47 protein-coding genes and 1 pseudogene (2 of these 48 running past the window's edge) are annotated in these 57,671 nt (G+C 55.2%); 35 read left to right on the top strand and 13 right to left on the bottom strand.

What is annotated here, in order from left to right; translation table 11 throughout:
- Nucleotides 1–64 carry the 5' portion of a type I-F CRISPR-associated endonuclease Cas1f gene (cas1f, locus tag METLA_RS0102795; protein ID WP_245598717.1) on the bottom strand. 806 nt of this gene lie to the left of the window's left edge, so 64 of the gene's 870 nt are visible here — the first part of the coding sequence; the start codon lies at nt 62–64; its stop codon lies off the left edge, out of view.
- Between the two features lie 538 nt (nt 65–602).
- On the opposite strand from cas1f, the gene METLA_RS0102790 reads away from it, so the two are divergent.
- Entirely contained in the window at nt 603–914 is a 312-nt protein-coding gene (locus METLA_RS0102790; RefSeq protein WP_024297103.1) for a hypothetical protein, read from the top strand.
- A gap of 352 nt (nt 915–1,266) precedes the next feature.
- On the opposite strand, the gene METLA_RS0102785 is transcribed toward METLA_RS0102790, so the two are convergent.
- A complete protein-coding gene (locus METLA_RS0102785; RefSeq protein WP_152539357.1) occupies nt 1,267–2,346 on the bottom strand; it encodes a hypothetical protein in 1,080 nt (359 codons plus the stop codon).
- 50 nt (nt 2,347–2,396) lie between these two features.
- Entirely contained in the window at nt 2,397–3,770 is a 1,374-nt protein-coding gene (locus tag METLA_RS0102775) for a hypothetical protein (RefSeq protein WP_152539356.1), read from the bottom strand.
- Between the two features lie 348 nt (nt 3,771–4,118).
- On the opposite strand from METLA_RS0102775, the gene METLA_RS0102770 reads away from it, so the two are divergent.
- Both METLA_RS0102770 and METLA_RS0102765 read left to right on the top strand, forming a co-directional pair.
- Nucleotides 4,119–4,790, top strand: a complete 672-nt coding sequence (locus tag METLA_RS0102770; RefSeq protein ID WP_024297100.1) for a response regulator — start codon at nt 4,119–4,121, stop codon at nt 4,788–4,790.
- On the top strand, nt 4,787–6,130 hold the full coding sequence (locus tag METLA_RS0102765; RefSeq protein ID WP_024297099.1) for an ATP-binding protein: 1,344 nt from the start codon (nt 4,787–4,789) through the stop codon (nt 6,128–6,130). Before METLA_RS0102770 ends, METLA_RS0102765 begins: the two co-directional genes overlap by 4 nt.
- Nucleotides 6,131–6,134: 4 nt before the next feature.
- On the opposite strand, the gene METLA_RS20465 is transcribed toward METLA_RS0102765, so the two are convergent.
- The 5 genes from METLA_RS20465 to METLA_RS22870 all read right to left on the bottom strand — a co-directional run bounded on the left by METLA_RS20465 (nt 6,135) and on the right by METLA_RS22870 (nt 10,335).
- Nucleotides 6,135–7,469, bottom strand: a complete 1,335-nt coding sequence (locus tag METLA_RS20465; RefSeq protein WP_024297098.1) for a S8 family peptidase — start codon at nt 7,467–7,469, stop codon at nt 6,135–6,137.
- Nucleotides 7,466–8,185 carry an anti-sigma factor family protein gene (locus METLA_RS0102755; RefSeq protein WP_024297097.1) on the bottom strand — a complete coding sequence of 240 codons (720 nt, stop codon included), beginning with the start codon at nt 8,183–8,185 and terminating at the stop codon, nt 7,466–7,468. Before METLA_RS0102755 ends, METLA_RS20465 begins: the two co-directional genes overlap by 4 nt.
- A 13-nt stretch (nt 8,186–8,198) precedes the next feature.
- Nucleotides 8,199–8,786 (bottom strand): RNA polymerase sigma factor, encoded by a 588-nt coding sequence (locus METLA_RS0102750; RefSeq protein ID WP_024297096.1) that lies wholly within the window; start codon nt 8,784–8,786, stop codon nt 8,199–8,201.
- 83 nt (nt 8,787–8,869) lie between these two features.
- The gene (locus tag METLA_RS0102745; RefSeq protein ID WP_029646346.1) at nt 8,870–9,610 is read right to left on the bottom strand and encodes a TorF family putative porin; all 741 of its coding nucleotides are present in this window, start codon (nt 9,608–9,610) and stop codon (nt 8,870–8,872) included.
- A gap of 488 nt (nt 9,611–10,098) precedes the next feature.
- Nucleotides 10,099–10,335 (bottom strand): hypothetical protein, encoded by a 237-nt coding sequence (locus METLA_RS22870; protein ID WP_024297094.1) that lies wholly within the window; start codon nt 10,333–10,335, stop codon nt 10,099–10,101.
- Between the two features lie 40 nt (nt 10,336–10,375).
- Between METLA_RS22870 and METLA_RS22865 the strand changes: the two genes are divergently transcribed.
- Nucleotides 10,376–10,696: a hypothetical protein gene (locus METLA_RS22865; RefSeq protein ID WP_024297093.1), complete on the top strand. Its 321-nt coding sequence runs from the start codon at nt 10,376–10,378 to the stop codon at nt 10,694–10,696.
- An 80-nt stretch (nt 10,697–10,776) separates the two neighbouring features.
- Here METLA_RS22865 and METLA_RS0102725 read toward each other — a convergent pair whose 3' ends face one another.
- A complete protein-coding gene (locus tag METLA_RS0102725) occupies nt 10,777–11,934 on the bottom strand; it encodes an autotransporter strand-loop-strand O-heptosyltransferase (protein ID WP_084480045.1) in 1,158 nt (385 codons plus the stop codon).
- A gap of 305 nt (nt 11,935–12,239) precedes the next feature.
- Between METLA_RS0102725 and METLA_RS0102715 the strand changes: the two genes are divergently transcribed.
- The gene (locus tag METLA_RS0102715; RefSeq protein ID WP_024297091.1) at nt 12,240–12,878 is read left to right on the top strand and encodes a cytochrome b/b6 domain-containing protein; all 639 of its coding nucleotides are present in this window, start codon (nt 12,240–12,242) and stop codon (nt 12,876–12,878) included.
- 178 nt (nt 12,879–13,056) lie between these two features.
- On the opposite strand, the gene METLA_RS0102710 is transcribed toward METLA_RS0102715, so the two are convergent.
- Complete coding sequence (locus tag METLA_RS0102710; RefSeq protein WP_024297090.1) at nt 13,057–13,692, bottom strand: DUF4126 domain-containing protein; 636 nt, start codon at nt 13,690–13,692, stop codon at nt 13,057–13,059.
- 164 nt (nt 13,693–13,856) lie between these two features.
- On the opposite strand from METLA_RS0102710, the gene hslV reads away from it, so the two are divergent.
- From hslV to METLA_RS0102610, 19 genes are all read left to right on the top strand, one after another.
- On the top strand, nt 13,857–14,405 hold the full coding sequence (hslV, locus tag METLA_RS0102705; protein ID WP_024297089.1) for an ATP-dependent protease subunit HslV: 549 nt from the start codon (nt 13,857–13,859) through the stop codon (nt 14,403–14,405).
- Nucleotides 14,406–14,408: 3 nt separating this feature from the next.
- Nucleotides 14,409–15,734, top strand: coding sequence for an ATP-dependent protease ATPase subunit HslU (hslU, locus tag METLA_RS0102700; RefSeq protein ID WP_024297088.1), 1,326 nt, complete (start codon nt 14,409–14,411; stop codon nt 15,732–15,734).
- A gap of 101 nt (nt 15,735–15,835) precedes the next feature.
- A complete protein-coding gene (locus METLA_RS0102695) occupies nt 15,836–16,228 on the top strand; it encodes a gamma-butyrobetaine hydroxylase family protein (protein ID WP_024297087.1) in 393 nt (130 codons plus the stop codon).
- Nucleotides 16,229–16,231: 3 nt separating this feature from the next.
- On the top strand, nt 16,232–16,981 hold the full coding sequence (ubiE, locus tag METLA_RS0102690; RefSeq protein WP_024297086.1) for a bifunctional demethylmenaquinone methyltransferase/2-methoxy-6-polyprenyl-1,4-benzoquinol methylase UbiE: 750 nt from the start codon (nt 16,232–16,234) through the stop codon (nt 16,979–16,981).
- Between the two features lies 1 nt (nt 16,982).
- Nucleotides 16,983–17,618, top strand: a complete 636-nt coding sequence (locus METLA_RS0102685) for a ubiquinone biosynthesis accessory factor UbiJ (RefSeq protein WP_024297085.1) — start codon at nt 16,983–16,985, stop codon at nt 17,616–17,618.
- Between the two features lie 40 nt (nt 17,619–17,658).
- The gene (gene ubiB, locus METLA_RS0102680) at nt 17,659–19,209 is read left to right on the top strand and encodes a ubiquinone biosynthesis regulatory protein kinase UbiB (protein WP_024297084.1); all 1,551 of its coding nucleotides are present in this window, start codon (nt 17,659–17,661) and stop codon (nt 19,207–19,209) included.
- 196 nt (nt 19,210–19,405) lie between these two features.
- On the top strand, nt 19,406–20,461 hold the full coding sequence (gene hrcA / locus METLA_RS0102675; RefSeq protein WP_024297083.1) for a heat-inducible transcriptional repressor HrcA: 1,056 nt from the start codon (nt 19,406–19,408) through the stop codon (nt 20,459–20,461).
- 66 nt (nt 20,462–20,527) lie between these two features.
- Nucleotides 20,528–21,163, top strand: coding sequence for a nucleotide exchange factor GrpE (gene grpE / locus METLA_RS0102670; protein ID WP_024297082.1), 636 nt, complete (start codon nt 20,528–20,530; stop codon nt 21,161–21,163).
- A gap of 60 nt (nt 21,164–21,223) precedes the next feature.
- A complete protein-coding gene (gene dnaK, locus METLA_RS0102665; RefSeq protein WP_342665892.1) occupies nt 21,224–23,164 on the top strand; it encodes a molecular chaperone DnaK in 1,941 nt (646 codons plus the stop codon).
- Between the two features lie 125 nt (nt 23,165–23,289).
- A complete protein-coding gene (gene dnaJ, locus METLA_RS0102660) occupies nt 23,290–24,426 on the top strand; it encodes a molecular chaperone DnaJ (RefSeq protein WP_024297080.1) in 1,137 nt (378 codons plus the stop codon).
- 5 nt (nt 24,427–24,431) lie between these two features.
- On the top strand, nt 24,432–25,244 hold the full coding sequence (gene dapB / locus METLA_RS0102655) for a 4-hydroxy-tetrahydrodipicolinate reductase (protein ID WP_024297079.1): 813 nt from the start codon (nt 24,432–24,434) through the stop codon (nt 25,242–25,244).
- 384 nt (nt 25,245–25,628) lie between these two features.
- Nucleotides 25,629–27,869, top strand: a complete 2,241-nt coding sequence (locus METLA_RS21235) for a PAS domain S-box protein (RefSeq protein WP_024297078.1) — start codon at nt 25,629–25,631, stop codon at nt 27,867–27,869.
- Between the two features lie 155 nt (nt 27,870–28,024).
- The gene (locus METLA_RS0102640; protein ID WP_084480044.1) at nt 28,025–28,600 is read left to right on the top strand and encodes a response regulator; all 576 of its coding nucleotides are present in this window, start codon (nt 28,025–28,027) and stop codon (nt 28,598–28,600) included.
- 308 nt (nt 28,601–28,908) lie between these two features.
- Nucleotides 28,909–29,292, top strand: a complete 384-nt coding sequence (locus tag METLA_RS0102635) for a hypothetical protein (protein ID WP_024297077.1) — start codon at nt 28,909–28,911, stop codon at nt 29,290–29,292.
- Between the two features lie 212 nt (nt 29,293–29,504).
- The gene (locus METLA_RS0102630; RefSeq protein WP_024297076.1) at nt 29,505–30,197 is read left to right on the top strand and encodes a hypothetical protein; all 693 of its coding nucleotides are present in this window, start codon (nt 29,505–29,507) and stop codon (nt 30,195–30,197) included.
- 125 nt (nt 30,198–30,322) lie between these two features.
- A complete protein-coding gene (locus METLA_RS0102625) occupies nt 30,323–35,458 on the top strand; it encodes an AAA family ATPase (RefSeq protein ID WP_024297075.1) in 5,136 nt (1,711 codons plus the stop codon).
- Nucleotides 35,459–35,633: 175 nt separating this feature from the next.
- Nucleotides 35,634–36,335 (top strand): response regulator, encoded by a 702-nt coding sequence (locus tag METLA_RS0102620; RefSeq protein ID WP_024297074.1) that lies wholly within the window; start codon nt 35,634–35,636, stop codon nt 36,333–36,335.
- A gap of 15 nt (nt 36,336–36,350) precedes the next feature.
- Nucleotides 36,351–38,159, top strand: a complete 1,809-nt coding sequence (locus tag METLA_RS0102615; protein ID WP_024297073.1) for a hybrid sensor histidine kinase/response regulator — start codon at nt 36,351–36,353, stop codon at nt 38,157–38,159.
- Between the two features lie 162 nt (nt 38,160–38,321).
- The gene (locus METLA_RS0102610; protein WP_024297072.1) at nt 38,322–38,717 is read left to right on the top strand and encodes a bacteriohemerythrin; all 396 of its coding nucleotides are present in this window, start codon (nt 38,322–38,324) and stop codon (nt 38,715–38,717) included.
- A 133-nt stretch (nt 38,718–38,850) separates the two neighbouring features.
- Here the strand turns inward: METLA_RS0102610 and METLA_RS0102605 are convergent, their stop codons facing one another.
- Nucleotides 38,851–41,532, bottom strand: coding sequence for a bifunctional acetate--CoA ligase family protein/GNAT family N-acetyltransferase (locus METLA_RS0102605; protein WP_024297071.1), 2,682 nt, complete (start codon nt 41,530–41,532; stop codon nt 38,851–38,853).
- Nucleotides 41,533–41,673: 141 nt separating this feature from the next.
- Between METLA_RS0102605 and METLA_RS0102600 the strand changes: the two genes are divergently transcribed.
- The 9 genes from METLA_RS0102600 (at nt 41,674) to METLA_RS0102565 (ending at nt 53,282) form a co-directional block, all read left to right on the top strand.
- A complete protein-coding gene (locus tag METLA_RS0102600; RefSeq protein ID WP_024297070.1) occupies nt 41,674–42,621 on the top strand; it encodes an MlaA family lipoprotein in 948 nt (315 codons plus the stop codon).
- 14 nt (nt 42,622–42,635) lie between these two features.
- The gene (locus METLA_RS0102595; RefSeq protein ID WP_024297069.1) at nt 42,636–44,963 is read left to right on the top strand and encodes an alpha/beta fold hydrolase; all 2,328 of its coding nucleotides are present in this window, start codon (nt 42,636–42,638) and stop codon (nt 44,961–44,963) included.
- A gap of 154 nt (nt 44,964–45,117) precedes the next feature.
- A complete protein-coding gene (locus METLA_RS0102590) occupies nt 45,118–46,257 on the top strand; it encodes a thiolase family protein (RefSeq protein WP_024297068.1) in 1,140 nt (379 codons plus the stop codon).
- Nucleotides 46,254–48,572 carry a 3-hydroxyacyl-CoA dehydrogenase/enoyl-CoA hydratase family protein gene (locus tag METLA_RS0102585; RefSeq protein WP_024297067.1) on the top strand — a complete coding sequence of 773 codons (2,319 nt, stop codon included), beginning with the start codon at nt 46,254–46,256 and terminating at the stop codon, nt 48,570–48,572. The genes METLA_RS0102590 and METLA_RS0102585 overlap by 4 nt, the downstream gene beginning before the upstream one ends.
- A 167-nt stretch (nt 48,573–48,739) precedes the next feature.
- Nucleotides 48,740–51,217: an acyl-CoA dehydrogenase gene (locus METLA_RS0102580; RefSeq protein WP_024297066.1), complete on the top strand. Its 2,478-nt coding sequence runs from the start codon at nt 48,740–48,742 to the stop codon at nt 51,215–51,217.
- 77 nt (nt 51,218–51,294) lie between these two features.
- Nucleotides 51,295–51,492 (top strand): hypothetical protein, encoded by a 198-nt coding sequence (locus tag METLA_RS22860; RefSeq protein WP_161635376.1) that lies wholly within the window; start codon nt 51,295–51,297, stop codon nt 51,490–51,492.
- A gap of 114 nt (nt 51,493–51,606) precedes the next feature.
- Complete coding sequence (locus METLA_RS0102575) at nt 51,607–52,260, top strand: hypothetical protein (protein WP_024297065.1); 654 nt, start codon at nt 51,607–51,609, stop codon at nt 52,258–52,260.
- Nucleotides 52,261–52,349: 89 nt separating this feature from the next.
- A complete protein-coding gene (locus tag METLA_RS0102570; RefSeq protein WP_152539354.1) occupies nt 52,350–52,796 on the top strand; it encodes a WapI family immunity protein in 447 nt (148 codons plus the stop codon).
- Nucleotides 52,797–52,826: 30 nt separating this feature from the next.
- Nucleotides 52,827–53,282, top strand: a complete 456-nt coding sequence (locus METLA_RS0102565; RefSeq protein ID WP_024297063.1) for a hypothetical protein — start codon at nt 52,827–52,829, stop codon at nt 53,280–53,282.
- 648 nt (nt 53,283–53,930) lie between these two features.
- Here the strand turns inward: METLA_RS0102565 and METLA_RS0102560 are convergent.
- Together METLA_RS0102560 and METLA_RS0102550 are read right to left on the bottom strand one after the other, a co-directional pair.
- The gene (locus tag METLA_RS0102560) at nt 53,931–55,025 is read right to left on the bottom strand and encodes an IS91 family transposase (RefSeq protein WP_024296696.1); all 1,095 of its coding nucleotides are present in this window, start codon (nt 55,023–55,025) and stop codon (nt 53,931–53,933) included.
- Nucleotides 55,022–55,929, bottom strand: a pseudogene (locus METLA_RS0102550) (tyrosine-type recombinase/integrase). Before METLA_RS0102550 ends, METLA_RS0102560 begins: the two are co-directional and overlap by 4 nt.
- 572 nt (nt 55,930–56,501) lie before the next feature.
- On the opposite strand from METLA_RS0102550, the gene METLA_RS0102540 reads away from it, so the two are divergent.
- Nucleotides 56,502–56,939: a hypothetical protein gene (locus METLA_RS0102540; protein ID WP_024297060.1), complete on the top strand. Its 438-nt coding sequence runs from the start codon at nt 56,502–56,504 to the stop codon at nt 56,937–56,939.
- A gap of 450 nt (nt 56,940–57,389) precedes the next feature.
- Nucleotides 57,390–57,671: the 5' portion of a DUF2489 domain-containing protein gene (locus tag METLA_RS0102530; RefSeq protein WP_024297059.1), read on the top strand. 63 nt of this gene lie beyond the right edge of the window; only the first 282 of its 345 coding nucleotides appear in the window; the start codon lies at nt 57,390–57,392; its stop codon lies beyond the right edge, outside the window.

The raw sequence follows: 57,671 nt of genomic DNA, 5'->3' as shown, positions 1-57,671 counted from the left end.
TGTTCCAGTAGAGATTCTCGTCCTTGGACTCTGTCAGGTAGAGTACGCGGCCATCTTTTTGCATCACCCGGCATTTTTCCAGGTAATAAATGTTGGCACGTTTGGAGTGTAAGATTGCTTTTAAGTCTGTTAATTGCTCCATCAACTTCAAATCCTTATACGATTACCATAATTTTTTCAGTTCTATTCAGAAATGCTCATCAGGCCATTTCCTTACGTGATGAAAAACGGCCAAGACTTGAATTAGGTCACCTTTCAATCGGCATTGCAGAAGGTATGGCCCTCGTAATGACTAATCCACCTGTTCTGTTGACTCGACCCATGTTGCCTCTGTGGGGGTATCTTGCATTAACACAGCGCATTTTTTAAGTTGCGAAAGTCATTTGCCTTCCGCTATGCACGCAAAGACCTGCCGTGAATGTTAGCGTGCCGGTTCTGTCCAGATTATTTTCCCATGTTACCGCTGGCTTTGCACGCGAACACGTGGATTCGCTCCGGCAGGTGAAATCAAATGCGACAGATTTTTAATACTTGTCAATTCCAAAATCCGAACTACCTTAATTAAAGATCAATCATTAAATTATTCTTAATAAGGTGCCGCCATGTCTACGACTCAAATAGAACGCAATCTCGATCCGTATTCTCTGGGAATACAGCGTTGGTACAAGATTCGCCAATTTTGGAACGACTGGAACCCTCTCGGCGTTGCCTGTGAAGACATTCAGAATGAATACGATGAGTTTGTCATGTCAACGCTTAAACTGTTGGAACATGACTATTCACGGGAAGATATCGAAGTCTTTCTCATCCACCTAGTCAGAGATTATATGGGGCTTGGAGACGAGGGCGTCAGGAAAAGCAATCCTGGCGCTTTCGTTCAGAAAATTATGGAATGGAATCAGGGCAATCGTTGACGCAGGAATGGTCATGAGCCAGATCAAAACCGATTACCGTAGGACTCGGCGAGGAGCGTAGCGTAGCGCTCGCTCCTCGTTTTAAGAACCAATCCACGTCGGAAATGCTTATTAGGCAACGTTTTTATGTTTTTTGACTAAAGCAAGTCTCAAAAAGCCTGAAACCGACCCCATTTTTACCAGCATTCGGGATCATAGATCCGTAGCGATCGATAACGAGTCACGGAGGGCAAAACTCGTGCGAGCATCTTGCCTTCGCGAAAAATTCGGATGCGCTCAAAAACTTGAAACCGAATTTCAATTACCAGAAATCAATCATCGAGGACATGATATTCATCATAGGGTGACTCCATCATTGAGGGCTTGGATGCAGCAGAAAAGTGTAGAAATTACCGCTGGTGTCGTTGTAGCCGGTCAAGACCGTGCCGGCATCGTTGATGTCGGTCGAGTGCACATTCCAGGCGATTCCGTTTGCTGATGCGGGCGCGAAAGCCTGGTTCGCGTTCAGATCGATGGGGATCGTATCCACGGTGCTGCTTGCCGGCCACAGGATGGCCGTATAGCCATCCGGCGCAAAGGCGCCCGGCTTGACAGCGGTGCCGACCGCTACGCCCTGGCTATTGACCGACACGACGCTCAGGTTGCTGCTGCCGGGGTAGCGAAGTTCAATCAGGCTGCGGTTAGTGTGCTCATAGAGGAAAGTGCGATTTCCCGCGCAATTGCCCGCCACCCACATTTGGCCGGTTGCAGCATTGACTTGGCTGATGCGTACTGGACGGCAGTTAATTTCAGCGCCGGAATTATCCCTCAGGTTGGGGATATCAATCACATCAATCCCATCCGCGACGAAGCTCTTCTGGATCTGAACGTTGCTAGAGTTCGTGTACGTATACCAGCCGGTGATCATGCCCGCGTCATTGATGTCGACCGCGGTCTTTCCAGGTAAATTGGCAGATGCTATGCTGGCGTTGTTCGTGTAGGTGACAGGCTGGTAAGCCCCATTGATCGTGGACATCCCCACTGCCACGTGATTATTGTTGACTGCAAAGAGCCGGGTGTTGGTTCCGCCCGGACGGGTGACGGCGCCACCGGTATAAAACCAAGCCCCATTGACATCGGCGCCGACCAGTTCGAGCGAGTCGTTGATGGCCACCGCCTGTGCGTTCGCGGTGCTGCCAAACTTACTGGTCAGCTTGGTGATGCTTTTGCCGTCGAAGAGCCAGGGGGCATTGTAGCAATAGGTGAACCTCTCATATCCGTTGATCGTCGAGCACTTGGCGACGAAATAACCCGTTACGGCGTCATTGCCGCTCATGCGGATGGCCGGTCCTGGGGAGTTGATCGATTGCACGGTAAATCCGGCGGCATGGGTGGGGCCTGCAAGCCCCGCGAGCAGGGTCGCAGCCGTGGCGGCCAAGAGTATGTTTTTCATGATTTTCCTGTTTCTCATTGATATTGAATCCGAATATTGAAGTCGGATTGTTATTGGCTGTATCCGGAGACGTAGATTTGGGTGCCGGATTTTGCCGACTTCCAGATCGCCCGGGCTTGGGCCTGAGTTTTAAGCGGATCGGTATCGGATCCTGCATCCAGAGCCAAAACTTCCTGGAAAGAAGAAAAGGCGGTCGATTTGCCGATCGTGGTCGCTTTGCCCCAGAGGCTGCCGGTCAATTTCGAGACTTGCGCAACGCCATGGTAATGATCGATCCAGCCGACCAAGGCCGGGTTGCCATTCGGCGAAATGGCAACCCGGGTGGCGTAGGCGTCGACGGGGACCGTTGGATCAGTAAGGCGCTCAGCCTGGCTCCAGGTGCGATCGAGAGAGCCCCGGCTAACCCAGACGGAAGCCCTGTCGACACCGGGTGTCGGGTCAAAGATTGAAACCGCGACGACAGCATTGCCGCGCGCATCAACCGCAAGGTCCGGGCTCAGGAAAGATGCCCCTAAAATAGTCGATCCGATGATGGATGCCGGCGATGTCCACACGCCCGAAGCGTCCTGGCGTGTCGCCTCAAGGCCATAACCCATATAGACGACGGTCGCCAGACCCGCCGTATCGAGCGCGACTTGCGGGTCCGTGATGTAGCCCTGACTCGATAGCATGGTTTCGGATATCCGCACCGGCGCTGACCAAACAGAGCTAGACCTGCTCCGATAAACATATTCGACGCCGGTTCCGGTAACGTAACTGGTATAGGGCGACAACGAATAAGCAACCGCCGCATCGCCATCAGCGTTGACGGCGAGACTCAAATAAAGTCCGTCGTCCGTGGGTCCGGAAAGCACCGCTTTGTCCCAGGATGTGCTGTTCTTTCGCAGCGTTCCGGCCTGCACTACATGGCGTGCGCCATCCCAAAGGGTCCAGGTGGCGGTCACGTTGCCGTCCTTATCAATGGCCACGGGCACCGGCGGCGTGATTGCGACACCGCCGACCGGAGCGCTGGCCAGTTCGTATCTTGTCCAATTTTGAGAACCCGCCGGCCTCACCGCGACCTGGATTTTCTGCAGCGGGTTGGTGGCAGTCGCCGGATCCTGGTAAGTCCACGAAACCGCCATCGTGCCGTCCGCACCGACAGCCACTTTGGGCCTCATCGAAAAACCGGTGTTGTCTGAAATGGTCAACGGCGCGCCCCAGCGGCCGGCCGTTTGCACCGCAACGCCGATTGTCGCGCTGCCGCCAATGTCATAGCGGTATTGATCCCAGGCTGCCAGGGTCAGTCCGCTCGCATTCACCGCCACATCGTTCAATTGCGAGCCTCGGGTCGGGTCGGGATGTCCCACCGGCGAGATCGCGGTCGACCCCGACCAGCCGCTTGCCGCCGCCAGTACCGGGGCAACCGGAACGCTCACAAGCATTAATGAAAGCGCCGCATGGCCCACGGCAGAGCCGACGTGGCGGCTTGTCTTATCCAACAATTTCTTTTTCACCAATATAATCCCCACACTTACAAAAAGGATGGCGGTTCGCGTCCTAATCAACGGACTGGAAGGTTCCAGTTTACGTGGTTTATACAGCCTTAAGATAAAATAAACCTTAAAAAGTGTAAGTTTGTTGCCCGGACCGTTATCTCAGCGAAAGGGATTGGCTGGATGTTTATGCCGGACGGATGCTGCGGCGCCGAATCAAAAGTAAACCCAGGCAGGACCTATGGGCTCCCAGTCATGGTAAACTTCGGTTTTAAATGAGCACCGGAAGATAGTTTGATGCGCCTCTTGTTGGTGGAAGATGATCGGGATCTGGCCCGGCTTCTGAAAAAAAATCTGGAAAAAGCCGGTTACGCGGTCGACGTGTCGCACGACGGAGTGGAAGGCGAATATCTCGGCAACGAAGCGGTTTACGAGCTGGCGATACTCGATCTCGGTTTGCCGCAGCGCAGCGGCATCAGCATACTGCAAAACTGGCGGGCGCAACAAAACACCCTGCCGGTGTTGATCCTGACCGCGCGCGACGCCTGGTACGAAAAGGTCGATGGCTTCAAGGCCGGCGCCGACGATTATCTGGCCAAGCCTTTTCATATCGAGGAACTCTTGGCCCGCATCAACGCCCTGTTGCACCGCTTTCATCAACTGCCCGGCGGCCATCAGCTACAAGTCGGCGGTTTGACGCTGGATGAAGACCATCAGCAAGTGATTACCGAAAACGGCGAACGCATCGATTTAACCGGCGTCGAGTTCAAACTGCTGCGCTATTTTCTGCTGCACCGAGGCCAGGTGATCAGTAAATCCACGCTGAACGACCAGCTTTACGACTTCGATTCGGACAAGGACAGCAATGTGATCGAGGTGTATATCAATCATCTGCGCCGAAAACTCGGCAAGGACCGCTTCGAAACCCGCCGCGGCCAGGGTTACGTTTTCAAGGAAGAACTGCCGTGAAATCCCTGCAACTGCGTCTGGGGATCGCGCTGTTTATCAGCCTGCTTTGCGCGGTCTCTTTGTTATGGTGGCAAACCCAGCTCTCGATCCGGCAACTGGCCGAAGATAATGTCGCCGAACACCTCGAACATGACGCGGAAGCCATACTTGCCGGTGTTCATGCCGACAGCCCGGCAACCATCGCCCTGAACGACACAGGAATGGAGCCGGTCTACGCGAAACTTCATTCCGGCCAATACTACTGGGTCGCCAGCGGCCGCCATATCATCAAATCGCCCTCGTTGGGAGAAGACCATTTGGCCATACCGACGGTCGCAACAGGAAGCGGTCAGCGCCTTTATCTGAGGGGCCCGCGGCAACAGCCGCTGCTGATCATGGCCTTCGGCTATCAGAAAGACGGCCGTCCGATCACGGTCGCGATCGGCGAGGATTTGTCGCCGACCCTCCTGCTGATCGATGCATTTCAACACCGATTTTCGATGATTGCGGCCGTCTTGCTGTTGGTTTTGATGTGCGTGCAAATCGTGATCCTGCGCAATGGATTTCGCCCACTGGCGCGCCTGCAAACACAGCTGAGGGGCTTGGAGCGCGGCGAACTGAGGCAGATCGACACCGATGTACCGCTGGAAGTCTCTGCCCTGGTCGGCGAATTCAACCGCTTATTGACGGTGCTGGAGCAACGCCTGCAGCGCAAGCGCAACGCCCTTGCCGACCTGGCTCATGCGCTGAAGACACCACTGACGGTGCTCCAACAATTGCCCCGCGAAGACGCCTTCCGGCAGCATCCGGAGCTCAGCGAAATTTTGACCGCGCAAACCACCCATATGCAGCGCTTGATGGACCGCGTACTGAAACGCGCGCGCCTGGCAGGCACAGGGCCGGCCGCGGCAAGATTCGACATGCATCAGGAAATCCCGGCCTTGATCCAGGTGCTGAAAAAAATGTACCGGGAGAAAAATCTGGCTATCCGCTTTTCCGCCCAGCCAATCTGCATGCTGCCGATCGACCGGGAAGACATGCTGGAACTGGCCGGCAATCTGCTCGACAATGCCTGCAAATGGGCCAAGTCGACGGTCAGCATTAGGATCGAATGCAATCAGGCGATCCACTTGATCATCGAGGACGACGGGCCGGGCGTCGAAGCATCCTCTCTCGAAACCTTAATGCAGCGCGGCACCCGCCTGGATGAGTCGGTCAACGGCCATGGGCTGGGCCTATCGATCGCCAAACTGATCGTGGAGCAATATGGCGGGCGACTATTGCTCAACCGCTCGAAAGACTTGGGGGGATTTTGCGCGGAAGCGGTTCTGTTTACGGCGGATGCAGGATCAAAACCCTAAGCGTTTATTTGCTCGATGCGAACGCGAATCTTTCATTGCCACAGTTCGCATTTTTGCAGAGTGAGGCCACCGCATGGTTCGCATTGATGCCGGAAAACCCACCGGTCTTTTCGGCACCCCCGGCTTGCAGCAATGATTCTTGCTGCGATTTTAGCAAAAGCGCCTTGATGTTCTGAGGACTCAGCCCCGGCTTCAGTTCCAGCAATAACGCGACAATGCCCGAAACTTCCGCCGCGGCGATCGAACTGCCGGAAATGAAATCATAGGCGCCGTGCGGCAGCGTGGTCAGCACATTTTCTGCAGACGCTTCCACCCTCCCGCCCGAATTGTCCGCAGGATCTTTGGAGCGGGATAAAGCCTGGACCGGGATCACATGATTTAGCGTGGCCGGAAAATTATCTTGCGCCTGCGTCCCTCCGGTATCGGCCGCCACGACGATAATCCCTTGCTCGATCGCCTTGTTCAACAGCAATTCCAGCAAAGGGTCTTCAGGACCGGTCAGGCTCATATTCAGAATGTCGACGCCCGCTTTGATCGCCGTATTGACCGCCAGCGCCAGCGTGTAGCTGTTGCATGCCGCCGCCATCGCATCGGCTTTCGCCGGCCAGCAGGCTTTCAGCGCCACCAGATTGGCGTCGGGCGCGATGCCGGCGATGCCGACGCCATTGTCTTTCCGGGCGATCATCACCCCCGCGACCGCAGTGCCGTGGATGTCGCCCGCGAATTCCGGCGAAACCCTGGACGCGAAATTTTCCTGCCGGCTGATTTGCCCGGAAAGATCGGGGTGCCCGGAATCGACGCCGGTGTCGATCATGCCGATCGTGACGTTGCGTCCTGTAGCCAGATCGTGCACGCGGTCGAGTTGCATCGCGTGCAGATTGGACTGCAGCTTGAAATACGGGTCGTTGTATTCGTGCCGACCCTGCGTAATAAACCAATGCATCTTTTGCACGATTTTGATCCGGCTGTCCTTGGCCATCCGCGCCAGCGTGTCCGCAACCGGGCCGGCGCTCAGGACTTTATAGACCACGCATTGCACGCCGACCTCGGTCATCGGCCATTCTTCGAGCTTTTGCAAATGATAGTCTTCGGCGATTTGCGCGGATGTCCGCCGGCTCCAGGTGGAACTCTGGTAGTCGCCGCGGCGGCGGTAACCGGATAGAGGCATCGGAGCGGAAGTCCGCTCGATGGACTGATCGGAAAAACCGACCAGTATCATGCGCTCCGCCTCGGCCGGGCTGAACTGTTCGGGAAATGCAGAAACGGCGGGGTCCACGCCGCCCTGTTCGGCGGCAAACGAAAGACTCGCAAAGCATAACAATAACCACCCCAGTTTCATTGCGCTTTTCCCTCGGCCGAAAGCGCGGACGATAACGCATATGCCGGCTCGGCAAAAATGACTTGCGAATTTTTTCTGAGCAATGCCAGGGTTTCGAGAACTTGCCCTGGGGCGAACGCCTGCTTCAGACGGATCAGATATACGCCCGTCGCATTCGGGCCTTCGACGGTTTCTCCGGCAATCGAGTCGATCACCGACTGTCTTTGGCCGCCATCGGCGCTTTCGGAAAACACGACTCGAATTTCATTGCTCTGCGCCGCAGGGATTTCGGAATTGGCGAGGGTCCGGTAGTTGCTTTCAAATTCCCGATTCACGATCAAATAAGCAGGAATCAGCAAAAGACAAAGCCCCAGCGCCGCAATCGCCTGGTACGGGAAGCTCGGCATCGTGAAGCCGAACTTTCGCTGTCCCTTCAGTTTTCGCGAACGGGCCTCGACTAGGGGCGGCGCCGGCTCCCCATTATCGCCGCGCCGATGCATGCGCGCCTGCAAGCGGGCAAAAGACGCCTGGGCGACCGCGTCGATGGTATCGGCTTGTTTTATCGCCATGGACAGCTTTTGCTGTTCGACGAGCTCGCGCCTGCAGGTGAGGCAGACCTTCAGATGATTTTCGACCCTCTTCAGCTCGGCATCCTCCAAGGTTTTATTGACGTACCACGGCAACGACAACAGGATGTCGTGATGCTCGGAGTATGGGTTTGCGTTATCGTCTTTCATTGGATAATCCTGATTAATGCCCTTTGTCGTTCAAAAAGGCGGCCAGTTTTTTGCGCGCGTAGTGTATTCTCGTTTTAACCGTATTTTCCGAACATCCCATCAACTCGGCAATTTCGCTGTAATGCAGTTCCTGGTAGTAGGTCAGTTCAATCACCGCACGCTGCTCGGCCGAGAGGCAGCCCATCGCAAACTCCAGCCAGTTGTCCAATTCTATTCGCAGCGGTCCGTCGTCTTCAATCGCTGGAACCCAGGCGTCGTCTTCCATATCGTCAAGCCATACTGTGCCGTCCTGAGCCGCGTTGCGCAACGCCTGCCGCGCCTTGTTGAAGGCAATGCCGAATATCCAGGTCGACAGCCGGCATTGCCCATTATAGGTAGGCGCCTTATCCCAAACCACATACAGGGTATCGTTAATGATTTCCTCGATCAGCTCGGGCCTGCGCGTCATGCGCGCAACGAAACGGAACAAACGGCTGTAAAACCGGCTGTAGAGCCGTTCGAACGCCTGCTCGTCACCCTGGACGATCAAGCCCATCAGCTCGGCATCGGGGTTTTCCGAGGGTGTTGGGTTTTCGATTTTCAATGATTTGCCTGAATACATGCATCGCCGACGGTAGTGTTTACCGATTTATTGCAATGCAGACGAAAAAGGTTCAATGGTTTGTAAAAAAAGTAAATCGGATCTCAAAAGCCGGCGGAAATGCTGAACAAAAAAGTCGGGTCGATGGGCGGCGGATAATAATCCGAGTGATTATCGACCCTCGAATTCGCATTATTAGCCGTATCCACCGCATGCACGTAGCGCAGATCGAGGGTGACAAACTTGTAAAACCCGCTCACCCCGGCATTCCAATACAAATAATCGTATTCCAGGGCTTGCTTTGCTTGGGTGTAGCCGACACCGCTGGAAAGCTCCAGAAAGTCGGTAACGGGGTAGCGTCCGGTCAGTTCGTAATTCGCGGCGGCATGTCCGCGTTGATAATAATCCTCGGAGAAGGAAACGCTGGCGCTCAGCACGTCCCGAAAATGCAAAAACAGGCTCATGTCATTGTAGTCCGACGGCAGCCCGAAAATTTTCCCGTCGTAGAGATACCGCGACCATTGACCGTCAAGCCGCCAGTCATCCGACAGCTTGAAAGTCCAGCCGGCATAGGGAGTGATTTCGACATGGGCGGCATCGGAGTTGCTGTCGCCAAAATTGACGTAGGCCGTATTGGCGCCCAAATAAAAACCGGAATCATGCTGATAATCGAGATTGACCTGTCCGGAAAAATCGCCGGCGCTTTTGGAAAAGCCTTTGCCGATGTTCTCGCTCATCGCCGTCACCGTTACATGCACATCGGCGCCCGCATGCTGGAAGTGCAACAAGAGGATCGCCGCAGTGAGAAATCGCAGAAATCCGGGTAGGGTGTAGGGGATGTCCATGCCGAAAGTATACCAAACCCTTCGTTTTTTATGGCTAAAGCTTCAACACTGCGGTGAATTTTGTTTGCGGCATCGAATGACTGACATGAACCTTTTTTCGAGCCGCAGGAATTCAGTAACCAAAGCTTTTAAAATTTTTCTGCCCCCCCAGCAAGCAGCACGCGGCCGTCACGGTTAACGGCCGCGTTTTTTTTTGCCTGCCGAAAGGACGTTTTCTTGGTGCTTAAGCATGATTGCGGTTGCCTTGCATGTGTTCGGCGTAATCCTGTCCAGCCGGCTGCACAAGGAGCATCTGATTAAAGCCACGCTGACGGGCAATAAAAACCGGCAATAACCCGCAGTCACGGGAATGCTTAGGATTCCTCGTAAAACATGCGCCTCCTAAAAATTTTCACGCCGCTTGAACCTTTTTTCGAATATCGGGAATTTATTAACCGAAGCTTACATGACCTATGCGGTGAAAGCTTTCTTAAATATATCCAGATAACTCAACTTTCTGTTCTTGAGGGTAAAACGATGAAAATAACCAAACACAAAGAATTGGCCATTTTATTGGTAGGCAGCCTGGCGGTAGCGTCCCCGGCTTTTGCAAAAAATGGCGCGGACGACGCTAATTCGTCCAGTTCGTCAAGCTCTTCAAGCGTTTCGGATTCATCCAAATCTTCATGCTCATCTTCGAGCTCTTCCGGCAAATGCAAAAGAGCCTTTACGGTCAGCGGGGTCATATCAGCGCCAGGACTGGAAACCGCTTTTACCTGTACGAATATGGAAAAATCCAAATCCGCCCTCTTGCGCGTCGAAATCTTTTCGGCAGGGGGCGCACGCGTGAATGACAATACGCCCGACAATGGCACCGTGGTCGTCGATGCGGGCGAAACGGCGACGATTGCGACGGGCGATATCGGCAGCATCACCGGTGAGTCGATCATTCTACTGACAGGACCTGTGAATCCGCCGGGCGCGGCCTCTGTCACCGGCACCACGTCCAAGGTGGTTTGCAACGCGTATTTGGCGGGCAACGGCGCAACACCCACCGTCTTCATGCCATTGCCGCTGGTCAAAGGCACCACGCAGAAGGGCAACTAACGCCGGCAAATCGTAAAAAATCGCGCCCCGGCATCGGGGCGCGGCTTCTGATAGCCGTTGCGTTAAACGCGAGCAGGCCGTCAAACAAAGGGAGAAATGGCTTCGATGACCTGACGCCCGCTGATACGGCGAGTACACTCGAACCTGCGAGGCGTCCCCCGATGATCGGGACACCAGTGCCAATCGCTGGCGTCCAGGCGATAACGATTGAAACAACCGCTGCAGACGTTTCCGTCCGGAAAAATCCGGATACAGTCCTGCATCTCCGTATAGGGATACGAAAAGCCGCTGATCAGACAGGTTTTGCAACCGGTTGCCCAGGCAAGCCAGCTCAATCCGCTGCCGACGCCGATAAACATTTTCGCATGCCGGAGATAGTTGATCACCGTCTCCAACGGCCCTTCTTCCAGGTATTTGACGCCTTGCGGGACGCTGTTGCCCATGTGTTCCTTACCTTCTTTTGACAACAATACGACCGTGTAGCCCTTGTAGCGCAGAAAGCGCACGACTTCATCCCAGCCTTTGGGATTGTTCCAGTATTTCGCCTGGCACGTGGCGTGTAAGCCGATACAGACATAGGGTTTATCCAACGGACTCGGCAAATCGGGGATCTTGATCAGCGGTTTGATTTCGCGAAACGGCAGACCCAAAATATCGAAAGCCGGCTGAGCCAGCGGTTGTTCGCGAAAATCCGAAGGATTTTTGCCGTAATCGTACGCGCCGTCTTCCTTATAAAACAAACCGATCCGATACATCGCATAAAGATCGTGGGCCGTTTCTCCCGGTTCGATGAATTCGATATCCGGGTAGTTGTCCTTGAACAGCCGGTTTAAAAATGTCGAACAAATCACCCGGCAGCCGTGCCGTTTGCGGAACGCCTCCACCGCCGGCAGCCAGGCCAGCGTATCGCCCAACGAGCCCGACTCAAAAGCGATATAGACGCGTTTGCCGGTGCAATCGAAGACATGCCTGTACACCAGCTCGTTATCCCTTTGCCGATAAACATCGACTCGCCAGCGCACAAAATAGCGATGCGGCGTTCGCACCCAACCGCCGGAAGCAAGCTCGCACTGCATCGCAAGCGCCGGATCGTCAAGGTCCTCGATGAGCACCCGATAACGTTCCCTTCCCTCGCCGGCCACTTCCAGATAGGCGCCGTCGATAAAGTTGCAATGCAACATTTGTGCAGTCTCCATGCTTTGTCCAGGCAGCGATGGGTCGGATTTGAATGTAGCCATGTTACGCGAATCTTTTGACGATGACTCTTAGTAAAGAGCCGTCATGATGCCATAGATTGGAGCGACCGCGATACTCTGCGCTGTCGTGCTAGTCAGGTTGGCTAACGGTATGAACCAGAGAAGATATATTGGCTTTCGAGACGGAACAGCGCGCAAGCATTCAAAGTCAACAGAATCAATAAGCCGCTTATTGAAATGCCATCCAATCCCGGCATAGACTTTTATTCCGGTTTTCAGCTTGGTTTCATATTGCCGATGTACATTATCCCCAATCCTGTTCAACCGCCACTTACGAGGAAACTTCAATGCACAATCAAACCACCGTGCGAGTCTGGGACATTTTGATTCGCCTCTTCCACTGGTCGCTGGTCGCGAGTTTTATTGTCGCTTATCTGACCAGCGAGGAAGAAAACCTCTGGCACATCTATTCCGGCTACACCGTCCTCGGCCTGATCATTTTCCGGCTGATCTGGGGTTTTATCGGCAGCAAATACGCGCGCTTCAGCGATTTTGTCCGCTCCCCGGCCGTGGTTTTCCAATATGTCAAAGACCTCCGCGCCGGTCATCCCCCGCATTATCTCGGCCACAACCCGCTCGGCGGCTGGATGGCCATGGCGCTGCTGTTGACCTTGTTCGCCGTCACCCTCAGCGGACTCAAAGTCTATGCGATCGAAGAAGGCAAAGGCCCTTTTGCCAGCATGCAGTCTATCGAATTGACGCCGATTGCCGCGGCTTATGCCGAAGATGAGGATGAGGACGACGAAGATCGCGGGCAAAAGCCGAACGAGGCCGATGAAGAATTCTGGGAAGAAATCCACGAAGCCTCCACGAACCTGATGTTGCTGCTGATTGCCTTGCATGTGTTCGGCGTGATCCTGTCCAGCCGACTGCACAAGGAGAATCTGGTTAAGGCGATGCTGACGGGCAACAAAACCCGGCAATAACCCGCATCCCGGCGGGTATCACGACGAATGCTCTGCGTGGTAACCCGCCTAAGGACGTTCTGCGTCCCGAACTGCGGCGCGGTTCAGACTGCATTCCAACACAGCGCGTTGGAACGAGGAAATAAAATTTTTCGTGCCTTTCGTGCTTTTCGTGGCTATTGATCGTCCGTAAAATCCGTTACGAAGGCGGATTCGAACTGGAAGGCGTCCCTCCCCCGAAAAATCCCGCAATCGCCCGAAAAACCTTCTTGATCCCGACCCATAGCTTCGGCAACAGCCAGATCATCAAGCCGATAAACAGCGCCAGCGCGATCAGAAAAAAGAACGGGTGCCGGACCGCGGCCCAGACGCCGGTGATCACCGCCACGTCTTCGCCGATCGACGCCATCCAGTTGCTGAACGGTTCCGGCGAAGTATTGATCAGCACGCGGCTGCCGGCCTTGGTCATATGCGAACCGGCCGCGAGGCCGCCGCCGACGATCGCGGCGGCGAGTTCGACGGCCGGATTCAGCTCGCCGACCGCGCCGGCGGCCAGCATCGCGCCGGCCGGGATGCGGATGAAGGTATGGATCGCATCCCAGCCGGTATCGACGCCCGGCGTCTTGTCGGCAAAGAATTCGACGCAATACATCAAGCCGGCCGCGACCATCACCGCCGGATTCGCGACGATCTGCAAATCCGGAGGCAGCGCGATGTTGCCGCTGTTCGCGAGAAAACCGAGCGTCAGCAAGGTTGCATAAAGATTGATGCCGCTGGCCCACGCCAGGCCCATCGTCAACGCCAGCGTCGTGGAGATTTGATTCAGTGCGTCCATAAAGGCACCTCAAGGATGATTGATTTGCTGATGGTAGCATAGCGCCATGAATGCCAACTTAATAAATCCGCCGCCACCGTGGCGGCATTTTTTCGCACATGCAGGCTTCAGACCATGTAAAATGAGCGCTATTACTACACAGTTTTAACTTTGGATTTTATAAAGTGAATTTGAGAGGAACCACCATATTATCCGTGCGCCGCGGCAACAAAGTCGTGATCGGCGGAGACGGCCAAGTGACCCTGGGCAATACGGTCATGAAAGGCAATGCCCGCAAGGTGCGCCGTCTGTATCATGACAAGGTGATCGCCGGTTTTGCCGGCTCGACCGCGGACGCCTTTACCTTGTTCGAGCATTTCGAAGGCAAACTCGAAAAACATCGCGGCCACCTGATGCGCGCGGCGGTCGAAATGGCGAAAGACTGGCGCACCGACCGCACCCTCAGGCGCATGGAAGCGATGCTGACGATCGCCGATGCCAAAACCTCATTGATCATCTCCGGCAACGGCGACGTGGTCGAGCCCGAACTGGATTTGATGGCGATCGGCTCCGGCGGCGCCTTCGCGCAGGCCGCCGCGCGCGCCTTGCTCGAAAATACCGAGTTGAGCGCCCGCGAGATCGTCGAAAAAGCGCTGTCGATCGCGGCCGATATCTGCATTTATACGAATCACAACTTGCGCATCGAAGAACTGGACGCGGAACCGAACGAGTAAAGCATGACCCAAATGACCCCAAAAGAAATCGTCCATGAACTGGACAAGCACATCGTCGGCCAATCCGATGCGAAACGCTCGGTCGCGATCGCCTTGCGCAACCGTTGGCGCCGGCAGCAGGTCGATGCCTCGCTGCGCGAAGAAATCACCCCGAAAAACATCCTGATGATCGGCCCGACCGGCGTCGGCAAAACCGAAATCGCGCGCCGCCTGGCGCGGCTGGCGAATGCGCCGTTCATCAAGATCGAGGCGACCAAATTCACCGAAGTCGGCTATGTCGGCCGCGACGTCGAATCGATCATCCGCGATCTGGCCGATACCGCGGTCAAGATGATGCGCCAGTCCGAAATGGAAAAGGTGCAGATCAAGGCTTACGACGCGGCCGAAGACAAGATTCTCGACCTGCTCCTGCCCGAAGCGGACGGCGGCATGCGCTCGGAATCCCACGAATCGACCCGGCAAAAAATGCGCAAGAAACTGCGCGAAGGCGACCTCGACGACAAGGACATCGAGATCGACGTGCAGCTCGCGCCGATGGGCGTCGAGATCATGGCGCCGCCGGGCATGGAAGAAATGACCAATCAATTGCAGGGCCTGTTCCAGAACATGGGCACCGGCCGGACGCGTTCCCGCAAGATGAAGATCAAGCAGGCCTTCAAGGTCTTGCAGGAAGAGGAAGCCGCACGTCTGGTCAACGACGAGGAGATCAAGCTGAAGGCGGTCGAAGCGGTCGAACAGAACGGCATCGTGTTTCTCGATGAAATCGACAAAATCTGCAAACGCTCCGATTCGGGCGGTTCAGGCGGCGAAGTCTCGCGCGAAGGCGTGCAGCGCGATCTGCTGCCGATCGTTGAAGGCAGCACGGTCAGCACGAAGTATGGCGCGATCAAGACCGATCATATCCTGTTTATCGCCTCGGGCGCGTTCCATCTGACCAAGCCGTCCGACCTGATCCCGGAATTGCAGGGCCGCTTCCCGATCCGTGTCGAACTCGGCGCCTTATCCGCCGACGACTTTTTCCGGATTCTGACCGAACCGAATGCCTCGCTGACCGAACAATACTCGGCGCTGCTCGCGACCGAAGGCGTCAATCTGAGCTTCGCGACCGACGGCATCCGCCGGATCGCCGAGCTCGGCTGGGAAGTCAACGAAAAAACCGAAAACATCGGCGCCCGGCGTCTGCATACGATCCTGGAACGCCTGCTCGAAGAGATTTCGTTCAGCGCACCGGACCTGCTCGAAAAGAACATCGTGATCGATGCGGCTTATGTCGACCGCCACTTGGGCGAATTCGTCCAGGATGAGGATTTGAGCCGCTATATCTTGTAGGCGAAAGATTGTAGGGTGGGCAAACGGCTTTATCGTTTGCCCACCTGACTTCCTCATGGCGGGCGGAAAAACGCCGCCCATCCAACATATTCTGATTCGATATGCGACTTCATACCCAACCCTGCAACGCGCTGCCGACCGAAATCAAACTGCATCAGGTTTCCAGGATTCTGGAAATCCATTTCGATGACGGCAAGGTCTTCATGCTGCCGTGCGAATACCTGCGCGTCTATACGCCGTCCGCGGAAGCCCTGGGCCATGCGCCGGGACAGGAAACCCTGCAGACCGGCAAGGAAGATGTCACGATACGGGAGATTCATCCGATCGGCAATTATGCGATCTGTCCGGTGTTCAGCGACGGCCATAACAGCGGTCTTTACACCTGGGACTTTCTCTACCAACTCGGCGCCGAATACGACAGCCTTTGGGCCAGCTATCTGGAACGCCTTAAGGCCGCAGGCTACACACGCATTGACCCCGAACATTTACAATAAAATATGACTCATCACAAAACGACCCATTTCGGCTTCAAGCAAGTCGCCACCGAAGACAAGGTCAATCTGGTGCGCGGCGTTTTCGACTCGGTCGCCGAAAAGTACGACATCATGAACGACTTAATGTCGCTCGGCATTCATCGCATCTGGAAACGGATTGCGATCCAGCTTTGCAATGTCCGCAGCGGCGAGAAAGTGCTCGATCTGGCCGGCGGTACCGGCGATTTGACGACGCTGCTCGAAAAACGCGTCGGCAAGGACGGACTGTGCGTGCTCGCCGACATCAATTCGGAAATGCTGCGCACCGGTCGCAACCGACTGATCGACCGCGGCCTGACCGGCAATATCGAATATTCCCAGGTGAATGCCGAATGCCTGCCGTTCGCGGACAACACCTTCGACTGCGTGATCATCGGCTTCGGCCTCCGCAACGTAACCGACAAGGATGCCGCTTTGCGCTCGATGCATCGCGTACTGAAACCGGGCGGACGCTGCCTCGTGCTCGAATTTTCGCATCCGATCGACCCGGTCACCGAAAAGGTTTACGATTTCTATTCGTTCAAGCTGCTGCCGAAAATCGGCAAATTCGTCGCCAAGGACGAAGACAGCTACCGCTATCTGGCCGAATCGATAAGGATGCACCCGAAGCAGAGCGAACTGAAGGCGATGATGGAAAACGCCGGCTTCGAACGCTGCGAGTTTTACAACATGACGCAAGGCATCGTCGCGGTGCATCGCGGCTACAAGATCTGACATGGCGCTCAAACCGTTGTTGACCGTCGCGCTCGAAAGCGCGCTGAACCGCTATATCAAGCTGGACCTGGACGTCGGCGAATTGCTGGCGCCGATCGCCGGCAAGGTGATCGAACTGACCGTCGAACCGTTCGGCGAAACCCTTTATTTGTGCCCGACGCACGATGCGGTTCAGGTGCTGGACGCCTACCCCGGCGAGCCCGACACCCGGATCTCAGGCTCGCTCTGGTCCCTGGGCCTGATGGGAATCAGTGCCAAGCCGATGCGTTCGGTGTTTTCGGGCGAGGTCAAGATCGAGGGCGACATGACGACCGGGCGCAAATTCCAGGCGCTGTTCGACAAACTGAACATCGATCTCGAAGAAAAGCTGTCGCAGGTCACCGGCGACGTGATCGCGCATCAAATCGGCAATCTCTTCCGCGCAGGCTCGCGCTGGACGCGGCAATCGCTCAGGACTTTCGAACTGAATTTGAGCGAGTTTCTGCAGGAAGAAACGCGCGATCTGCCCGCAGGCCCCGAAGCCGATATTTTTTACCGCCATGTCGACGAACTGCGCACCGATTTCGACCGCCTGAACAGCCGGATCGAACGCCTCGAAGACGCACTCACCCGTAAACCTCTTGCGCAAAGCGAATGATGCCGTGCCTGCGCCCTCACCTGCCCGCGACTAAGCCAACGTGATCAATCCTAGAATCATATTCCGCTTGATCCATATTAATTGGGTCCTGGTGTTTCACGGCCTCGATGAAATCGTGCTGAAAACGCACCTGTTCCGTCCGATCCGCTTTCTGGCCGCGCTGTCGCCCTATTATTGGCTCAGAAGGCGCAATGAGCCGCGCGGCGTGCGCATCCGCAAGACGCTCGAAGACCTGGGGCCGATCTATGTCAAATTCGGCCAGGCGCTGTCCACCCGCAAAGACCTGTTGCCGGACGATATCGCCGACGAACTGGTCAAACTGCAGGACCGGGTGCCGCCGTTCCCGAACGAGGTCGCCCGGCGGATCATCGAATCAGAACTGGGCATGTCGATCGACGCGGCGTTCGTCGACTTCGATCCATCGCCTTTGGCTTCGGCCTCGGTCGCGCAGGTGCATACCGCAAAACTGCATACCGGCGAAGACGTCGTGGTCAAGGTGCTCAGGCCCGACATCGAAGACCGTATTCATTCCGATATTGCGCTGCTCTATGAACTGGCCCGCTTTGCCGAGCGCTTCTGGTCCGATGCGCGCCGCCTGCGGCCGCTCGAAGTGGTCGCCGAATTCGAAAAAACCACGCTCGACGAACTCGATCTGGTCCGGGAAGCGGCGAACGCGGCCAAACTGCGGCGCAACTTCGAAAACTCCGACATCATCTATGTCCCCGAAATCCATTGGCCGCTGTCTCGGCAGAAGGTGATGGTGATGGAAAGGATTCAGGGCATTCCGGTCGGCGAGATCGAACAATTGCGCGCCGGCGGCGCCGATTTCAAATTGCTGGCCGAACGCGGTGTCGAGATTTTCTTCACCCAGGTATTCCGGGACAATTTTTTCCATGCGGACATGCATCCCGGCAATATTTTCGTCGACCTGCCAGCCAAATATATCGCGGTCGATTTCGGCATCGTAGGTTCCTTGTCATTGTCCGACCAGCATTATCTGGCCGAAAACTTCCTGGCGTTTTTCAATCGCGATTACCGCAAGGTCGCGAGAATGCACGTCGAATCGGGCTGGGTGCCGAGTTCGACCCGGATCGAGGAATTCGAATCGGCGATCCGCGGCGTCTGCGAACCGATCTTCGAAAAACCGCTGCGCGACATCTCGTTCGGCCAGTTATTGCTGCGCCTGTTCCAGACCGCGCGCCGCTTCGACATGCATGTGCAGCCGCAGCTGGTGCTCTTGCAGAAAACCTTGCTGAATATCGAAGGCCTAGGCCGGCAGCTCTATCCGGAACTGGATTTATGGCAGACCGCAAAGCCCTTCCTCGAAAAATGGTTTCAGGAAAGGATGGGCCCGAAGGCCAAATTGAACCAACTCTTCGCGCACTTTCCGGAACTCGCCCAACAGCTTCCCGAAGTGCCGACGCTGCTGTACAAGGCGCTCGACAATGCCGCCTACGCGAAACAGTCCAGCGAGGCGCAGACACGCGAACTGGCAGAACTGCGCAAGCAGATGGAAGCCCATCATCAATCGACGCAGTGGATGATCTTCGTCAGCGCGGCATTGATCAGCGCGGCGATCTTTTTCGGCTAAATCCCCCCCTCGGCATCGTATTGCGCAGGCACCGCCCAGCGCAATACGATGCCGAAAACTCGCGCCACAGTCCCATGGTTTTTTTCAGGGTCAGCCCTGAATATCCCGGTTGACAATATACGCTCTAGCTGCTAATTTGCTCTGTTGGCACTCACCTCGCTAGAGTGCTAAAAATCGATTTCCGTTAGGGGTTAGTGTGAGTCATCCGCATCTATTAAATGAACGCTCGCTGCAGTTATTGAAGACGCTGATCGAGCGTTATATCAGCGACGGGCAGCCGGTCGGGTCGCGCGTGCTGTCGAAAGATTCCGATTTGAAGCTGAGCCCGGCCACGATTCGCAACGTGATGGCCGATCTCGAAGACCTGGGTCTGATCCATTCGCCGCATACGTCCGCGGGCCGGGTGCCGACGGTCAGCGGTTACCGGTTGTTCGTCGACAGCTTGTTGACGGTCAAGCCGCTCGAACTGCGCGAAGTGAACCGCCTGCAGGAAAGCCTGTCCGCGATCGGCGATCAGAGCCAGGCGCTCGGCACGGCTTCGCGGCTGCTCTCCGAACTGACCCAGATGGCCGGCGTCGTGACTCTGCCGAAGCGTGAAATATTGTTCCTGCGCCATATCGAATTCCTGCCGTTGTCGCATTCGCGCGTGCTGGTGATTTTCGTGACCAATGAACAGGAAGTGCATAACAAGATCATTCATACCTCGCGCCTGTTCAGCCCCGCCGAATTGCAGCAGGCGGCCAATTATCTGAATTCGATCTATTCGGGACGGAGCCTCTCGTCGGTACGCGATGCGGTGCTGCAAGAATTGCAGGACGACCGCGAACAGATGAATCAACTGATGCTCGATGCGATCCGGATGGCGCAACTGGCATTCGAACCGGACGACAAGAAAGAAGATTTCGTGCTGAGCGGCGAAACCAATCTGATGGGATTTTCCGAATTGTCCGACCGCGACCGCCTCCGCACCCTGTTCGAGGCGTTCAGCCAGAAACAGGGCGTGATCCATCTGCTCGATCAATGCATGAAGGCCGACGGCGTGCAGATCTTCATCGGCGAGGAATCCGGCTATCAGGCCTTCGATCATTGCAGCCTGGTCACTTCGTCCTATTCGGTCAGCGATGAAGTGGTCGGCGTGCTGGGCGTGATCGGGCCGACCCGGATGGCGTATGAAAAAATCATTCCGTATGTCGATGTGACCGCAAAATTGTTGGGCGCCGCCTTGAATCCGAAATCCGCATCCCCATCATAACAACCATGATGATTTTGGGTGCGCAAGCATGCGCGAGACTAATTATTTTTTCAGGAAATTTTTTGCATGAGTAAAGATCAGGAAAACACCGAAGCCCAGGTACAGACCGAGGCGACGGAAAACACCGAAAATCAGGCTGCGCCGGAAACCGAAGCGCCGGACCTCGAACTGGCCGAAAAGGAGCCGACGGTAGAAGCCTTGCAGGCCAAACTGGCCGAGGCCGAGAAGAAGGCGCAGGAAAACTGGGACAAGGCGGTCAGAACGGTCGCCGAAATGGATAACCTGCGTAAAAGAACGCAGCGCGACCTCGAAAGCGCGCACAAATTTGCGCTGGAAAATTTCGCGAAAGCCCTGTTGCCGGTGCTGGACAGCCTGGTGTTGGGCCTTCAAGCTGCGACCGGCGACAGCCCGGAAGTGCAAAAATTCCGCGAAGGCAGCGAACTGACCTTGAAGCAGTTCGAAGCGGCATTCGACAAATTCCACATCGAAGCGATCGACCCGCTCGGCCAGCCTTTCAACGCCGAACAGCATCAGGCGATGATGGTACAGGAAATCGAAGGCGCCGCGCCGAATTCGGTCGTGAACGTCTTCCAAAAAGGCTATAGCTTGAACGGACGCCTGCTGCGGCCGGCAATGGTGGTGGTCGCAAAAGCGCCGCAAAAACCGGAAACAACGCCCCCGATTATCGACGAACAGGCTTGAACTCGAATAAACAGGCCCCATATACCAAAACAAATTCAACCCTAATAAACAAATTCAAGTCTGGAGCATTCAATGGCTAAAATTATCGGCATAGATTTAGGCACGACCAACTCTTGCGTCGCGGTCCTCGAAAACGGCGTCGCGAAAGTGATCGAAAACAGCGAAGGCGCGCGCACCACGCCGTCGATCATCGCGTTCACCAGTGACGACGAAGTCTTGGTCGGCCAATCGGCCAAACGGCAGGCGGTCACCAATCCGAAGAATACCCTGTTCGCGATCAAACGTCTGATCGGCCGCCGTTTCAAGGACGATGTCGTACAAAAAGACATCAAGATGGTGCCGTATAAGATCGCCGAAGCCGAAAACGGCGACGCCTGGGTCGAAGTGCACGGCAAGAAAATGGCGGCGCCGGAAATCTCCGCCCGCGTATTGATGAAGCTGAAAAAAGACGCCGAAGCCTATTTGGGCGAAGAAGTCAAAGAAGCGGTGATCACCGTGCCGGCTTACTTCAACGACTCCCAACGTCAGGCGACCAAGGACGCCGGCCGTATCGCGGGCCTCGAAGTCAAGCGGATCATCAACGAGCCGACCGCATCGGCGCTGGCTTTCGGCATGGACAAGCCGAAAGGCGACACCAAGATCGCGGTCTATGACCTCGGCGGCGGTACCTTCGATATCTCGATCATCGAAATCGCCGAAATCGAAGGCGAGCACCAGTTCGAAGTGTTGTCGACCAACGGCGACACCTTCCTCGGCGGCGAAGACTTCGACGCGCGCATCATCGAATATCTGGCGTCCGAATTCAAAAAGGAAAGCGGCGTCGATGTGCATAACGACCCGCTGGCGCTGCAACGTCTGAAAGAAGCGGCCGAAAAAGCCAAGATCGAGCTGTCTTCAGCCCAGCAAACCGACGTGAACCTGCCGTACATTACGGCCGATGCGAGCGGTCCGAAACACTTGAACGTTAAACTGACCCGCGCGAAACTGGAGTCACTGGTCGAGGAATTGATCAATCGCACCAAAGGCCCCTGCGAAGTTGCGCTAAAAGACGCCGGTTTGAAAGCCTCCGAGATCGACGACGTGATTCTGGTCGGCGGCCAAACCCGGATGCCGAAGGTGCAGGACATGGTCAAAGCCATTTTCGGCAAGGAACCGCGTAAAGACGTGAACCCTGACGAAGCGGTCGCGCTCGGCGCGGCGATCCAGGCCGGCGTTCTCGGCGGCGAAGTCAAGGACGTGCTGCTGCTCGACGTAATTCCATTGTCCCTGGGCATCGAAACCCTGGGCGGCGTGATGACCAAGCTGATCGAGAAGAACACCACGATTCCGACCAATGCATCGCAGGTGTTCTCGACCGCCGACGACAGCCAAACCGCGGTCACCGTGCATGTGTTGCAGGGCGAGCGTGAAGTCGCTGCCGCGAACAAATCGCTGGGCCGTTTCGACCTGAGCGACATTCCGCCTGCGCCGCGCGGCATTCCGCAAATCGAAGTGTCGTTCGACATCGATGCGAACGGTATCCTGAACGTATCGGCGAAAGACAAGGCGACCGGCAAGAAGCAATCGATCGTTATCAAGGCTTCCAGCGGTCTGTCCGACGCCGAAGTCGACCGCATGATCAAGGACGCCGAAGCACATGCGGAAGAAGATCGCAAACTGACCGAACTGGTCGGCGCGCGCAACCATGCGGACGGCCTGATCCATGCGACCGAAAAGTCGATCAAGGAACTGGGCGATCAGGTCGGCGGCGACGAAAAAGCCGCGATCGAAAAAGCGATCGAAGCACTGAAACAAGCTTGCAAAGGCGATAGCAAGTCCGAAATCGAAAGCAAGACCAACGACCTGACCGAACTTTCGGGCAAGATGGCCGAACGCGTGTATGCGCAAAAGTCGGCGTCCGAAGGCGGCGAGCAAGCCGGTGCGCATTCCGCCTCAAGCCATGCCGATGACGGTGTGGTCGATGCCGAATTTGAAGAAGTCAAGGACGACAAGAAAGGCTAACGGTTGACAATAGTGTAGGGGGATGAGCGTTAGCGCTTATCCCCTTGCCAGCGTCATTAATTTTTGCAGGAACCCGGTATTTGCCGGTTCCTGCAATTTTGTTTAAAGCCACTTAATAACAACACATGGCAAAAGAAGATTATTACAAGCTTCTCGGTGTGGACAAAAACGCCAGCGATGAAGAAATCAAGAAAAGCTATCGCAAGATGGCGATGAAGTATCATCCTGACCGTAACAAGGATAATCCCGAACAGGCCGAAGCCAAATTCAAGCAGATCAAGGAAGCCTACGAGATCCTGTCCGATGCGAAGAAACGCGCCGCGTATGACCAGTTCGGCCATGCCGGCGTCGATTCGTCGATGGGCGGCGGCCGCCACGGCGGCTTCGGCGCGGACAGTTTCAGCGACGTATTCGGCGACATGTTCGGCGATATTTTCGGCGGAGGCGGCCGCCAGCGCGGCGGCGCGCAGCGCGGTTCCGACCTGCGCTACAATCTGGAGCTGACGCTCGAGGAAGCGGTCGCCGGCACCGAAGCGAAGATTCGCGTCCAGGTGCTGACGACCTGCGGCGAATGCTCCGGCAGCGGCGCGAAGAAAGGCTCTTCGCCGGTGATCTGTTCGACCTGTCATGGTCACGGCCAGGTCCGGATGCAGCAAGGCTTCTTTGCGGTGCAGCAAGCCTGTCCGACCTGCCGCGGCACCGGCAAGCAGATCAAGGACCCATGCGGCAAATGCTACGGCCAGGGCCGCGTGCAGGATACCAAAACGTTGTCGGCCAAGATTCCGGCCGGTGTTGATACCGGCGACCGCATTCGGCTGTCCGGCGAAGGCGAAGCCGGCGAACTGGGCGGGCCTCCGGGCGATCTGTATGTGCAGATTCAGGTAAAGGAGCATTCGATCTTTACCCGCGACGGCGCGAATCTGTTTTGCGAAGTGCCGATCAGTTTCCCGACCGCCTGTCTCGGCGGCGACCTGGAAGTGCCGACCCTGGACGGCAAGGTCAGTCTGAAAATTCCGGCCGAAACCCAAACCGGCAAGATGTTCCGCCTGCGCGGCAAAGGCGTGAAGCCGGTGCGCGGCGGCCCGGTCGGCGATTTGTTGTGCCGGGTGCAGGTCGAAACGCCGGTGCATCTGACCAAGGAACAAAAAGAGCTGATCGCGCAGTTGAATGAATCGCTGATGGGCGGCGGCAAGCATCACAGTCCGCAGGAGCATTCGTTCATCGACGGCGTGAAAAGTTTTTTCGATAAATTGACAGGATGAGCACAATGCTTCGAATTGCAGTAGCGGGCGTCTCCGGCCGCATGGGATCTTGTTTGGTCAGGGCGGCCGATGCGGCAAGCCATGCGGAATTTACCGCCGCGGTATCGCGCCTCGGCAGTCTTGCGGTCGGCAAGGATGCGGGCGAATTGGCGGGGCTGGGAACGATCGGCGTGCAGGTGGTCGACGATCTGTCGGCGGTGCTCGATAAATTCGACGTACTGATCGATTTTACTCGTCCCGACACTTCGATGACGCTGATCGAACAATGCCGGGCGGCCGGTAAAAAGATCGTGATCGGCACGACCGGCTACACGCCGGAACAAAAACGGACGATCGAGCAAGCCGCCCGGGATGTCGCGATCGTATTGTCACCGAACATGAGCGTCGGCGTTAACCTGTCGCTGAAACTGCTCGAAATGACCGCCCGCGTGATGGGCGACGACAGTGACATCGAAATCATCGAAGCGCATCACCGCCACAAGGTCGATGCGCCATCCGGCACCGCGCTCAGAATGGGCGAAGTGATCGCGGCGACGCTGGACCGCGACCTGAAAGACTGCGCGATCTACGGCCGCGAAGGCCACACCGGCGCACGCGACCGCAAAACGATCGGTTTTTCGACGATTCGCGCCGGCGACATCGTCGGCGATCATACCGTGATGTTTGCGGACGACGGCGAACGCGTCGAAATCACCCACAAGGCGACCAGCCGGATGACCTTTGCGAACGGCGCGGTGCGCGCGGCGTTGTGGCTGAAGGACATACCGAACGGCCTATATGACATGCAGGACGTCTTGGGCTTGAAAGCGCTCGGCTGAAGCCGGAGTCTTCTTCGACGACACGGGTGATATGGACACCCTGCGGACGTCTGTAGGCCGCAAAATAAGGGCTGTTGTCTTAGAATGGACTGCCCCTATAACTTTCAACTTTATGGACAGTTTTGCGCAGGCTGTCCATATCCCATTTTAGTGGCTTCCTCGAATCTCCGAGGAACTCTCAAAGTCCAGACGAACATCACCACATCTACGGTACTAGCGATTTCGGAAAAGCGGTTCCACACCACTTAACATCAATCCAATGACCGTATCGGATTAACCATTCTGTTTTATCTTGCATTGCGGAATTAATAGTTGAATCTTTTATCATATTGCTTATATTTCATGATTTCTTTGGAACATTTTAAGCATTGACGGCAATAGCGGATGAACTTTACGCGATTCAAAACTCAATCGATTATCCTTTATTTTGACGAGCAACCTTATTTGTTGCGCTACGGATTGGCAGTGCTGGCAGTCGCGATCGCCGCTATGGCGACCCACACTATTCCGGTGATCGGCGAACGGGCAGCATTCTTGTTATTTTTTTTCGCGATTATCCAGACCGCTTTCTGGCTAGGACTGAATCCGGGTATTCTCGCGATGGCTTTATCCTTGATTGCAGTTAATGCGCTTGTTTTGTTTCCGGCCAGGATTGGGCCTTACGCTGTTTTTATTTTAAACGCAGGCTTTTGCTTTGTGTCTGCCGTTATGATCGTCACAACCAACTTCCATCGGAGGTCAACTGCGGCGCTACAGGAAAGCCGGCAGCGCTATGCCGGGATTGTCGAGTCGGCTTTAGATGCGATTATCACTATCGATGCCGATCAACGTATGACTCTATTCAACGCGGCGGCGGAAAAAATGTTCGGTTGTACGGCGGAGGAAGCCATCGGGGAATCTATCGAACGATTTATTCCCGAACGCTTTCGCCCCGCCCATGACGCGCATATTCGCGCTTTCGGGAGTTTCGGCGTCACCAGCCGTAAAATGGGCGAGTCGGCTTCTATTTCGGGCCTGCGCGCCAATGGCAAAGAGTTCCCTGTCGAGGCGACCATTTCCCAGTGCGAGATAAATGGCGAGAAATCGTTTACCGCCATCCTGCGGGATGTTACGGAGCTGAAACGATTCGAAGACTCGTTAACGAAGAGCCAGGCTCAGCTTCGGACTTTCATCGAGCAGGCACCACTCAGCATTGCGATGTTCGACCGTGAGATGAATTATCTGGTCACCAGCCGACGCTGGATCGAAGAGTTTGGACGGGGGTACGATGATCTGACAGGGCATAACCATTATTGGGTTAATCCGGATATCTCCGCCGAGTGGAGAGAGATTCATGTTAAAGCACAAGCCGGGGAGTTTCTGAAAAACGACGACGACTTATGGATCCAAGCAGACGGAAGCCGGCATTGGTTGCGTTGGGCGGCTTATCCCTGGACAAACCAGGAAGGAAAGATCGGCGGCATTATTATTTCCTGCGAGGATATCACGGCACGCCGAATAGCCGAGGAAGAATTGCGCACTGCCCAGAAGCGGCTCACGCTTGTCGTCGAAGAGGTGAAAGCGGGTTATTGGGATTGGGATCTGAATACGGGCACCGTCTACTTATCGCCTGAATGGAAGCGGCAAATCGGCTTTGATGAGGACGAATTGCTCAACCGCTGGGAAGAATGGGAATCCCGCTTGCATCCCGACGACCGGGCATTGGTCTTGGCGGCAACAGAGAACTATATCGCCGGCCTTCTGCCGGTCTTCGAATTGGAGTTCCGTCTGCGTCACAAGGATGGCTTGTACCGCTGGATTCACTCTCGTGGCGGATTGTTGCGTGACCCCAATAACCGTCCTTATCGTATGCTGGGAATAAATTTAGACATTACCGACTACAAGAAGCAAAAGGAATTGAGAGATCGGCGCGATAAGATGGAGCAATCCGTCCGCTTATGTGTTGTCACCCAGACGGCGGCAGCCATAGCTCACGAACTGCACCAGCCACTGGCTGCGATCTCATCTTATTCCGAAGTGGCATTACATATGCTGCGATCCGGCAACCAGAATCCGGAAAAGCTCTCTCCTCTTATGGAAATTTGCGCCCAGCAAGCGCAGCGTGCCGGGGGCGTTATACGGCAATTAATGACGGTATTGCATAAAGACGAGACCCTCAGTGAGTCGATAGATATCAATCATTTGGCCCAGGAAGCACTCGAGCTAGTCAAGGCGGACGGACATTTAGGGGCTTTTAGCATAGAACTGAATCTCGCCGCGGCCTTGCCGCCGATCAGAGCCAATAGTCTGCAAATCGAAATGGTGCTGGTCAACTTGTTGCGCAACGGTCTGGAGTCCATGCAAGAAAGTGGATTAAGCGCCGGAACGATCACCATAACAACGCGTAGCACCGATGACACGCCGGCCATGGTGCAGGTGACGGTGCGCGACGGCGGAAAATGTGTGACGGACATCGCCACCTTGAAAACCATGTTCCAACCCTTCTACACGATCAAACCCCAAGGTTTAGGCATGGACCTTGCTATCAGCCACGCCTTGATCGAAGCTCACGGAGGAAAAATGTGGGCTGAACAAAACGCCGGTAACGGCATCAGTGTCCACTTTACCTTACCCTTCGTGATATGAGCACTCAATTCTGTGTTTTTATTGTCGATGACGAATATGTAATACGCCATAGTCTTGGGCTGGTTATGGAAACCGCAGGTTTTGCTTACCAGACTTTCGAGAGCGCCGAGGAGTAAGTGTTCACCTCCCCCTTTGAAAAAGGGGGATAGAGGGGGATAGAGGGGGATTTATTTAAAAAATCTCCCCTAGCCCCTCTTTTTCAAAGAGGGGAACTGAACGAGAGCGCCGAGGACTTTCTGCAAAACTATTGCCCGGGCAATCCCGGCTGCCTGCTGCTCGACTTCAACTTGCCGGGCTTGAACGGTCACGAATTGCAAGCCGAACTCATCCGCCGCAAGATACATTTGCCGATTATTTTCTTCACCGCTTATGGCGATATACCCATGACGGTCCGCGCAATCAAGGCCGGAGCGGTCGATTTTCTGACGAAGCCGGTGCCAAGGAACCTGTTGATCGAACGGATACAGGCAGTGCTGCAGCACGAAACACAAATATCCGAACAGACTCTGGCGGAACAAGCTCTCTGTATGCGCCTATACGGTCTTACCTCACGCGAAATGGAAATCATGTCTTGGGTTGTGGCGGGCCATTCCAATAAGGAAATCGCCCGTCAACTCGGCATCAGCTATCGTACCGTCGAAATTCACCGTGCACGGATCTTAAAAAAAACAGGCACAACGAATCCCCTGGAACTGGCTCGCCTGTGCGAAGCCAGCAATTTTCCAACCTGACCCATCCACTTGTATGTGTACCGGCCAATGTAGGAATGAACCCTATTCCCTTTGCTGGTATTGAATACGTGATCCTACGTACGCGCACGCACGTATTTCATCTTTCACTGATATACGTTTTAATTTACCCCAATGGCGAAGCTCACTCGCCCCAACCGTGCCCAAAAAAGGAGCTGGCTGATCGTTAAGGTCGAATACACTTCTTAGCTAGGTAGGGGGATGCCTCGAGTTGCTTTTCCTGTGATGTGGATCATCCTGTATAGGTTACATCCGGTTTTTATTCATTCTATTACAAGGGGAACTACTCAATGGATGCGGATTATGATATTTTCGAGACTGTCGCAGTGATACGTGATTTCTGGCTCGTCGATGCGGAGTCTTATCAGCGAAAGTATTGCACCAGCCATGGTCAGGCCTTGGCGCCCGGCTATTATGTCGTCAACTGGCCGGAACACATTCGGGCAAGGCGATTTAACGATCACGCTGCATTTCATGGACCGTTCAAATTACGCAAGGAGGCGCAAGAAGCCCTCGCGTGGATGCATAAGGAAAGGGAACTCGTTTTGACAAGATCAGCCGAGATATCGTCTGTTGCCACTTTAAACGTTACCCCACTGGAAGTGAAGAAAGCCGATTCGCAAAGGCTACATCTGCTAAAGCCGCAAAAGCTATGCAAAGCGGTTGCGGCTTAAAGCCAGCAACTTAAAATTCTGAAGAGTTTAATATACCTGTACACCTTCAGTCATTGAGTAACAAGACCGCGCCAGGGATTAGTTAATTCGCAAGACTTTATCCGACTCCTTATTTTGCTCTGAAACATCACTCATTACTTACCTTGCTTTATCTTTCCCTTTGATAATACAGGCAGCTGTTTCAGCCGTATACTTTATTAATTTGATACTCGATGAACCGTGACCACAATTTAAAAAATACCACCAAGCTAGCCTCTCAAGAAGTTAGCAGGAAAATAGCTGTCCATGAAGCAGGACATGCAGCCGCTATTTATCTTGGCAACCAACAAAAAGGACTGCCGCCGGTTTGTTTTCAGATTTTTATCAATCCGTTGAATAATGGAGTTAAAGCATCCGAATTTTTAGGCAAACCCTCTGATCACTATAGCGCTAAAGTAGAAGGCGGTCGCTTAATTCATACCCTACCCTCATCGCTTGATGAGGCCACCAAAGATTTTTCTACTGCACAAAAGCATACTTATCAACATGCCTTCGAAGCCGATATCATCAATCTACTCGCTGGGCCTTTAGCCGAAGCGAGATATGTCGCACTGCGTGACAACGAACCCATTACCCCGGAACTGGTGCATGTCAATGCCCTGCAGTATTATGGCGGCTCATCCGATTTGGAGATTGTCAACGAGTATCTTGAGTGCTTTATCGACAGTGATGAATTGAGGGCAAGGAAAATGACTGAGTTATTTCTGGCGGCATTCAATTTTGTCAGTGAGCGGCCGAATTGGCTCGCAATTACGGCGTTGGCTGACTTTATTTTGGCGAATGAGAAAAATATCATTGAATGCAATGATATTATTGACGCAATTGAATCCGGCGTCCGCCGGATCGCTACTTCGCAAAGCCTATGAAACATTTCTGACGTTTGTTTAATCTCATTCCTTAATTAAGACCTCCTCGCAAATCCTCTGGTTTTGGCCTGAAATTTACTTTACCATGCCCGGCATCAGCCTACGTTCGACAGAGCACATCTCAATTGATTGATATCACAACAAAAGAAAATCAACTGCAGGGCGCGCCTAAACTGGGCAAATTCATCGTTACCGAAAAACTGGGAGAAAGCTTGCAGGCCGTGGTATTCAAGGGTTACCACAAACACGTCCCTGACCAACCGTTGATCATCAAACTGCTGAAACTGCTGTCAAGCTGGGACGACCAGTCCCGACATCTGCGCCAGAAAATTGAACGCCTAAAAGTGCTGCACGATCCGCGGGTTTCTACTCCGATCGCCCTGGAGTCCTATGGCGACCAGCACTTTATCGTTCAGCCCTGGTTTGCCGGACAACCGCTGAACTGTTGGACGAAACAGCAAGACAAACTCGATCTCAACGATTTTTTTACGCTGGCCTGCACACTGGCCGATACGCTGCAAGCGGTACACGATGCCGGCATTACCCACGGCGGCATCAAGCCCCACAACATTCTGCTACAACCGGGGACACTGACCCTGCGGCTGACCGATTTCATCACCCCGCTCGACATTCGTGATGTCAGCCATTTTATCTACGACCCGGAATTTGTACGCCATACCTTGGCCTACACCTCCCCGGAACAGACTGGCCGCATCAACTATAGAGTCGATTTTTCCACCGATTTGTATTCATTAGGGATAGTATTCTATGAATTACTGACCGGCCGGCTACCGTTTTTTTCCAACGATCCGCTGGAACTGATTCACTCGCACCTGGCCGAGGAAACGCCTAAAGTCAATCAGCTCAAGCCGCAGATTCCCCAAGCCTTGGCCGATATTATTGCCAAACTCACCGTCAAGCAGCCGGAGAAGCGTTATCAGAGCACGGCGGGGTTGCTGGCTGACTTGACCCGATGCCGGCAAGAATACGCCGACACGGGCAGCGTATCGGCATTTACAGTCGGTCAGCACGATCGTAGCCGCCGGGTCATCTTTATTTCGAAAATGGTGGGCCGTCAGGCCGAAAGCCAGCTGATACAACAACAATACAATGAGGTCATCAGCGGCAAATTTCGCTCGGTATTTATTTCCGGTCTGTCCGGCATCGGCAAAACCCGGCTCATTCAAGAGTTGCAAAAACCCCTCGTCAAAAATCGCGGCTACTTCACCTCCGGCAAATTCGACCAATACCAGAAAAACATCCCCTACAGTTCTCTGATTCAGGCCCTGCGCAATCTGATCTGCATCTTTTTGACCGAAAGCGATAGTCAGGTTCAGCAGTGGCGGGCCAAAATACTCGACGTCGTGGAAAACAACGGCAGCGTCATCATCGATGTGTTGCCGGAACTGGAATTCATCATCGGCCGCCAGCCGGAAGTGCCGCATCTGCCGCCGGTGGAAGCCCGCAACCGTTTTAATAACTTGTTCGGCCGATTTCTGGCCTGTCTGGCCAGCGAGGACAATCCGCTGGTGCTGTTTATCGATGACCTGCAATGGTGCGACAGCGCAACCTTCGATTTTCTGCAAAATCTGTTCGACAACCATCATGAGCATCCCTTCCTATTTTTCATGGGCGCCTATCGGCATAATGAAGTCGACAACAGCCATCCGCTCAGTAAGCTGATCCGCAGGATTCAGGAAACCGACAGCCCGTTCGCGGAAGTTCGCGTAGAGGCCCTGACCGACGCCGACTGTCACGAGATGGTGGCCTACATCCTCGATTCCTCGCTGGAGGCCACGGCCAATCTGGCAGAATTTATCGCCCATCTCACCGAAGGCAACCCGCTGTTCGTCAGCGAAAGCCTGGCCTGGCTGTATAACGAGGAATTGCTGAATACCGACGACGAACATCACTGGCACTGGGACATCAAGCGGATTCGCGACACGCAGATGCCGACCTCGGTGGTGGAATTGTTCAGTTCCAAGGTGGGCAAGCTGCCCTTCAAAACCCTGCATATCCTCGATCACTGCGCCTGCATGGGCAACCGTTTCCGTGTCGAAGATGTGGCGCTGGTGCTGGATATCCGCATCGAACAACTGTTTGAAGATTTGAAGCCGGTACTGAACCTGGGCATGCTGCTGGAAAACAAATCCGATCTGCAGTTCGTCCACGACCGGGTTCAGGAAGCGGTGCTGCGCCAGGTCGACTCCCAAGCCAAGCCTGCGATCCACTGGCGCATCGGCAACCGGCTGCTGCAGTCGGTGCCGGCAGGAACCCATCTGGAAACCCTTGACAACCTGTTTACCATTGCTGCCCACCTCAATCTGGGCCGTCCGGCGGACATGGATCAGGAACTGGCGTATCGGCTGGTCAATATCAACTTCCATGCCGGCAACAAGGCACTGGATGCCCTAGCCGGCGATGCCGCCAAAGATTTTTTTCAGAAAGCCCACGACTATCTGCCGGACGATTGCTGGCAACAGGCTTACGATCTGACTTTTCGCATTTACCAGCGTCTGGCCAAGACCGAGCTGATGTGTGGCCGTTACGAAAGATCGGAAGTGCTGCTCAATTATCTCATCGAACACGCCGTCAGCGATCTGGACAAAGCCGAAGCCCTGGCGGAACAGACCACGTCATTGTCTTCATTCGGCAACTTCAACAAGGCCATCGCTACCGCCAACCGCGGCCTTGCCTATTTCGACAAGTCGATTCCCGAACAACCCGAGATAGCCAAACGGCAGATGTTGTCTTTAATGGCGGAAATCGAACAGCAAGGAAATGTCTGGTCGACTATTTTGCATATGCCTTTTACCCAGGACCGCAAAAGCAAGATCGAGCTGGCATTCTACAGCGAGCTAATCCCCGACCTCTATATGTCCGGACTGGTGCCGCAGCTGTATCTGTCAGCGGCGCAATCTACCTTGCATTGCCTGCAGGGCGGCATGGATGAATCCGTGATTTATTCGTTCTCGATCATGGGCCTCAACCTCGGCGAGCAGGGCAAGTTCGAGCCGGCATTTCTGTACCAGGATCTGGCCCACGACCTCTGTGCAAAACACCCCAATACCTTCGGTGCGACCCGAGGCATGAACGGCATTGTCTGGTGCAATATGCATTCGCGCAGTCATCCGGCCGAGATCGTCGATTACTGCCACAAAGCCATACAGTGCGGCAAGAATTGCGGCGATTTATATAACGCCGGCCTGTCCTACGGACCGTTGATGTGGAATTTGCAGGTACAGGGCAAAAATCTGCGTCTGGTTGAAGAAGCTGCCGAAGAATGCCTGCACTTCTCTCGCAAGAACCAGCTGTCTTTTTCGGTCGGCCTTGCCGAAGCCGTGCTGACCGGCTGGGTGGCACCGATGAAACCCGATTACCAGCCGGTGGATATGACCGAAACTCTGGTACGCTGGGAAGCCGACAATTATGTCGCCGCTTCCGGCAGTTATTTTGCCCTGCTGGGTTTCACTCAGCATTATCTGGGCGATTACGCGGCGGCGGCCGTGTCTTTGCAAACGGTGGAACGCTATCTGCACGGTCTGACCGATAACGTACTGAAACGCCTCTGGTATGTCTTCCGTATCGTCAATCGCCTGCGTTGGCCGGAGGGTGCCGACTGGCCGGCGCTGGAAGCGGAAATCGCGCCGCTCTTGGCCGAACTGGAAACTTGGGCCCGTCTTGGACCGCTGCTGAAACCCTTTCTGGCCTTTATTCATGCCGAGATCGCCCGCGCTCAAAACCAAATGCGCGACGCCCGTACCTTGTATTTGGATGCTATCGCGATCGCCCAGGCACAAAACTACGTCCTGCTCACCGGTCATTTATATGAAGCATTGGCCGAGGTGGTGGCAGTCGGAAATCTAGGCGATGCCGAACTGTATTACGGTGCGGCACGGCACGTATACCGGGCGTGCCGCGCCGATCGCAAAAATGCACTGTTGCAGCAACGTCACCCTTACACTGCCCCTGATAATGCAGTTCGCGCTGAAAAGACCGTTGCCCACGACACGCCGGCGACTCTGCCGAATCTTGACTTCAATTATCTGATGAAATCGGCGCTGGCCTTGTCGGCGGAAGTCGATCTGAATCGGCTCATGCAAAAAATCATGAGCGTCGTGCTGGAAAGCTCGGGGGCTCAGCACGGCTACCTGTTGATCAAGGAGGCGGATGAACTGCGGGTCGCGGCCGAAAGCCATGTCGGCAAAAAACATATCATTAACCGTCAGTCTCTCAGCCTTAACCAGACCCGCAGCAGCATCAGCCGCGCCATCGTCAATTACGTGCTGCGCACGCGTAAAAAAGTGTTACTGCATGATGCGATGACCGAAGGCGAGTTTCAAAATACCCCGGAAGTGCAGGCACTCAGGCTGCGTTCAGTGCTATGCCTGCCGATCATCAAACAAAACGAGCTCATCGGCCTGCTCTATCTGGAGAATCGGCTGTCTGCCGGTGTATTTACTGCCGAAAAAACCGATATGACCGAGCTATTGACCGCCCAGGCTGCGATTTCCTTAGAAAACGCCCGTCTCCTGGAACAAACCCGACTGGCCTACATAAAACTCCAAGAAAACCAGGAACACATGCTGCAGATGGAAAAACTTTCGGCATTGGGGACGCTGGTGGGCGGTGTGGCGCATGAGATCAACAACCCGCTGATGGGAGTGATGAATTTTGTCGAATTCGCCGCAGGCAGAAGTCCGGATGAAAAATCAAAGGAAATTCTCGATCAGGCGCTACAGCAAATTCACCGCATCAAGAAGATTGTCAGCAACATGCTGGTATTCGTCCACACCCGGTCGACCCCAAACGGCAACTGCAAGCCCGCGGAGATAATCAAGCAAACTCTGTTGCTGCTGGAAGGCGAATTGACCAAAGACAGCATAGCTGTCGAGGTCGATGCCGCCGACGATCTGCCGGCCATCCGCTGTAGCGCCGACAGTCTGCAGCAAATTCTGGTCAATCTAATCCTTAACGCCCGCGACGCGCTAGCCGACATCCGGCAACCACAAATCAAAATCATCGTTAGCCCTATCGAGGGTATGTTAGAATTGAGCGTAACCGATAACGGTCCCGGCATCCCGCAAGATGTACAACCCAAAATTTTCGATCCGTTTTTTACCACCAAGCCTCCCGGAAAAGGTACCGGTCTGGGCTTGTCGGTTATCCGCCGTCTGGTTCAGGATGTCGGGGGCAATATACAGGCAGAGAGTGTACATGGACACGGCTGCTGTATGCGATTACGATTCCCCCACGTTTGAGCATTCAAATCTCCCAATGCATACGACTTGCACACGGCAGCTGTATGCGGCTACGATTTCCCCACGTTTGAGCATTCAAATCCCCAATACACACGACTTGCACACGGCGGCTCTGTTTGCGGCTAAGATTTCCCCGTGCTTGAGCATTTAAATCCCAATACACAAGAGACACGCTATGGTAAGAAAAATTCTGGTAATAGACGACGATCCTGCGGTACGCAGTGCTTTCAAGCTGATTCTGGAAGATGACAACTTCTCTGTTCTGGAAGCCGAGAACGGTTTGCAAGGCATCGAATTGGCCCGCGCCGAACGTCCCGATCTGATTTTTCTCGACCTGCGCATGCCCGGCATTGATGGCGTCGAAACCTTGCGCCGTCTGAAAGCCATTGACGAAACGCTGAACATTTATATCGTCACCGCCTTTGCCACCGAATACATGGACCAACTGAAAGTGATACATGAGGAAGGGATTGAGTTCGAACTGGCCAGCAAGCCGCTGTCTTCCGACCAAATTCGTAATATCGCCCGGATTGTCCGTAACGCCCCTCCTCAGGAAGAGCGGCGCGCAACGCCGCACAAACTGGCTCTAACCCTGTACGTGGTATCGTTGAACAGCGAAACCCGCCGACTGGTCGAACAGATTACCGTTGCGCTCGCCAAACTTTACGATCCCGGACACTGGGTTCTGGATGTCGTCGAAGTATTGGGCATGCCGGAAAAAGCGCTTGAAAAAGACGTGTTTGCGACGCCGATGCTGGTGCGCGATGTGCCGGAACCCGTGCTGAAACTGCTCGGCGACCTGTCGCGAGTGCCTTCAGTCATCGCCGCCATTACCACCGAAGCTAAAGGAGTCGGCGTACAAACCATCATCGTTTAAGCAAACTTATCGACTATGGCCACTCATCGTTCCAAGCTCGACCTGATTCTCGGCACTATCACCGACGGCGTTTTGGTGGTAGATAGCCAGGGCGTTGTGCTCTATGCCAACCAAGCTGCCGAAAAACTGCTGGCACGCAGCCCGATAGTCGGTCAATCGCTGGCGATTCCAGTCAATCCTGATAAAAATAGCTATCAGGACATTAATCTGATCCGTCCCAACGGACTCGCCTGGGCAGAAATGCGTTCCACGCCGCTGGAATGGGACGGCCAACCCGGCTACGTCATCGCCCTGCGCGACATTACCGAACGCAAGCACATTGAGCTGGAACGGCAAAAATTTGTTTCGCTGGCCGACAACAGCATGGAGTTCATCGGCATGTCCGACATGAATTTCATTCCATTCTACATCAACGAAGCCGGCATGCGCCTGGTCGGCCTCGACAGCCTGGAGCAGGCTGTTCGAACGCCGGTCCAGGAATTTTTCTTCCCCGAAGATCAGCGCTTCATCCTTGGTGAATTCTTCCCGCGCGTTGTACGCGAGGGTCACGCCGATGTGGAAATCAGGTTCCGCCATTTCAAGAGCGGCGCCGGAATCTGGATGCTCTACAACGTGTTCACTATTAAAGACAGCACCGGAGAGCCAGTGGGTTTCGCCACCGTAAGCCGTGATATCTCCGCTAGCAAACAGGTCAAAGCCGCCCTGCGCGAGGCTAACCAACGTAAGGACGAATTCCTCGCCATGCTGGCTCACGAACTGAGAAACCCGCTGACCCCCATTAACAATGCAGCCCATATCTTGGATAGGCTTAATCTGGAAGATCCGCAGCTCAGCTGGGCGACCGAAATTATTAAGCGGCAAGTGAAGCACCTCACGCACCTGGTGGACGATCTACTGGATGTTTCCCGTATCGCGCGTGGCAAAATTTCACTGAAGAAAGAACGGATAGACCTTGTAGAAGTGATTAAGGCCGTCTTGGAGACGGCACGCGGCTTCATCTTGGCCAAACAACAACATCTCGATGTTTGCCTGCCTGAACAACCGATACTGTTGGAGGGTGATTCCGTACGCCTATCTCAAGTGTTACTTAACCTCCTCGACAATGCTAGCAAATACTCTCTGGAAAAAGGTCAAATCGAGGTTAATGCCCAACGGCTCGGGGCCGAAGTTGAGATCCGGGTGCGGGACAACGGCACTGGCATCTCGCCGGAACTATTGCCGACTATTTTCGACATGTTCCAACAGGGTATGCGTACCCTGGATCGATCTCAGGGTGGACTAGGCATAGGTCTTACTCTGGTCAAGCAACTAGTGGAGCTACACGGCGGACAAGTAACGGCATCAAGCCCTGGCGCTGGACTTGGCTCCACTTTCAGCATCCGGTTACCGACGATTGTCAAAGCGACTACCGTTCCTGTCTCCGAGACACCAACGCCATCGCCTAACGCAGGCATGCGGGTGCTGGTGGTGGACGATGATTCCGACGTAAGGATGAGTACAGCCCTCCTTCTGGAGCTGAATGGCTACGAGGTCAAGATGGCTGATTCTGGTGAGCAAGCCATCACGCTGATCGACGCATTCCATCCCGATGTGGTGCTGCTGGACATCGGAATGCCCGGAGAGAATGGCTATCAAGTGGCTCAATGCATCAGGCGCCTGCCCAACGGGGGCGATCTGCTGCTGATAGCATTAAGCGGCTATGGTAGGGCGGAGGACTTAGCCCGTTCGCAGGAGGCGGGTTTCGATCATCACCTGGTCAAACCATTGAATTTACATACGTTATGCAACCTGCTGGAGCCAAAACTTACAAACAAGCTGAATTAACCGCTGCCGAGCTCTCCCTGCAAATAAACAGGATTCGTCTCGGACCAATTTACGCGATAATCTTCCTTCGGATAAAAACCATAAAAAATGTGTTGCTTTTCTCCTCCAACAAAACCATAATATTTGTGCGGTTAATAATAACAAAAACAGAGGAGAAGTATCATGGCTTTAATTACCTGGACAGCTGCCCAATTTGGCACCAACGTGGGTTTTGCTGACGAAGAACACCAAATTTTGTTCGGCAAGTTGAACAAACTGTACGACCTGGCGACGGGGGGCGCCGAGCGTTCAGCAGTGGGTTCGCAGCTGGATGATTTGATCGCGTATGTGGTCGATCATTTTGCGCATGAGGAAAAAGAAATGACGGCGGCAGGTTATGCGGGATTTGCCCCGCATAAGGCGGAGCATGATGCGCTGGTCAACATCTGCGCGGATTTACAGAAAAAGTTTCATGCGGGACAAGCCGAAGTCACCGAAGAAGTCGGCCAAATGGTCAAAAGCTGGCTGGATCAGCATATTCCGACTTTTGACAAGGGCTATTCGGTCGTTTTGAAGTAAAACCCAACAAGCAAAGTGGGTGGAGGCATCAAAGGCCTCCACATCATCAAAGCAATCTGATTGTTATCAACCTCACCCCGGCCCTCTCCTCGCTTGGAGAGGGAGGACGGCAGCTTCCTACCTTACAATCCGTCTACTGCCTTAAGTCCTTGATCACGCGCACGACTTCGCTATCACCGGGAATTTTTTCGATGCTGAAGCCGAGTTTGCTGACGAACGACAGCATCGGCTGGTTCACGGTTAAAACCTCGCCTTCGATAAACGCAATGCCTTTGAATTTAGCGGTGCGCATCAGGGTTTTCATCAGGCGGGTGCCGATGCCCAGGCACTGGGAGTCATCGGATACGACCAAGGCAAACTCGACCGACTGGCCGTCCGGATTTACGATGTAGCGGCCGACGCCGTATTCCTTCGACGGGGTGTCTTGCGCGGAAACCGCGATAAACGCCATTTCTCTGTCGTAGTCGATCTGCGTGAAGCGCACGATCATCTCCGGCGTCAGTTCCTGCAACGCCTGCATGAAACGGAAATATTTGCTGCGTCCGGACAGGCGGTGCACGAAATCTTTTTCCAGATCGCCATCTTCCGGACGAATCGGCCGGATCGTGATGCCCATGCCGTTGGCCAGCTGGTAATGCTCGACCCATTCATGCGGATAAGGATGAATCGCCATGTGCGCATACGGCATCAGCTGGTGCGAGAGTTGCGCCTTGATTCGGGCATCGACGGCCATCACCCCGTTTTCGTCCGCGATCAACGGATTGATGTCGAGTTCGAGGATTTCCGGTAGTTCGCTGACCATCACCGAAATATTCAACAAGACTTCGACCAGGGCTTTGCTGTGCGCCGGCGGCAATTGCCGGAATGCGCCCAGATATTTTGCGGCCTTCGTTTTCGCAATGATTTGCTCGGCCATGTAGGCATTCAACGGCGGCAGCGCGACCGCCTTGTCGCGTAAGATTTCAACCAGGGTGCCGCCCAGTCCGAAACTGATCGCCGGACCAAACACCGGATCGCGAATCACGCCGAGCATCAATTCGCGCCCGCTGCGCGAACCGTACATCGGCTCGACCGTCATCACGATGTCGCTGACTTCCGGATGCTTCTTGCGGATCGCCGCTTCCATTTCGGCATAAAGGTGCGACACTTCCTGCACACTGCGGATGTTCAGCCTGACGCCGCCGATGTCGGTTTTATGGCTGAACTCGGCCATGTTCACCTTCAATACCACCGGGAAGCCCATCGACTCGGCCGCGATCATCGCGTCCTTCGCGTTGGAGACCTTGATCGTTTGGGTAACCGGAATATGGAACGCGGCCAGAATCGCCTTCGATTCCTGAGTGGTCAGCACCTGACGCCCTTCGGACAGGACCCGCTCGATGATCAGGCGCGCGCCTTCCACATCCGGCGCGCGCAGTTCCTCGGAAACTGAAGGAATCTGCTTGAGCAGGATCTGATTGTTGTGATATTTCGCGAGAAACGAAAACGCATCGACCGCGACTTCGGGCGTGTCAAAATGCGCGACCCGGCTGTTTTCAAACAGCGCCCTGCCCTCCTTGACCTTCGCGCCGCCGGTCCAGGAAGCCAGCACCGGCTTGCTGCAGGTTTTGGCCGCCTCGATCACGCAGTGCGCGATTTGCGTCGGATGCGTCATCGCCTGCGGCGTCAGAATCACCAGCACGCCGTCCACATTCGGATCCTGCAAACAGACTTCGAGCGCCTTCTGATAGCGCTCGGCGGTCGCATCGCCGAGGATGTCGATAGGATTGCCGTGCGACCAGTGCGCCGGCAGCGCCTGATTCAAGGCGTCGAGACTCGCAGGGCTAAGTTCGGCCATGATTACGCCGACATCGCCGGCCCGGTCGGTGCTCATCACGCCGGGTCCGCCGGCGTTGGTGATGATCGCCAGGCGCGCCTGTTTGACCAGATAATTATTGGCCAGGATGCGCGCGGCCGAGAACAGTTCCGCGATGCTGTAAACCCTGACCACGCCGGCCCGCTCGATCGCCGCATCGAACACATCGTCGCCGCCGACCATCGCGCCGGTATGCGACATCGCGGCCTTGCAGCCCGCTTCATGGCGGCCGGATTTGATCAGAATCACCGGCTTCAGACGTGCCGCGACTCGGAGGCCGCTTAAAAAGCGGCGCGCGTCGCGGATGCCTTCGACATACATCAGGATGCCGGTGGTTTTCGTGTCCAGCGCCAGATAATCCAGCACTTCGCCGAAATCGATGTCGGCCGCGCCGCCCATCGACACGACTGTCGAAAAGCCGATGTCGTTCGCCTGCGCCCAATCCAGAATCGCGGTGCAGACCGCGCCCGATTGCGACAACAGCGCCAGATTGCCGTCCTTGACCGGGCCCTCGCCGAAGGTCGCATTAATATGGCCGCTCGGGCGTATCACGCCGAGGCAATTCGGGCCGATTATCCGGATGCCGTAGCGGTGCGCAATGTCCAGAATTTCATCCTGCAGGCGCTTGCCTTCCGCGCCCAGTTCGCCAAAGCCGGCGCTGATGATGATCGCGCAACTGACGCCTTTGTCTCCGCATTGCCGCATGACGGCCGGTACGGCGGCCGCGGGGACCGCGATCACGGCCAGTTCGAGATCTTCCGGAATCGAATTGATGTCGCGGTAAACCTTGTAGCCGAGCAAGGTTTCGTGTTTCAGGTTGACCGGAAAAATGCTACCTTTGAACCCCGCCTCCTGCATGTTCAGCAATAGCCGGTGTCCGACACTGTCCGGGCGCTCCGAGGCGCCGACAATCGCGACCGATCGGGGTGAGAAAAAACGACTGAGATAATGAGGACCCATGATGCTCCGGCAGTAAATAACCCTGTGTGGGGAAAAATTTTAGCATTGAAATGGCCCAATACGCGTATTCGATTGCCGCTAAAGCGCTATACTGAGTTAAAATGCACCCATCAAAAATAATAAGCACAATATAGAGAATTTATGTTTCAAAACAAATTCATGTTGAATTCCGTGCTGCTCGGCAATCTAGTCATTGGCGGCTTGCTGAGCGGCTGCGCCTCCGAACCGACCCAACCCAAGGATGAGTGGGAAGGCTGGAACCGGAGTGTTCATGGCTTTAACGACGGTCTGGACAAAGCGGTGATCAAACCGGTCGCGAAGGGTTATCAAAAATATGTGCCGGAACCGGTCGATCAAGGGATCACCAACTTTTTCGGCAACATCACCGATATCGGCGTCACGCTGAATGATTTGTTTCAGCTCAAAATGCTGCAAAGCGGCATGGACCTCAGCCGATTCCTGATCAATACGACCGCCGGCGTCGGCGGTTTTTTCGATGTCGCATCCAGGCTTGACCTGCCCAAACACAATGAAGACTTTGGCCAGACCCTGGGTTTTTGGGGCGTGCCTGCCGGCAATTATATGGTATTGCCGCTGTTGGGGCCGAGCTCGCCGCGCGATGCGTTCGGCCTGCTCGGCGATGCCTTGCTGAATCCGCTGACTTATATCTCGTTCGGCAGCAGCGCAGCGGTCGGTGCGGCGATTACCGGGGCGAAAGCGATTGAGGTCACCGATACCCGCGCCGATTTGCTGACTTCCGAAAAAATTGTCGATGAAGCCTCGGTCGACCGTTACGATTTCATCAAAAATGCCTACCAGCAAAACCGCGAATATCTGGTTTATGACGGCAACCCGCCGGAACAGAAAGACGACGAGGTCGATATAGACGAACTCCTCACCGGCAATACCGAAAGTACAGGTAATCCGGTCAGCGCCCCGCAATCCCCCATCCCCGCCAGCAGCACTGACACAGGATTGCCGCCGGTTACGCAGGGCGGCAACGACTTGGGCCGCCAAAACGATAATTCGGGCCCCGCGCCGGTCGTGAACCAATCGCGGCGATTACTGGAATTGTCGCCGCCGGAATAACAAGGTGCAAAGCCATGAGCAAACCGTCCTACCCCGAAAATTGGAACGACATCGACACCGGACTTTACTACCGGTCGGTCAAGATTTTCAATCAAGTACGTAAATTGCTCAGCGTCAAAATGAAGCTGCACGCGGATGAACAGGTCGAAAAGGGCGACATCTTCCTGTTCAATCATTTTTCGCGTTTCGAAACCTTCATCCCGCAATTTTTGATCTTCGAACAGTCCGGCGCTTATTGCTGCGCGATCGCCTCCGGTGAATTTTTCAAGGAAGACAATGTATTGGCCCGCTATCTGGGCAATGTCGGCGTGTTTCCTCATAACCACCCGCGTCTGTTTCAATTGCTGGCCGCACAGATTCTGCGCGGGCGCAAGGTGATCATCTTTCCGGAAGGCGGCATGGTCAAGGACCACCGGGTAATGGACGTGAAGGGCCATTACAGCGTGTATTCCAGAATAACCGGCGAACGCCGCAAGCATCACACCGGCGCCGCGGTATTGGCGCAGGGCGTGGAGATTTTCAAGGACATGGTGCGCACCGCCTACCAAAACAAGAATCACGCGCAGCTGCTGCGCTGGAAGGAAGAACTGAAACTCGACAGCCTCGATCAGCTTTTGACCTCCGCGCTGAAGCCGACGCTGATCGTCCCTGCCAATATCACTTTTTACCCGATCCGCTCTTCCGAAAACCTGTTACTGACCAGTGTCGAATTATTTTCGAACGGCCTGTCGATGCGCCAGACCGAAGAGCTTTTGGTCGAAGGCAATATTATCTTCCGCAATACCGACATGGATATCCGGATGGGCGAATCGGTCAATCCGCTGGATGCCTGGAACTGGCGCACCCGCTTGTTGCAAAAAAAAGTCGCGCCCGAACTGGATTCGCTCGACGATATTTTTGCGATGCCGAGCAGGCCGAAAAACTGGAAACACCAATTGCTCGGGGCGTATTTGAAAAAGAGCGCGAATGAAACGCGCAATCAGTACATGGAGGAGATCTACGAGAACGTCACGATCAATCTGAGCCATCTGGCCTCGACATTGATCATGCATTGCATCGAAAACGGCATGCGGTCGCTCGAGCGGCAGTTTTTTTATAACGCGCTCTATATCGGCGTAAAAACGTTACAGAAAAATACGTCGATTCATCTGCACCGGAGCCTTTTGAATCCGAATTATTACAGTAATCTGCAAATCGGCACCAACAAAAGCTTCGAACATTTCATCGAAATCGCCAAATCTACCGATTTGATCGAGGAAGACCGCGATTATTACCGCTTTTTACCGAAACTGCTCGAGGAGCATGATTTCGATCTGATCCGGCTCGAAAACCTGATCGCAGTTTACCACAACGAAGCCGAACCGATCGCCGCGGTCAGCAAGACGATGATCAAGGCGCTGGACGAGTGCGATACGATCGCTCCCGAAGCCATCGCCGCCTGGCAATTCGAAGACGAACTGATGGATCTGAAATGGGAACTGCACAACTACACCAAGCCGATTTACGATGACATCAACGACCACGAAACCGCCTCCGAAGACCCGTCGCCGTTTTTTCTGCAACCGGTCGAGGACAACGGCATCGGCGTATTGCTGATTCATGGCCTGCTCGCCGGCCCGGCCGAAATGAAAGGCTATGGCGATCACCTCGCGCAGCAGGGCTATACGGTCATGGGCGTCAGGCTGAAAGGCCACGGCTCGTCGCCTTATGCATTGCGCGATCAAAGCCGGGAAGACTGGTACGTGTCGGTCAGGCAGGGCTTTGAGATTCTAAAGGCGCATTGCCGGCAAATCGTGGTGACCGGCTTTTCGACCGGCGGCGCGCTCGCGCTGAAACTCGCCGCCGAAAATCATCCGGAAATCCTCGGTGTCAGTGCCGCCGCGGTGCCGCTGAAATTCATCAATTCGTCCTTCATGCTGGTGCCGCTCTTGCACGGCACGAACAAATTCGTGGACTGGGTTTCCTCTTATGAAGGCGTCAAACCGTTTTTTGAAAATATCTCCGAGCACCCGCGCGTCAATTACCGGCATGTGCCGGTCAGAGGTCTATACGAACTCAGGCTGTTGATCCAACAGATGGACGAGTTCCTGCCCAAGATCAAACTGCCAGTCTTATTGATGCAGGGCGATCACGACCCGGTCGTTTCGGTGAAAAGCGCGCCGGAATTGATGAATAAACTGAAAACTCCGGATAAACAGTTGAAGATATTGAAGTCCGACCGCCATGGCGTGATCATGGAAAACATCGACGGCGCCTGGCATCTTAACGATGAATTCATCCGCCATTGCGTGAATGAAACAAACGCCCGCGCAATCAGTCGAACAGCACAAAACAGGAGTTAGCGAACGACAAAATGAACACGATGGCGGAATCCGAATAAGGAAGTCGAGAAGAAAATCGCAGCGCCTATCAACCCATTCTGTGCCCTACCCTTTTTGCCGCCGTGTTTTCGCCCGGCCGCAAAGCAACCTCATGAATGTAACAGGAGTCAGGTTTATGAAAAACGTGGTTATCTCCGGCTATTGCCGGTCGCCATTTACCCCGGCAAACAAGGGCTTGCTGGCGAGAGTCAGGCCCGACGACATTGCCGCCCAGGTGATTAAGGGATTGATCGCCAAAACCGGCATCGATCCCCACGACATCGAAGATCTGCTTCTGGGCTGTGCGTTTCCCGAGGGCGAACAAGGCATGAATGTCGCCCGGCTGATCGGGCAGCTGGCCGAACTGCCGGTCACCGTGGCGGGCGCGACGGTCAACCGTTTCTGCGGCTCGTCGATGCAGGCGATCCATATCGCCGCCGGCGCGATTCAACTGGATGCCGGCGAAGCCTTCATCTGCGCGGGCGTCGAATCGATGACGCGAATACCGATGGGCGGTTTCAACTACATGCCGAATCCGGTTTTGTACCAGAATTATCCGGAGGCTTATATCAGTATGGGCGATACCGCCGAGAATCTGGCCAATCAATACCATCTTTCGCGCGAAGAACAGGAAGCCTTCGCGCTGTTGAGCCAACAAAAAACCTATACCGCGCAACTGCAAAATCTTTTTGCCGATGAAATCATCCCGATCACGACGCCGCAGGGCCCTGTCGACCAGGATGGCTGCCTGCGCCCCGATTCGAATGCGGCATCGCTGGCGCAATTGGCGCCGGCATTTCAGGCCGCCGGCACCGTCACCGCCGGCACCTCATCGCCGTTGACCGACGGCGCGGCGGCTGTGCTGGTTTGCAGCGAGGAGTATGCCGACGCGCACGATCTGCCGAAACTCGCGCGCATCAAAGCAATCGCGGTGTCGGGCTGTGCGCCCGAAATCATGGGCATCGGTCCGGTTGCCGCCACTCGCAAAGCCCTGCAACGCGCGCGGCTCGATCTTGACGACATCGATATCGTCGAACTGAACGAGGCTTTTGCCGCGCAAACGCTGGCAGTCCTGAAAGCGATGCCGATACCGATGCACAAGCTCAACATTGACGGCGGCGCGCTCGCCTTAGGCCATCCGCTCGGCGCGACCGGCGCCCGCATTACCGGCAAGGCGGCCAGCCTTTTGTCTCGCGAAGGCAAGCGCTATGCGCTCGCGACCCAATGCATCGGCGGCGGCCAGGGCATCGCGACGATACTGGAGGCGATCAAATGAACATTCAACAGGTTGCCGTGATCGGCGCTGGCGTGATGGGCGCCAGCATCGCCGCCCATATCGCGAATGCCGGCTGCAAGGTGATGCTGCTCGACATCGTGCCGGAAAATGCCGGAGACCGCTCGGTGATCGCGAAAACCGCGATCGAAAAACTGCTGAAGGCGGACCCCGCGCCGTTCATGCACAAGGACAATGCGCGCCTGATTACGCCGGGCAATATCGAGGACGATCTGGCGAAACTGAGCGATGTCGACTGGGTGATCGAGGCCGTAATCGAACACCCTGGCATCAAAAAATCGCTGTACCAAAAACTCGATTCGATTTGTCGGCCCGACTGCATCATCTCCTCGAACACCTCCACACTGCCCTTGCGGCTGTTGGTGAAGGACCTGCCCGAAAGCTTCCGCCAGCGTTTTCTGATCAGCCATTTTTTCAATCCGCCGCGTTACATGCGCCTTTTGGAACTGGTTTCAAGCAAGGATACCCGGCCGGATCTGCTCACAGCCGTCAGCCGCTTCGCCGATCAGAGCCTCGGCAAAAACTGCGTAACCTGCCACGACACTCCCGGCTTCATCGGCAACCGGATCGGCATCTACTGGACGCTTTGCGGCCTGCATGAAGCGATTGCACTCGGTTTGACCGTCGAGCAGGCCGATGCGGCGATCTCGCTGCCTTTCGGCATTCCGAAAACCGGCATCTTCGGCCTGCTCGATCTGGTCGGACTCGACCTGATTCCGCACATCCTGACCAGCATGACCCAGGCCCTGCCGCAGAGCGATGCCTTTCATCAACTCGGTTCGCTGCCGCCGCTCGTGCAAAAAATGATCGCGGACGGTTATACCGGCCGCAAGGGCAAAGGCGGCTTCTACCGGCTGAACAAACAGCACGGAGGCAAGGTCAAGGAATCGATCGATCTTCGCACCGGAGAGTATGCACCTTCCGTAAGGCCTGACTTGAGTGCGCTGGTCGAAGCGCAAAAACAAGGCTTCCAGACGCTCTTATCTCATGCCGACCCGGCCGCGGTCTTTGCCTGGCGGGTCATGTCGAAAACGCTCAGTTATGCGGCGAGCCTCGCGCCCGAAATCAGCGACGACATCACCGCGATCGATGCGGCGATGCGCGACGGCTATAACTGGAAATTCGGCCCGTTCGAATTGCTCGATCAGATCGGCGCCGGCTGGTTCGTCGACAAGCTACAAGCCGAAAGCCTACCGGTGCCGGCGCTTTTGGCAAGTAAACAGCCGCTCTACAAAGCCGAGGCCGGCAAACTGCATTGCAGCGGTTTTGACGGAACCTATCGTCCGATTACCCGAGCCGCCGGCGTCGAATTGCTTTCCGACGTCAAACTGCGCGGCGCGCCGGTGCTGCAGAACCGTTCGGCCAGCCTCTGGGATGCGGGCAACGGCGTCGCCTGCCTCGAATTCCACAGCAAGATGAATACGCTCGACATGGAGATCATGGAACTGATCCGGCAGAGCATCGACAAGGTGCAAGGCGGGTTCAAGGCGCTGGTAATCCACAACGAAGGCGAAAATTTCTCGGCCGGCGCGAATCTCGGTCTGTTGATGCACGCGATCGCTCACCAAGACTGGGCCGGCGTCGCCCAGTTGATCACCACCGGCCAGCAGACTTATCAGGCCTTGAAATATGCGCCGTTTCCGGTCGTTGCAGCGCCTAGCGGCCTCGCGCTCGGCGGCGGCTGCGAAATCCTGCTGCACTGCGATGCGATCCAGGCCCATGCCGAGCTTTACATGGGTCTGGTCGAAGTCGGCGTCGGCCTGATTCCGGGCTGGGGCGGCTGCAAGGAATATCTCCGCCGCTGGCTGACCTTGCCGAAAAGGCCGGGCGGCCCGATTCCTCCGGTCGTGAAGGCGTTCCAGACGATCAGCCTCGCGACCGTGTCGAAATCAGCGGTCGAGGCGAAGGAATTGCTCTACTTGGGCAGGAACGACGGCATCACGATGAACAAACTGCGCCTGCTCTCCGATGCGAAAGCGAAGGCATTGGCGCTGGCCGAGAACTATGCCGCGCCGCAGCCGGCCGTGTATCCGTTGCCCGGCAAAACCGCCCGGGTGATGCTGAACATGGGCGTGAAAGCCTACCATGTGCTCGGCAAAGCCACCGACTACGATCTCGTGGTGCTCGGCCAATTGGCTAGGGTGCTGAGCGGCGGCGATACGGACATCACCCAGCCTCTGACCGAAGAGGCCGTCCTCGCGCTCGAATGCGAAGCCTTCGTCGAACTGGTCAAACAGCCGGGCACGCTGGCAAGGCTAGACCACATGCTGAAAACAGGCAAACCGCTGAGGAATTAGCCGATTTCGCGTAATGTAGGCCCCTCGTGGGAGCGACGCCTACGTCGCGATTAAAAAGCCTCGATTCGCGACGTGGGCGTCGCTCCCACAGCCGGCTCTTTGACTCGCATGGCAATAATCATGAAAATGAGGCATGGGCGCTCCATTCAACTGTTAGGAAAATCATCATGCTCTGGTTTATCGCATTCATCGTGATCGTTTTGGCGGCCAGCTACCGCAGAGCTTCGCTGCGGCTCACGACTTTTTTGATCGGCCTCTGGCTCGCCGCTTATATCTTGACCCACGGTCTGACGCCTTTCAGTCAGGGCCTCTGGGCCGCATTCCTGCTCATCTTCATGCCGTTGAACATCGAAGGCCTCCGCCTGAAGCTGATCAGCCGGCCGATGTTCAAGCTGATGAAGAGCGCGCTGCCGCCGATGTCGCAGACCGAAAGGGAAGCGCTCGAAGCCGGCACGGTCTGGTGGGATGCGGAGCTGTTCTCCGGTAAACCTAACTGGAAGGTGCTGCTGGATCTGCCCCCCGCGAAGCTCTCCGCCGAGGAACAGGCCTTCATCGACGGCCCGGTCGAAACGCTCTGCGCGATGCTGAACGACTGGGACATCACCCGCAACCGGATGGATTTGCCGAAGGAAGTCTGGGACTATATCAAACAGCAAAAATTTTGCGGCATCATCATCCCGAAGCAATACGGCGGCCTCGAATTTTCCGAAATGGCGCACTCGGAAATCGTGATGAAGCTATCGAGCCGCAGTTCGACCGCCGCGGTGACCGTGATGGTGCCGAACTCGCTGGGACCTGCCAAGCTGCTGCTCGCCTACGGCACCGAGGCGCAAAAAAATCATTATCTGCCGCGTCTGGCCAAGGGTGAGGAAATCCCGGCTTTCGCATTGACAGGCCCGCACGCGGGCAGCGATGCGGGCGCGATGCCCGATACCGGCGTGGTCTGCTACGGCGATTTCGAAGGCAAAAAGACGCTCGGCATGCGCCTGAACTGGGAAAAGCGCTATATCACGCTCGGTCCTGTCGCGACCGTGCTCGGCCTCGCCTTCAAGCTTTACGATCCCGATCACCTGCTCGGCGATAAGGAAGCTATCGGCATCACGGTCGCGCTGATTCCGACCGACACCCCCGGCGTCTCGATCGGCCGGCGCCATTTTCCGCTGGATTCGGCGTTCCAGAACGGCCCGAACTGGGGCAAGGATGTGTTCATCCCGATGGACTGGATCATCGGCGGCGTCGATCAGGTCGGCAACGGCTGGAAGATGCTGGTGCAATGCCTCGCGACCGGCCGCGCGATTTCGCTACCCGCGCTCAGCGTCGGCGGCGCCAAATTCACCAGCCGCAATACCGGCGCCTATGCGCGTATCCGCAAGCAGTTCAACGTGCCGATCGGCGAATTCGAAGGCATCGAGGAACCGCTCGCGCACATGGCCGGCCAGACTTATATCCTCGACGCCGCGCGCAAGGTCACCTGCGCCGCGCTGGATCAGGGCGAAAAACCCTCGGTGATCTCGGCGATCCTGAAATACGAACTGACCGAAAGGATGCGCAAGGTGATCAACGACGGCATGGACATTCAGGGCGGCTCCGGCATCTGCATGGGTCCCCGAAACTATCTCGGGCGCCTGTACCAGGTGATACCGGTCAGCATTACGGTCGAGGGCGCGAACATCCTGACCCGCACAATGATGATCTTCGGCCAGGGCGCGATCCGTTGCCACCCCTATATCCAGAAGGAAATGGCCGCGTTGAGCCAGGGCGATGCCGGACTGGCGCTGAGGCAATTCGACCAGGTTTTCTTCGAACACATCGGCTTTTTCATGCGCAACTATGCCTCCAGTTATTGGATGCGACTGACCAATGCACGCTTCATTAAAGTGCCCGGAGACGATTATACCCGCCCCTATTTTCGTCAGATTGCGCGGCTCAGCGCCAGCTTTGCCGTGCTTGCCGATGTTGCATTGCTGACATTGGGTGGCGCGCTGAAGCGCAAGGAAAGGATCTCCGGACATTTCGCCGATGCCCTGAGCAATCTGTATCTGTGTTCGTGCGTGCTGAAACACTATCAAGATCAGGGCAGCCGCGCAGAAGATCTGCCTTTGTTACACTGGGCCTGCCAGCAGACCCTGTTCCAGTCACAGCAATCCTTACTGGCTATCCTCAGAAAACTACCGATGCCGCAAGGCATTTTGATTTTGCGCGCGCTCTTCTCGAGACGACCCATGCGACCTTTGGCGGCGTTTTTGAGTGCGATCGCCTTCCCGCTCGGCAAGCCCTGCAATCCCCCCGACGACGATCTGATTCACCAATGCGCCTCGCTGCTGCTGACCGATAGCCCGGTTCGCGACCGCCTGACGTACGGTATCTATATCAACGATAAACCGGACGATGCGACCGGACGGATCGAAGTCGCCTTCAAAGCGGTGCTCGCCGCAGCGCCGGTCGAAGCGAAAATCAAGAAGGCGCAAAAACAAAAACGGCTCGCCAAAGGCGATCCGTCGAATGCGGTCACCGAAGCCTTAACCAAAGGCGTGATCACGCAGCAGGAAGCCGATTTGCTCGACAAAGCCAATCAGGCCAGACTCGCGGCGATCACGGTCGACGATTTCAGTCCGGAAGAGCTGACCGGCGTTAAGCGCTCCTGACATCGTCATCGGGCGCATTAACGTCAGCGTAATGCGCCGAATGGTCAAAGCCCACAGCGGCGCAATACGGCGCTCGGATGTTTCTTGCCGAAATTCAGAATGAAGCGCATGATCCGGTCCGTATCAGCTTGCTCGGTGCGGATGCTGTTGCTTCAGGCGAGTTTTGTCCCGGACTTGATCGAGCAACTTGGGCGGCTTACCAGAAAAATTTGCTGACGTGGATTGCATTTTATTTAGGATGTGATAATTTCACACACTTCAATGAATATAAATAAGATTTATGACTTTACAAATATTTAGGCAACCTTATGACGCAATATTTTGCGTCATTTAGGATGTCTAATTGTAGTTAGGCGTCTTGAGACCCGCACCACGAGAGGATTGCCCTCATGTTTGTCGGCCACTATGGCGTGAGTTTCGCTACCAAGAGGGTTGCTCCTACCGTCCCGCTGTGGGTGCTCTTTCTCGCTGTCCAGCTTCTGGATATTCTCTGGGCGCCGTGCGTACTTTTGGGAATCGAGAAGGTCCGTATCGTGCCAGGTATCACGGCGTCCAACCCGCTCGATCTGTACTACATGCCTTACACGCATAGTCTGGTGGCCGCGCTCGTTTGGTCCTGTGTGGGTGGTTTCACCTATCAGTTCCTTGCGCGTCCCGCACGCCAACAGGCGAGCGCCGTGGTCGGGTTCGCTGTGTTCTCCCACTGGATTCTGGACTTCGTGGTCCATCGGCCCGACCTCCCCATGTACGACAATTCCGCTAAGGTCGGCTTGGGACTTTGGAACGCTCCTGCGCTCGCGTTTGGCTTGGAGGCCGCCTTGCTCTTCGGAGGCATCTGGCTCTGCCTGCAAGGGCGTCTGGCTCGTTCTCTCGGGACACTCGCGTTTGGAGTCCTAATGCTCGCAATACAAGGCTATTTCTTCTTCGGTCCACCGCCGGCATCCGACCGCGCCGCGGCATCGACGGCGCTCATCGCATACGCTATCTTCGCCATCGCCATTTGGTGGCTACAGGATCGCCGCGCAGTTCCAGGAGCCGCCTAACCCTTCCATCGAGGGGACGTCCACAAGCGGGCTTCGCCCACTTGCGGCCGCCCCTCATGTCAAACGTTGGGCGTCACAAAGGGGCTTACATGCAGATTCGTGAGGCAGACAACTTTCTTAGCATTGAGGTCATAGAGCGGGTGCCCGCAAACCTACCTACGCAGGGAGATGCCTCATTCGCAATTGAGTTTAGAGTGGAGGGGTTTTCTGGTTCTGGTCCCACCTGGGTAGACTTACTAACACTTCAGTCGTTCGTAAAGCAGTTGCGCGCACTCGAAGTGTCACGCAAAGGGGAGGCGGCCATGGAGTCGATGACGCCAAGAGAGTTTGAGTTGCGTATCTGGGCCACAGATGGTTTAGGGCACATGGCTCTCAAGGGACGCCTCTCGCATCGAAAGCAGGTCGGCGAGTTCACTTTCAGTTTCGATCCAAGCTTGTTAGTAAGCGCTAGAGTGGCGTTCGAGGCCATCTTGAACGATGCCGCCCAACAATCGGTTCAAGCCGACGGCCCCGCCTTCGGCGGGTCCGCGGCTTAACCTGGGCGTTAGCAATTACTGGAAGAACACATGAAATACGTAATAACAGCTATTGCGATTTTCACAATACTATTGTCTCAAATCGCTCAAGCCGATGAATCGGTGAAAGAGTTCTTCGACAAATACGTCCAACTTAGCGACAGTTTTGAATTGTCGGTGGCTGCCCTATATGCTGATAATGCAAAAGTCCATACATACAGAAAGTATCCACACGGCCTTGAACGGGCTATGGAGCTTAGTGGAGTGCAGTGGAAACAATTACTCATCCAGGCCATGCCTTTAGCAAAAGCGCAGAATGACAAAAGTGTTTTCTCTGATGTAACTATTTCAAATTACGGAAATGGCTATAAAATCAAAGCGAACCGATATTCCAATCGTAAGTGTTACACAGACACAGGGTATTATATGGTTGTGGCACCTAATGAGATTGGCAGATTACAAATTATCGAGGAATACTCTGAGACACAACCACAATCAAATTGCTAACGATCAGGTCAACAAGGACGCTTCGCGCTAACGCGCTCGCGCCTGTTACCTGAAGCGTTAGGCATTTATGGAACCATCCTCGTTCATCTTAGAGTTCCACCCGCACCTTACTAAGGATCGCTGGGCAAACTTTCTCTTGGCGGTTGGTACTGCTGGTGCTACCAGCGAATGGTTATCTTCGCATCGGGTTGAACTTACCTGTGTCAAGCGCAGCCAATTACAGCATGTTGGCTACATCATCTATAAGATCGGTCAGCCTGCGCTTTGCAATGTGGTTGGTGTAACGGGCGAGGCAGAACAACGGGCTAGCGTATATGCACGGCACACCTAACGGATAAGGTTAGATTGTGTGAGCGAAGCGAACCACAATCTGAACCGGTTGTTGGACAAGCCCGGTAATCACGGATCTGACTTTAATATAAGAAAATATCTTTTTGGCGTTTGTGGGAGGCGATGGCTTGTCTGACGCGTAAGGTTCAAAAACAAGCCGGACGGATCGGCAGGACGGCACCACAATCCGGAAATGGGCAATTTTCGACGCATTATGCTCCGGATTTGGACCGAGCATAACCCTCGGCGCAAAAGTGCCGATTCAGGCTGGGCCGGAATGACTGATGGGTTTACATAATCTGTTCCTTTCCGGTTGCGTTATCCTGTTGTTGGCACTGCCAGCCTTAGGGAGGACGGCGGCATTTGTGTTTTGATAATGCGCATGTCACCGCCGCAGCACCGGCACTTGAGAGGTGGCCGTTTTCTCAGCCAGGCCAGCGCCCGGTTCGGATTCACGCCGAGCAGGACTTGCAGCAGTTGAATCAGCCGTTTGCTGTTGGGGTGCAAAAAGCCGAAATTGCGCGCGCGCCGGAAGCCCTTGGGCAAGACATGACGGAGGATCAGCCATAGGAATTGGGCGCCGGGCAGCGTTCGGGTGCGCATCTGTCGGGTTTTGCTGTCCTGATAACGAAAAGTCACCTGACCGTCCCGGCAGGCGACAATGTCCTTTTCCTGGATGACGCCTTTATAAAGATAACGCCCAAGATAAACCAGCGCCTTGTCGCCGCGGCCGACCGACTTGACGTCGACGACCCATTTTTCGGGGTAACGGCCCGGAAGTGCCAGTTCTTCTTGTGTCATCGCCTCGAGCAGTTTGGCGCGAAAGACTTTGGCGAGCGCCTTGTGATTGAACAGGTAGCCGGTTGGGTTCTTGCTGCCGCGCTTGGTGCGCCACAGGCGTTTGTCCGCATCGATGGCCGCCGCCGGCATCACCAGATGCACATGCGGGTGATAATCGAGGCGGCGGGAATGGGTGTGCAGCACCGTGATGGCGCCGGCTTTTCCCTGAAGTTGTCGGTCGTTTTGCGCAAAGGTTTTGACCGTCTCCCAGCTACAACGAATCATCAGGTCATACAGCGTGCGTTGCTGCTGCCAGGCCAGCGCTCTGAGCTCTTTAGGCAGCGTGAAGGTCAACAGAAAATACGCGGCGGGCACCTGCCTTTGCAGTTGCCGCTCCAGCCATTGCTGACTTTCGTGTTGTTGGCAGTGGGGACAGTTGCGATGGCCGCAGGAATGCGGCACGAAACTTTGGCTATCGCAGTCAGCGCATTGCGCCAGCATCACAGGACTTTGCGAAGTGCGGCAGTGCTTCATGGCGGCCAGCGCTTGGCGCTGGCTGGGCAGAAGCCGGCTCTGATACGCCGCCAGAAATTCGGTTTCGAAGGTTTGAATGATAGCGGAGAGCAGGATCATTTGACCTTCCCCCAGTCCAGGGCAAAGCCATTCATCAAGGCATTGATCACCTGGTTGGCATTCTGATTCGTGCCGTCAGTCAGATGGGTATAGCGGGCGGTGGTGAGGATACTGTGGTGGCCGAGGATTTTCTGCACTTCCAGCAGATCGACACCGGCTTCGATCAGATGGGTGGCGTAGCTATGCCGCAGACTGTGTGGGGAAATCTTTTTTTTAGGCCGCAGTCTTGGGCCACCTGGCGCAGAGTCGTTTGTACGCCGCCGCGATCCAGCGGCGTAGTCGCATGCTGCGCTCCTTTTAAGCCACCGTGACGATTGGGAAACAGCAGTACCGGATTGCGGTGAACCTGCCAGAAGCGACGCAGCAAGGCCAATGTTGCCGCCGGCAGGGGCACCAGGCGATCCTTGTTGCCTTTCGCATCGCGAATATGCACGCGCTGGCGTTCGACATCGATATCGCCCACCTGCAATCGCAAGCCTTCACCGAGACGCAGACCCAGACTATAGAGGGTGAAAAAGAAGACCCGATAACTGAGGGTGTGGGTTGCCAGGAATAAACGCTGGGCTTCATCCACGCTGACAATATCCGGCAAGCGTTGCGCCTTGGGCGGCTTGATCAGATGGGGCGCCACCCAGGGTTTGCGCAACACATGGGTATAATAGAACTTGAGGCCGTACAGATCGAGTTTGACTGAACTCCAGGAGTGAGACGCCAGCAAATCAGTGAAATAATCGGTCAACTGCGCTTCGGACAGGTCCTCGATGCGTTCGTCGAAATACGCGCCAACGCGGCGAATGGCACGGGCGTAAGCCTCTATCGTCTTGGGCTGGAGCCCTTTGAGTTTAAGGTGTTTAAGATGGGTTTGATAATTTTGCTTGAAAGTGGATTTAGATGATGATGTCATTGTCGCGTAACCTCATGATTCGTAGTGGAATGCTCCCTCGCAGTGAGGGCTTGAGGCTACATTTTATAAACAATCGGGCGATGGGGCTGTTTCTCCGCGTAGCGGCTTCGTCCAACCCGGCGCTCAAGAGGGACGGTCGCTATCGCGCCCGCCCCTTAGCTCTGCGTTAGACTGCGGCAAAATCAAAAGGCTTGGGGCGCTCCTTCCTGGCACGGAAAGGCCGTCCCGTTTTCCACGGCGGGGCTTATCCGTTCGGCCTGATCCGTTTGCGTCACGCTCGCCCGGCAAGGCTTTGGCGGTGTCCGAGACGCCCCAAAGGCTTTTAGGGCCTTGGCTTTAACGCGGCGCGACGCAAGCCGGGGAGTCCTTCCGGGCGGCAAGGACTTTCTGCCCGCGTAGGCCCTCGTTTTTTTCCTTGGCTTCGCCCAGGCTCTGTTTTACAATCGGTCTAACCCGGCGGTCAAAGGGACGCGCCGCCCATTGGCGGTTTTGGAGTTTTATTTTTTTCAAGGGTCGGTGGCTTCGCTTAAGCTCAGTGAGCGGCACGCCCCTTACCATAACGTTAGCACTCAATGGCACGCACGTCGCAGTTTCCAAAGGCAATAGATCCGGAACTCGTCGGAACCTACCCGGCACTCGCCAAGGCAGGTGGTGGCTATGTTTGGGATGCTGTCCTTGAATATCGTGTTTGGTGCCACCCGGAACTAGGCGCTCCTGACGAGTGTGAGGGCGACGATTACTACTATGCTTTTGCAACCTTCGAGGAAGCCGAGGAATTTGCAAAAGAAATGGTTGGAGCCGCTGAACCTCTCGCGTTGATACTTCAAGAAGAATATATTGATGAACCCGAGCCGGGGCGCTACACACATGTTCGGGCACGGCGCGTCGCGGAATGGCCACCGGTATTTCTAAGCCGGCCTCGTCGTTCGCCATCTACAATTCCCGACTTCCTTTCCCCCGACGCGCCAGCCAATCGACTCGAGATCCTTCGGGGGGGCGCACCGGCATGACCGCTCTAAGTGCTAACGAATAAGGTTAGATTGTGAGAGCGAAGCGAACCACAATCTGAACCGTTTGTTGGACAAGCCCGGCCCTACTAAGCGGTGGTAAAAAAACTGGAATGTATGACCTAAAAGTAAGGCTTGACAGCCTATGGTATTTAAGATAATAAGAAAATATCTTTTTTGAGATGAGTTTGTAAGAAAATCAACGTGTTGTATATTTGGCATTTGTGTGTGATTTCCATGTAATGAAGTGTACCTCGAAGCCCTGGTTTAAACAAGATGCAAATTAATGCTTGAATCGAGTCAATTCGTTTATGCTGTTACAATCATAATTATGGCTACTTTGGCTTCGACTAAGCCCGCTTTCTCCGCGTTAGCGGCTTCGTCCAACCCTTCCATCGAGAGGACGTCACCCGGCAAGCCGGGTGCCGCCTCTCATGTCAAACGTTAGCCGTCATGCAAGACCGTTCCGCACAAAGTCCCGCAGAGTCCGCAGCTCGCCAAGCGCTTGTTGCCGCGGCCATGGCAATGCTTGATGGAACGCTTCCGTTCAACGAAGGCGCCTATCAAGTCACCAAGCTGCGCCACCATATTGGGGGTGTCGCGGAGCGCGACGAAGACTTTGACATCTTTATCGCGATCGAATCTGAAACTGATCACTTGCCACTCAAAGCGCAGTTCGCGCTATGGCAAACGGAGGCGTTGGAGCGGCTAGCGCCAGAATTCGAGCGAACGCAG

Source organism: Methylomicrobium lacus LW14, from assembly GCF_000527095.1.
GTDB classification, from domain to species: Bacteria; Pseudomonadota; Gammaproteobacteria; order Methylococcales; family Methylomonadaceae; genus Methylomicrobium; species Methylomicrobium lacus.
Note: the sequence above shows the minus strand (reverse complement) of the source record. Positions and strands in the feature narration are given on the sequence as shown.

Coding starts and splice junctions, on each gene's coding strand:
- METLA_RS0102790 (WP_024297103.1), top strand. CDS start 603: ATGTCTACGACTCAAATAGAACGCAATCTCGATCCGTATTCTCTGGGA.
- METLA_RS0102785 (WP_152539357.1), bottom strand. CDS start 2,346: ATGAAAAACATACTCTTGGCCGCCACGGCTGCGACCCTGCTCGCGGGG.
- METLA_RS0102775 (WP_152539356.1), bottom strand. CDS start 3,770: ATGCTTGTGAGCGTTCCGGTTGCCCCGGTACTGGCGGCGGCAAGCGGC.
- METLA_RS0102770 (WP_024297100.1), top strand. CDS start 4,119: ATGCGCCTCTTGTTGGTGGAAGATGATCGGGATCTGGCCCGGCTTCTG.
- METLA_RS20465 (WP_024297098.1), bottom strand. CDS start 7,469: ATGAAACTGGGGTGGTTATTGTTATGCTTTGCGAGTCTTTCGTTTGCC.
- METLA_RS0102755 (WP_024297097.1), bottom strand. CDS start 8,185: ATGAAAGACGATAACGCAAACCCATACTCCGAGCATCACGACATCCTG.
- METLA_RS0102750 (WP_024297096.1), bottom strand. CDS start 8,786: ATGTATTCAGGCAAATCATTGAAAATCGAAAACCCAACACCCTCGGAA.
- METLA_RS0102745 (WP_029646346.1), bottom strand. CDS start 9,610: ATGGACATCCCCTACACCCTACCCGGATTTCTGCGATTTCTCACTGCG.
- METLA_RS22870 (WP_024297094.1), bottom strand. CDS start 10,335: ATGACCCCGCTGACCGTAAAGGCTCTTTTGCATTTGCCGGAAGAGCTC.
- METLA_RS22865 (WP_024297093.1), top strand. CDS start 10,376: ATGGAAAAATCCAAATCCGCCCTCTTGCGCGTCGAAATCTTTTCGGCA.
- METLA_RS0102725 (WP_084480045.1), bottom strand. CDS start 11,934: ATGGCTACATTCAAATCCGACCCATCGCTGCCTGGACAAAGCATGGAG.
- METLA_RS0102715 (WP_024297091.1), top strand. CDS start 12,240: ATGCACAATCAAACCACCGTGCGAGTCTGGGACATTTTGATTCGCCTC.
- METLA_RS0102710 (WP_024297090.1), bottom strand. CDS start 13,692: ATGGACGCACTGAATCAAATCTCCACGACGCTGGCGTTGACGATGGGC.
- hslU (WP_024297088.1), top strand. CDS start 14,409: ATGACCCAAATGACCCCAAAAGAAATCGTCCATGAACTGGACAAGCAC.
- METLA_RS0102695 (WP_024297087.1), top strand. CDS start 15,836: ATGCGACTTCATACCCAACCCTGCAACGCGCTGCCGACCGAAATCAAA.
- ubiE (WP_024297086.1), top strand. CDS start 16,232: ATGACTCATCACAAAACGACCCATTTCGGCTTCAAGCAAGTCGCCACC.
- METLA_RS0102685 (WP_024297085.1), top strand. CDS start 16,983: ATGGCGCTCAAACCGTTGTTGACCGTCGCGCTCGAAAGCGCGCTGAAC.
- grpE (WP_024297082.1), top strand. CDS start 20,528: ATGAGTAAAGATCAGGAAAACACCGAAGCCCAGGTACAGACCGAGGCG.
- dnaJ (WP_024297080.1), top strand. CDS start 23,290: ATGGCAAAAGAAGATTATTACAAGCTTCTCGGTGTGGACAAAAACGCC.
- dapB (WP_024297079.1), top strand. CDS start 24,432: ATGCTTCGAATTGCAGTAGCGGGCGTCTCCGGCCGCATGGGATCTTGT.
- METLA_RS21235 (WP_024297078.1), top strand. CDS start 25,629: ATGAACTTTACGCGATTCAAAACTCAATCGATTATCCTTTATTTTGAC.
- METLA_RS0102635 (WP_024297077.1), top strand. CDS start 28,909: ATGGATGCGGATTATGATATTTTCGAGACTGTCGCAGTGATACGTGAT.
- METLA_RS0102630 (WP_024297076.1), top strand. CDS start 29,505: ATGAACCGTGACCACAATTTAAAAAATACCACCAAGCTAGCCTCTCAA.
- METLA_RS0102620 (WP_024297074.1), top strand. CDS start 35,634: ATGGTAAGAAAAATTCTGGTAATAGACGACGATCCTGCGGTACGCAGT.
- METLA_RS0102615 (WP_024297073.1), top strand. CDS start 36,351: ATGGCCACTCATCGTTCCAAGCTCGACCTGATTCTCGGCACTATCACC.
- METLA_RS0102610 (WP_024297072.1), top strand. CDS start 38,322: ATGGCTTTAATTACCTGGACAGCTGCCCAATTTGGCACCAACGTGGGT.
- METLA_RS0102605 (WP_024297071.1), bottom strand. CDS start 41,532: ATGGGTCCTCATTATCTCAGTCGTTTTTTCTCACCCCGATCGGTCGCG.
- METLA_RS0102600 (WP_024297070.1), top strand. CDS start 41,674: ATGTTTCAAAACAAATTCATGTTGAATTCCGTGCTGCTCGGCAATCTA.
- METLA_RS0102595 (WP_024297069.1), top strand. CDS start 42,636: ATGAGCAAACCGTCCTACCCCGAAAATTGGAACGACATCGACACCGGA.
- METLA_RS0102590 (WP_024297068.1), top strand. CDS start 45,118: ATGAAAAACGTGGTTATCTCCGGCTATTGCCGGTCGCCATTTACCCCG.
- METLA_RS0102585 (WP_024297067.1), top strand. CDS start 46,254: ATGAACATTCAACAGGTTGCCGTGATCGGCGCTGGCGTGATGGGCGCC.
- METLA_RS0102580 (WP_024297066.1), top strand. CDS start 48,740: ATGCTCTGGTTTATCGCATTCATCGTGATCGTTTTGGCGGCCAGCTAC.
- METLA_RS22860 (WP_161635376.1), top strand. CDS start 51,295: ATGTTTCTTGCCGAAATTCAGAATGAAGCGCATGATCCGGTCCGTATC.
- METLA_RS0102575 (WP_024297065.1), top strand. CDS start 51,607: ATGTTTGTCGGCCACTATGGCGTGAGTTTCGCTACCAAGAGGGTTGCT.
- METLA_RS0102570 (WP_152539354.1), top strand. CDS start 52,350: ATGCAGATTCGTGAGGCAGACAACTTTCTTAGCATTGAGGTCATAGAG.
- METLA_RS0102565 (WP_024297063.1), top strand. CDS start 52,827: ATGAAATACGTAATAACAGCTATTGCGATTTTCACAATACTATTGTCT.
- METLA_RS0102560 (WP_024296696.1), bottom strand. CDS start 55,025: ATGATCCTGCTCTCCGCTATCATTCAAACCTTCGAAACCGAATTTCTG.
- METLA_RS0102540 (WP_024297060.1), top strand. CDS start 56,502: ATGGCACGCACGTCGCAGTTTCCAAAGGCAATAGATCCGGAACTCGTC.